54 protein-coding genes, 5 tRNA genes and 1 pseudogene (1 of these 60 running past the window's edge) are annotated in these 57,671 nt (G+C 44.8%); 19 read left to right on the top strand and 41 right to left on the bottom strand.

The annotated features are described in order from the left end of the window. Positions 1-319 precede the first annotated feature (319 nt). The 8 genes from clpX to LHL20_RS08185 form a co-directional block, all read right to left on the bottom strand. Entirely contained in the window at positions 320-1,594 is a 1,275-nt protein-coding gene (clpX, locus tag LHL20_RS08150) for an ATP-dependent protease ATP-binding subunit ClpX (RefSeq protein ID WP_159627016.1), read from the bottom strand. A 74-nt stretch (positions 1,595-1,668) separates the two neighbouring features. Then, positions 1,669-2,298 (bottom strand): ATP-dependent Clp endopeptidase proteolytic subunit ClpP, encoded by a 630-nt coding sequence (clpP, locus tag LHL20_RS08155; RefSeq protein WP_159627017.1) that lies wholly within the window; start codon positions 2,296-2,298, stop codon positions 1,669-1,671. A gap of 98 nt (positions 2,299-2,396) precedes the next feature. Further along, a complete protein-coding gene (gene tig, locus LHL20_RS08160; RefSeq protein WP_226432945.1) occupies positions 2,397-3,701 on the bottom strand; it encodes a trigger factor in 1,305 nt (434 codons plus the stop codon). 335 nt (positions 3,702-4,036) lie between these two features. Next, positions 4,037-4,113: transfer RNA gene (locus LHL20_RS08165), tRNA-Pro, on the bottom strand. Between the two features lie 42 nt (positions 4,114-4,155). After that, positions 4,156-4,240: transfer RNA gene (locus tag LHL20_RS08170), tRNA-Leu, on the bottom strand. A gap of 6 nt (positions 4,241-4,246) precedes the next feature. After that, positions 4,247-4,322: transfer RNA gene (locus LHL20_RS08175), tRNA-His, on the bottom strand. Between the two features lie 89 nt (positions 4,323-4,411). Continuing rightward, positions 4,412-4,488: transfer RNA gene (locus LHL20_RS08180), tRNA-Arg, on the bottom strand. Positions 4,489-4,512: 24 nt separating this feature from the next. Beyond that, positions 4,513-4,589 (bottom strand) — tRNA-Pro (locus LHL20_RS08185). Positions 4,590-4,992: 403 nt separating this feature from the next. Between LHL20_RS08185 and folD the strand changes: the two genes are divergently transcribed. The 6 genes from folD to LHL20_RS08215 all read left to right on the top strand — a co-directional run bounded on the left by folD (position 4,993) and on the right by LHL20_RS08215 (position 11,135). Beyond that, entirely contained in the window at positions 4,993-5,847 is an 855-nt protein-coding gene (folD, locus tag LHL20_RS08190; protein ID WP_202266071.1) for a bifunctional methylenetetrahydrofolate dehydrogenase/methenyltetrahydrofolate cyclohydrolase FolD, read from the top strand. A 62-nt stretch (positions 5,848-5,909) separates the two neighbouring features. Next, entirely contained in the window at positions 5,910-6,485 is a 576-nt protein-coding gene (locus LHL20_RS08195) for a DUF1415 domain-containing protein (protein ID WP_226432946.1), read from the top strand. A 216-nt stretch (positions 6,486-6,701) separates the two neighbouring features. Then, complete coding sequence (gene tsaA, locus LHL20_RS08200) at positions 6,702-7,418, top strand: tRNA (N6-threonylcarbamoyladenosine(37)-N6)-methyltransferase TrmO (RefSeq protein ID WP_226432947.1); 717 nt, start codon at positions 6,702-6,704, stop codon at positions 7,416-7,418. Between the two features lie 87 nt (positions 7,419-7,505). Next, positions 7,506-9,224: a proline--tRNA ligase gene (locus tag LHL20_RS08205; protein WP_226432948.1), complete on the top strand. Its 1,719-nt coding sequence runs from the start codon at positions 7,506-7,508 to the stop codon at positions 9,222-9,224. Between the two features lie 37 nt (positions 9,225-9,261). After that, positions 9,262-10,104, top strand: a complete 843-nt coding sequence (locus tag LHL20_RS08210; protein WP_226432949.1) for an MBL fold metallo-hydrolase — start codon at positions 9,262-9,264, stop codon at positions 10,102-10,104. A 35-nt stretch (positions 10,105-10,139) separates the two neighbouring features. After that, positions 10,140-11,135, top strand: coding sequence for a phospholipase A (locus LHL20_RS08215; RefSeq protein WP_226432950.1), 996 nt, complete (start codon positions 10,140-10,142; stop codon positions 11,133-11,135). Between the two features lie 13 nt (positions 11,136-11,148). Here the strand turns inward: LHL20_RS08215 and LHL20_RS08220 are convergent, their stop codons facing one another. The 4 genes from LHL20_RS08220 to guaB all read right to left on the bottom strand — a co-directional run bounded on the left by LHL20_RS08220 (position 11,149) and on the right by guaB (position 17,171). Further along, positions 11,149-12,048, bottom strand: a complete 900-nt coding sequence (locus LHL20_RS08220; protein ID WP_226432951.1) for a histone deacetylase family protein — start codon at positions 12,046-12,048, stop codon at positions 11,149-11,151. 68 nt (positions 12,049-12,116) lie between these two features. Beyond that, the gene (locus LHL20_RS08225; protein ID WP_226432952.1) at positions 12,117-13,739 is read right to left on the bottom strand and encodes a methyl-accepting chemotaxis protein; all 1,623 of its coding nucleotides are present in this window, start codon (positions 13,737-13,739) and stop codon (positions 12,117-12,119) included. Between the two features lie 216 nt (positions 13,740-13,955). After that, a complete protein-coding gene (guaA, locus tag LHL20_RS08230) occupies positions 13,956-15,533 on the bottom strand; it encodes a glutamine-hydrolyzing GMP synthase (RefSeq protein WP_226432953.1) in 1,578 nt (525 codons plus the stop codon). 168 nt (positions 15,534-15,701) lie between these two features. Continuing rightward, positions 15,702-17,171 carry an IMP dehydrogenase gene (guaB, locus tag LHL20_RS08235; RefSeq protein ID WP_159627035.1) on the bottom strand — a complete coding sequence of 490 codons (1,470 nt, stop codon included), beginning with the start codon at positions 17,169-17,171 and terminating at the stop codon, positions 15,702-15,704. Between the two features lie 100 nt (positions 17,172-17,271). Here guaB and xseA point away from each other — a divergent pair, with 100 nt between their 5' ends. Both xseA and LHL20_RS08245 read left to right on the top strand, forming a co-directional pair. Next, complete coding sequence (gene xseA / locus LHL20_RS08240) at positions 17,272-18,624, top strand: exodeoxyribonuclease VII large subunit (RefSeq protein ID WP_226432954.1); 1,353 nt, start codon at positions 17,272-17,274, stop codon at positions 18,622-18,624. A 15-nt stretch (positions 18,625-18,639) separates the two neighbouring features. Continuing rightward, a complete protein-coding gene (locus tag LHL20_RS08245; protein WP_226432955.1) occupies positions 18,640-19,740 on the top strand; it encodes a hypothetical protein in 1,101 nt (366 codons plus the stop codon). Here the strand turns inward: LHL20_RS08245 and LHL20_RS08250 are convergent. From LHL20_RS08250 to trmJ, 22 genes and pseudogenes are all read right to left on the bottom strand, one after another. Further along, positions 19,737-19,913 (bottom strand): exodeoxyribonuclease VII large subunit, encoded by a 177-nt coding sequence (locus LHL20_RS08250; RefSeq protein ID WP_226432956.1) that lies wholly within the window; start codon positions 19,911-19,913, stop codon positions 19,737-19,739. The genes LHL20_RS08245 and LHL20_RS08250 overlap by 4 nt on opposite strands. A 164-nt stretch (positions 19,914-20,077) precedes the next feature. Then, positions 20,078-20,698: pseudogene (locus tag LHL20_RS08255) on the bottom strand (choice-of-anchor E domain-containing protein); the annotation flags it as partial. A 479-nt stretch (positions 20,699-21,177) separates the two neighbouring features. After that, positions 21,178-22,623, bottom strand: coding sequence for a ribosome biogenesis GTPase Der (der, locus tag LHL20_RS08260; protein WP_226432958.1), 1,446 nt, complete (start codon positions 22,621-22,623; stop codon positions 21,178-21,180). Positions 22,624-22,872: 249 nt separating this feature from the next. Then, entirely contained in the window at positions 22,873-24,132 is a 1,260-nt protein-coding gene (gene bamB, locus LHL20_RS08265) for an outer membrane protein assembly factor BamB (RefSeq protein ID WP_159627041.1), read from the bottom strand. Between the two features lie 45 nt (positions 24,133-24,177). Next, on the bottom strand, positions 24,178-24,798 hold the full coding sequence (locus LHL20_RS08270) for a YfgM family protein (protein WP_159627042.1): 621 nt from the start codon (positions 24,796-24,798) through the stop codon (positions 24,178-24,180). Between the two features lie 15 nt (positions 24,799-24,813). Then, complete coding sequence (gene hisS, locus LHL20_RS08275) at positions 24,814-26,094, bottom strand: histidine--tRNA ligase (protein WP_226432959.1); 1,281 nt, start codon at positions 26,092-26,094, stop codon at positions 24,814-24,816. 82 nt (positions 26,095-26,176) lie between these two features. Then, positions 26,177-27,295 (bottom strand): flavodoxin-dependent (E)-4-hydroxy-3-methylbut-2-enyl-diphosphate synthase, encoded by a 1,119-nt coding sequence (ispG, locus tag LHL20_RS08280; protein ID WP_159627044.1) that lies wholly within the window; start codon positions 27,293-27,295, stop codon positions 26,177-26,179. An 8-nt stretch (positions 27,296-27,303) separates the two neighbouring features. Then, complete coding sequence (locus tag LHL20_RS08285) at positions 27,304-28,329, bottom strand: RodZ domain-containing protein (protein ID WP_226432960.1); 1,026 nt, start codon at positions 28,327-28,329, stop codon at positions 27,304-27,306. Between the two features lie 6 nt (positions 28,330-28,335). Beyond that, positions 28,336-29,523, bottom strand: a complete 1,188-nt coding sequence (pilW, locus tag LHL20_RS08290) for a type IV pilus biogenesis/stability protein PilW (RefSeq protein ID WP_226432961.1) — start codon at positions 29,521-29,523, stop codon at positions 28,336-28,338. 24 nt (positions 29,524-29,547) lie between these two features. Continuing rightward, positions 29,548-30,666, bottom strand: coding sequence for a bifunctional tRNA (adenosine(37)-C2)-methyltransferase TrmG/ribosomal RNA large subunit methyltransferase RlmN (locus LHL20_RS08295; RefSeq protein ID WP_226432962.1), 1,119 nt, complete (start codon positions 30,664-30,666; stop codon positions 29,548-29,550). Between the two features lie 327 nt (positions 30,667-30,993). Beyond that, on the bottom strand, positions 30,994-31,425 hold the full coding sequence (gene ndk, locus LHL20_RS08300; RefSeq protein ID WP_012519000.1) for a nucleoside-diphosphate kinase: 432 nt from the start codon (positions 31,423-31,425) through the stop codon (positions 30,994-30,996). 238 nt (positions 31,426-31,663) lie between these two features. Further along, on the bottom strand, positions 31,664-32,074 hold the full coding sequence (locus tag LHL20_RS08305) for a SufE family protein (protein WP_159627048.1): 411 nt from the start codon (positions 32,072-32,074) through the stop codon (positions 31,664-31,666). A 56-nt stretch (positions 32,075-32,130) separates the two neighbouring features. Continuing rightward, positions 32,131-32,664 carry a putative Fe-S cluster assembly protein SufT gene (sufT, locus tag LHL20_RS08310; RefSeq protein ID WP_131092201.1) on the bottom strand — a complete coding sequence of 178 codons (534 nt, stop codon included), beginning with the start codon at positions 32,662-32,664 and terminating at the stop codon, positions 32,131-32,133. A gap of 38 nt (positions 32,665-32,702) precedes the next feature. Next, the gene (locus LHL20_RS08315; RefSeq protein WP_159627049.1) at positions 32,703-33,059 is read right to left on the bottom strand and encodes a HesB/IscA family protein; all 357 of its coding nucleotides are present in this window, start codon (positions 33,057-33,059) and stop codon (positions 32,703-32,705) included. Between the two features lie 9 nt (positions 33,060-33,068). Next, positions 33,069-34,286: an aminotransferase class V-fold PLP-dependent enzyme gene (locus LHL20_RS08320; RefSeq protein ID WP_226432963.1), complete on the bottom strand. Its 1,218-nt coding sequence runs from the start codon at positions 34,284-34,286 to the stop codon at positions 33,069-33,071. Then, on the bottom strand, positions 34,283-35,539 hold the full coding sequence (gene sufD, locus LHL20_RS08325) for a Fe-S cluster assembly protein SufD (protein ID WP_226432964.1): 1,257 nt from the start codon (positions 35,537-35,539) through the stop codon (positions 34,283-34,285). The genes LHL20_RS08320 and sufD overlap by 4 nt, the downstream gene beginning before the upstream one ends. After that, complete coding sequence (sufC, locus tag LHL20_RS08330; RefSeq protein WP_226432965.1) at positions 35,536-36,297, bottom strand: Fe-S cluster assembly ATPase SufC; 762 nt, start codon at positions 36,295-36,297, stop codon at positions 35,536-35,538. The genes sufD and sufC overlap by 4 nt, the downstream gene beginning before the upstream one ends. Before the next feature lie 3 nt (positions 36,298-36,300). Then, positions 36,301-37,737, bottom strand: coding sequence for a Fe-S cluster assembly protein SufB (gene sufB, locus LHL20_RS08335; protein ID WP_159627053.1), 1,437 nt, complete (start codon positions 37,735-37,737; stop codon positions 36,301-36,303). A gap of 280 nt (positions 37,738-38,017) precedes the next feature. Then, on the bottom strand, positions 38,018-39,184 hold the full coding sequence (locus LHL20_RS08340) for an IscS subfamily cysteine desulfurase (RefSeq protein WP_226432966.1): 1,167 nt from the start codon (positions 39,182-39,184) through the stop codon (positions 38,018-38,020). An 18-nt stretch (positions 39,185-39,202) separates the two neighbouring features. After that, positions 39,203-39,688, bottom strand: coding sequence for a Fe-S cluster assembly transcriptional regulator IscR (gene iscR / locus LHL20_RS08345; protein ID WP_202262051.1), 486 nt, complete (start codon positions 39,686-39,688; stop codon positions 39,203-39,205). Positions 39,689-39,799: 111 nt separating this feature from the next. Further along, positions 39,800-40,624, bottom strand: coding sequence for a serine O-acetyltransferase (gene cysE, locus LHL20_RS08350; RefSeq protein WP_202262052.1), 825 nt, complete (start codon positions 40,622-40,624; stop codon positions 39,800-39,802). 6 nt (positions 40,625-40,630) lie between these two features. Continuing rightward, on the bottom strand, positions 40,631-41,392 hold the full coding sequence (gene trmJ, locus LHL20_RS08355; protein WP_226432967.1) for a tRNA (cytosine(32)/uridine(32)-2'-O)-methyltransferase TrmJ: 762 nt from the start codon (positions 41,390-41,392) through the stop codon (positions 40,631-40,633). A gap of 267 nt (positions 41,393-41,659) precedes the next feature. Here trmJ and suhB point away from each other — a divergent pair, with 267 nt between their 5' ends. After that, entirely contained in the window at positions 41,660-42,436 is a 777-nt protein-coding gene (gene suhB, locus LHL20_RS08360; RefSeq protein WP_159627058.1) for an inositol-1-monophosphatase, read from the top strand. Positions 42,437-42,587: 151 nt separating this feature from the next. Here the strand turns inward: suhB and LHL20_RS08365 are convergent, their stop codons facing one another. After that, positions 42,588-43,871, bottom strand: a complete 1,284-nt coding sequence (locus LHL20_RS08365; protein ID WP_226432968.1) for an acyltransferase family protein — start codon at positions 43,869-43,871, stop codon at positions 42,588-42,590. Positions 43,872-43,980: 109 nt separating this feature from the next. Here LHL20_RS08365 and LHL20_RS21180 point away from each other — a divergent pair, with 109 nt between their 5' ends. Continuing rightward, on the top strand, positions 43,981-44,871 hold the full coding sequence (locus LHL20_RS21180) for a LytR/AlgR family response regulator transcription factor (RefSeq protein WP_226432969.1): 891 nt from the start codon (positions 43,981-43,983) through the stop codon (positions 44,869-44,871). A 79-nt stretch (positions 44,872-44,950) separates the two neighbouring features. Here LHL20_RS21180 and secF read toward each other — a convergent pair whose 3' ends face one another. From secF to LHL20_RS08400, 6 genes are all read right to left on the bottom strand, one after another. Beyond that, on the bottom strand, positions 44,951-45,892 hold the full coding sequence (secF, locus tag LHL20_RS08375; RefSeq protein WP_202262056.1) for a protein translocase subunit SecF: 942 nt from the start codon (positions 45,890-45,892) through the stop codon (positions 44,951-44,953). Between the two features lie 10 nt (positions 45,893-45,902). Further along, positions 45,903-47,747, bottom strand: a complete 1,845-nt coding sequence (gene secD, locus LHL20_RS08380; protein ID WP_159627062.1) for a protein translocase subunit SecD — start codon at positions 47,745-47,747, stop codon at positions 45,903-45,905. Between the two features lie 55 nt (positions 47,748-47,802). Beyond that, on the bottom strand, positions 47,803-48,141 hold the full coding sequence (yajC, locus tag LHL20_RS08385; RefSeq protein WP_159627063.1) for a preprotein translocase subunit YajC: 339 nt from the start codon (positions 48,139-48,141) through the stop codon (positions 47,803-47,805). A gap of 24 nt (positions 48,142-48,165) precedes the next feature. Then, positions 48,166-49,278, bottom strand: coding sequence for a tRNA guanosine(34) transglycosylase Tgt (tgt, locus tag LHL20_RS08390; protein WP_202262057.1), 1,113 nt, complete (start codon positions 49,276-49,278; stop codon positions 48,166-48,168). A gap of 157 nt (positions 49,279-49,435) precedes the next feature. Next, complete coding sequence (queA, locus tag LHL20_RS08395; protein WP_226432970.1) at positions 49,436-50,482, bottom strand: tRNA preQ1(34) S-adenosylmethionine ribosyltransferase-isomerase QueA; 1,047 nt, start codon at positions 50,480-50,482, stop codon at positions 49,436-49,438. 385 nt (positions 50,483-50,867) lie between these two features. After that, positions 50,868-51,071 (bottom strand): DUF6471 domain-containing protein, encoded by a 204-nt coding sequence (locus LHL20_RS08400; protein ID WP_232369772.1) that lies wholly within the window; start codon positions 51,069-51,071, stop codon positions 50,868-50,870. A gap of 276 nt (positions 51,072-51,347) precedes the next feature. Here LHL20_RS08400 and LHL20_RS08405 point away from each other — a divergent pair, with 276 nt between their 5' ends. The 9 genes from LHL20_RS08405 to LHL20_RS08445 form a co-directional block, all read left to right on the top strand. Then, positions 51,348-51,737, top strand: a complete 390-nt coding sequence (locus LHL20_RS08405; protein WP_159627067.1) for a DUF2170 family protein — start codon at positions 51,348-51,350, stop codon at positions 51,735-51,737. A gap of 23 nt (positions 51,738-51,760) precedes the next feature. After that, positions 51,761-52,441, top strand: a complete 681-nt coding sequence (locus LHL20_RS08410; RefSeq protein ID WP_202262059.1) for a PspA/IM30 family protein — start codon at positions 51,761-51,763, stop codon at positions 52,439-52,441. A gap of 129 nt (positions 52,442-52,570) precedes the next feature. Continuing rightward, positions 52,571-53,626: a potassium channel protein gene (locus tag LHL20_RS08415; protein ID WP_226432971.1), complete on the top strand. Its 1,056-nt coding sequence runs from the start codon at positions 52,571-52,573 to the stop codon at positions 53,624-53,626. A gap of 12 nt (positions 53,627-53,638) precedes the next feature. Continuing rightward, complete coding sequence (locus tag LHL20_RS08420; RefSeq protein ID WP_226432972.1) at positions 53,639-54,283, top strand: YjfK family protein; 645 nt, start codon at positions 53,639-53,641, stop codon at positions 54,281-54,283. 15 nt (positions 54,284-54,298) lie between these two features. Continuing rightward, positions 54,299-54,715 carry a DUF350 domain-containing protein gene (locus tag LHL20_RS08425; protein ID WP_159627070.1) on the top strand — a complete coding sequence of 139 codons (417 nt, stop codon included), beginning with the start codon at positions 54,299-54,301 and terminating at the stop codon, positions 54,713-54,715. Positions 54,716-54,725: 10 nt separating this feature from the next. After that, positions 54,726-55,358 (top strand): DUF1190 family protein, encoded by a 633-nt coding sequence (locus LHL20_RS08430; RefSeq protein WP_159627071.1) that lies wholly within the window; start codon positions 54,726-54,728, stop codon positions 55,356-55,358. A 2-nt stretch (positions 55,359-55,360) separates the two neighbouring features. Continuing rightward, complete coding sequence (locus LHL20_RS08435) at positions 55,361-56,527, top strand: glutathionylspermidine synthase family protein (protein ID WP_226432973.1); 1,167 nt, start codon at positions 55,361-55,363, stop codon at positions 56,525-56,527. A gap of 18 nt (positions 56,528-56,545) precedes the next feature. Then, positions 56,546-57,085 carry a rhomboid family intramembrane serine protease gene (locus LHL20_RS08440; RefSeq protein WP_226432974.1) on the top strand — a complete coding sequence of 180 codons (540 nt, stop codon included), beginning with the start codon at positions 56,546-56,548 and terminating at the stop codon, positions 57,083-57,085. A gap of 46 nt (positions 57,086-57,131) precedes the next feature. After that, a protein-coding gene (locus tag LHL20_RS08445; RefSeq protein WP_159627074.1) for a VC0807 family protein crosses the window boundary here: on the top strand, positions 57,132-57,671 show its 5' portion. 162 nt of this gene lie beyond the right edge of the window; only the first 540 of its 702 coding nucleotides appear in the window; it begins with the start codon at positions 57,132-57,134; its stop codon lies off the right edge, out of view.

Consider the following 57,671-nt stretch of genomic DNA (forward strand, 5'->3'; position numbering starts at 1 on the left):
CAGACTAAGTATAAAAAAGTGCTCCGAAAACATCATCCAGTGTTTTTGTTCAGCGTCGTGAGCGAAGTGGGTGCAAGGCGGAAGTTGACGAAAAACCGCGTAACCTAATATCTGAATGCTGAAGTAAACCAGACACAACAATCGTCGTTTTTAGGCCGCGTCAGCGAGCATGGTTTAGACAAGGCGGGAAATTTTGGGGAACCGGAGTTTACGCATGGTAAATGAGGATTTCACAAAATTTACCAACGCGGTATAAACCAGCGCAGTAGCGGTTTAAAAACAAAAAAGGCCCCAGCGGGGCCTTTTTTAGCTCTCTAGATTACTCAGAGGCTGCTTTCTTTTCGTTACTATCATATATCAAAATCGGCTTCGATTCCCCGCGAATCACGGTTTCATCAATAACGACCTTGCTGACATCTTCCATCGATGGAAGATCATACATGGTGTCGAGTAGAACAGCTTCAACGATTGAACGAAGGCCACGCGCACCGGTTTTACGCTCCATTGCCTTTTTGGCGATAGCGTTAAGTGCATCATCACGGAATTCTAACTCTACATCTTCCATAGAGAATAGCGCACCGTATTGCTTGGTGATGGCATTCTTAGGTTCGCGTAGAATTTGAATTAACGCTTCTTCGTTTAATTCTTCAAGGCTGGTTACAACAGGAAGACGACCGATGAATTCTGGAATTAATCCATACTTCACTAAGTCTTCAGGCTCTACCTGCTTAAACAGTTCGCTTATTTGCTTGCTGTTGTCTTTCGACTTAACCGTAGCACCAAAACCGATACCGGTATCTTTTTGCGCACGCTGCTCAATCACTTTATCAAGGCCAGCAAATGCGCCGCCGCAGATAAACAAGATCTTAGAAGTATCTACTTGTAGGAACTCTTGCTGCGGGTGCTTACGTCCGCCCTGTGGTGGAACAGATGCGACAGTACCTTCGATTAACTTAAGCAACGCTTGCTGAACACCTTCGCCCGACACATCGCGAGTAATCGAGGGGTTGTCAGACTTACGCGAAATTTTGTCGATTTCATCGATGTACACAATACCACGCTGTGCTTTTTCAACGTCATAATCACATTTCTGAAGCAGCTTTTGGATTATGTTTTCAACGTCTTCACCTACGTAACCGGCTTCGGTTAATGTAGTTGCATCTGCCATTGTAAACGGCACATCAAGTAATCGAGCCAAAGTCTCAGCAAGTAACGTTTTACCGCTACCTGTAGGACCAATTAGCAGAATGTTACTCTTACCTAATTCAACACCGTCATGAACATCACCGTTGCGCAAGCGCTTGTAGTGGTTGTATACCGCTACTGAAAGTACTTTTTTAGCATGCTCTTGACCAATTACGTAATCGTCAAGATGCGCATGTATTTCACTAGGTTTAGGTAAAGCGTCCTGCTTTTGCTTTGGCGCGATTTCCTTAATTTCTTCGCGAATGATATCGTTACATAACTCAACACACTCGTCGCATATAAATACCGACGGGCCTGCTATTAACTTTCTTACTTCGTGTTGGCTTTTGCCACAAAACGAACAGTACAGTAGCTTATTATCACCGTCACCGCTTTGCTTATCACTCATTACTTTTGCCTCTGCCTTGCCCGAGCCGAAAACCATAACGTGCGATGCACTGGCTCGGGTTCTCTATAACTATACTACTTAGTTGCGGCTACGTCAGATCGATTTGCTAAAACTTGGTCAACTAGGCCGTATTCTTTCGCCTCAGTTGCACTTAAGAAGTTATCACGATCGGTATCACGAGCGACTTTTTCGTAGTCTTGACCAGTATGGTCGGCCATTAGGCGATTTAGCTTCTCTTTAATAGACAGAATTTCTTTCGCATGAATTTCAAAATCTGAAGCTTGGCCTTGGAACCCACCCAATGGTTGGTGAATCATTACACGAGAATTAGGTAGGCAATAGCGCTTACCTTTGGCACCAGCAGACAACAAGAATGCGCCCATACTTGCCGCTTGCCCCATACATACGGTGCTAACATCTGGCTTTATGAAGTTCATTGTGTCGTATATTGCCATTCCCGCTGTTACTGAACCACCCGGTGAATTGATATAAAGGAAAATGTCCTTCTCTGGGTTTTCAGCTTCAAGAAACAGCATTTGAGCAACGATTAGGTTGGCCATGTGGTCTTCAACTTGCCCCACTAAGAAAATAACGTTTTCTTTCAATAGGCGCGAATAAATGTCATAAGAGCGCTCACCTTTTGAGGTTTGCTCTACAACCATTGGAACAAGTGCATTCATAGGGTCAAACGGGGTATTAGTCATAGCTACCTTGATTATCTAGCGTTAAAAACAAAAATGCTCGGAAGGCTCCGAGCATTTAAGCAGTTGCTGACAAGTATTGTCAATCAGACAGTAAAAAATTACGCCTGTTTGTTCATAACCTCGTCAAAAGCTTTAGTTACTTCAGTAACTTTTGCTTGCTCAAGAACCCACTCAATCGCTTGCTCTTCAAGTGCAACGTTTTGCATTTGCTGCATTAGCTCTTGGTTATTGTTGTAGTAATCAATAACTTCTTGTGGATCTTCATACGCAGATGCTGCAGTTTCGATCATCTGGTTAACTTTCGCTTCGTCAGCTTTAAGTTCGTTATTCTTGATAACTTCGCCAAGAAGTAGACCAATTGAAACACGACGCTTAGCGTTGTCAGTAAACAACTCAGCTGGTAGTTCAGGAAGGTTCTGACCACCGCCTTGTTGGCTGAAGCGTTGCTTAGCTTGCTCGCGAAGCGCATTTACTTCTTGGTCGATTAGCGCTTGAGGAATATCGATTTCGTTAGCGTCTACTAGTTTAGCGATAACGTCTTCTTTAACCTGTGCTTTTAGCGTTTGGTCAAGTTCGCGCTGCATGTTCTTACGAACTTCTGCTTTAAGTGCGTCTACACCGCCTTCTTCAACACCGAAAAGCTTCGCAAATTCTTCGTCAACTTTAGGTAGAGATTGTCCTTCTACTTTCTTAACAGTTGCTTGGAAAACCGCATCTTTACCTTTCAGATTTTCTGCGTGGTAGTCTTCAGGGAAAGTTACTTCGATAGTCACTTCTTCGCCCGCTTTCGCACCTACAAGTGGCTTCTCGAAACCTGGGATCATGCGGCCTTTGCCTAACTCAAGTGCGAAATCTTCTGCTTTTCCGCCTTCGAATTCTTCACCGTCGATAGAACCAACGAAATCGATGATCACTTTGTCATCTTTTTTCGCTTTACGCTTAACTTCTTTCCAAGTTGCGTGTTGCTTCTGAAGCGTTTCCATCATGTTATCAAGATCTTCGTCAGTAATTTCTACTACTGGCTTTTCGATTTCGATATCGCTAACACCTTTAACTTCTACTTCTGGGTAAACTTCGAAAGATGCAGTAAATTCTAGATCCTGACCGTCTTCGTCTTTAGTCAGTTCAAACTTTGGCATACCAGCTGGTTGGATTTTTTCTTGAATAACCGCTTGGTAGAAGTTTTGTTGCATTACGTCACCAGCAACTTCTTGGCGAACTGCTTGGCCGAAACGCTTTTTGATTACGCTTACAGGAACTTTGCCTGGGCGGAAGCCGTTAATGCGTTGTGTTTTTGCCAACTGCTGTAGGCGTGACTTAACTGCTGAATCAACCGCGTCTGCTGGAACGGTGATAGTAAGACGGCGTTCTAAACCCTGGGTCGTCTCGACTGAAACTTGCATTATGTTACCTCAACTATACGCCTTTACAGGCGTTTTGTTCTCAATCCCCTCTCCCGTCATGCAATGTTGCATATCACTTGCGGGGAAGAGGTCGTTATCTGACGTTTATACAATCATGGTTAGGACAATATTTATGTCAAAAAGCCAACCTGAAACAAACGTACTGGTTAAAAAAAGACGCGGTAGTATACAGCCGCAGATCACAAGAGTCGAGAGGGAAACACAAGTTTGTAACGCGCATTTGTGCAGAATACGACCAAACAAGCACTAAAAGTATCGATTCAGCGATAAATGGACATTTAGATTTAAAAGGCTTTAAAGAAAAGAGAGATAAATGGTCGGTGAGACAGGATTTGAACCTGCGACCCCTTGTACCCAAAACAAGTGCGCTACCAAGCTGCGCCACTCACCGACAGAGATATCTTTGAAAAGCTTTAGATAAAGCTTGAAAATATGGTGCGGAAGGAGAGACTTGAACTCTCACGCCGTGAAGCACTGGAACCTAAATCCAGCGTGTCTACCAATTCCACCACTTCCGCAAAAAGTGGGGTGGACGATGGGACTTGAACCCACGACAACCGGAATCACAATCCGGGGCTCTACCAACTGAGCTACGCCCACCATAGAGGTGCTTGCATAGTTTACATGTGAATTGTTAAACATGTAAACTTGAAAATTCTGCCATCCTGTCAGGACCTACCTGACCCGCATGGCGCGCCCGGCAGGATTCGAACCTGCGACCCACGGCTTAGAAGGCCGTTGCTCTATCCAGCTGAGCTACGGGCGCTCGGCGAATCTTCGCTGCAAAAAGTGGTCGGTGAGACAGGATTTGAACCTGCGACCCCTTGTACCCAAAACAAGTGCGCTACCAAGCTGCGCCACTCACCGACTGATGTAACTGCTTTCTGAGATGTTTTGTCTCTGTGCCGTTACGGGGTGCGAATATTACTGACATGACCCCACCTCGTCAAACACTTTTTTAAATAAATTTTCCAACCGCTCATAAAGCGCGCATTATCGCGTTTTTTTGAACAAAAAGAGCAATAAACAAGCAAAAAACTACTTAGCTACACCCTTTTTTGTCGGCAAAATTAGCGTGACACGTTTTCATCACTTAAGCACAAATAAGAAAAACTGCGTTTGGATAAGAAAAAAAGTGGACGATAATTTGCGTTTGTACACATCTTTAGTCTCTTTTTTCATTAAGAGAAGGCTTAGTGCTGGTTTAGCAATAGCGTTTTGTGAAACAATATAGGGCACTTGTTGACCACTATACTTTATAAATAACACTATGACCGCTCACCTCATCGACGGCAAACTAATTGCCAAACAAGTTCGCCAACACGTTACATCCTATGTTGAATCACTGACACAAGCTGGAAAAAGACAACCTGGTCTTGCTGTTGTCCTAGTAGGAAGTGATGCAGCGTCTCAAGTTTATGTTGCTAATAAGCGTAAAGCATGTGAAGAAGTAGGTTTTGTCTCTCGCTCTTTTGATCTTCCTGCAGATACCACCGAAGAAACGCTACTTAACCTCGTTGACGAGTTGAACGAAGACAAAGAAATTGACGGCATTTTGGTTCAGCTCCCGCTACCTGCAGGATTGAACGCTGAAAAAGTGTTAGAACGCATTCAGCCACATAAAGATGTAGATGGATTCCACCCGTATAATATAGGTCGCCTCGCGCAGCGCATACCTGCCCTTCGTCCTTGTACGCCCAAAGGCATCATGACAATGATTGAGTCGACTAAAAGACCAGTAAAAGGCTTAGATGCAGTAATCGTAGGTGCTTCAAATATCGTAGGTCGCCCTATGAGTCTAGAGCTACTTCTTGCTGGATGCACGGTAACCACGTGTCATAAATTTACTCAAGACCTGAAAAGTCATGTTCAGCGTGCTGACTTATTAGTTGTGGCGGTAGGTAAACCTAACTTTATCCCAGGCGATTGGGTCAAACCTGGCGCTATCGTTATTGATGTGGGCATTAACCGCCTTAATGATGGGTCGTTAGTGGGTGATGTAGACTTTGAGAAAGCGAAAGAGCGTGCCGGATGGATCACCCCAGTGCCAGGTGGTGTGGGCCCAATGACGGTAGCAAGTTTGATTGAAAATACGCTAGAAGCCTACGTTAAGTATCATTCTTAGTTCATTAGCTATTGGCACCATCGCATATGGTGCCTTTAATTTCCTTAGATTGTACACATCCAATGCCAAACAAATACCAGCCCTCTTCTTTATCGCATTCCCATTACATCAACGCTACGCTAAATTGGGTGGATGATATTGTTATTGCGCATAACTTTTGTCCTTTTGCGAAATATGTTCGCTCTCCTAATCAAATTCGCCTTGAAGTACTCGCTGGCGATACTGGCGACATTCTCGAAAGCTTGTTTAATGAACTTCATCATTTAGACAATGACGACAATACTGCAACCACGCTGCTGATATTAACTCATGAGGCGTTAGCTGATTTTGACGAATATCTGGACGTACTCGCGATTGCTGAACGCATGTTACAGGATTGGGGTTATAGCGGTACTTATCAGCTAGCGAGTTTCCATCCAAACTACGTATTTGACGGCAACACCGAGAACGATAGCGAGAACTATACAAACCGCTCACCCTACCCGCTTCTTCATCTGATTAGAGAAAGTGATATATCTCGTTACATGAAAAATGAAGATGATGCTGAAAAAATATTCAGTCACAACATTGCAAAAGCAAACTCACTAGGTTGCCCATACTTTGAAGCTCAGTTAGAAAAAATGAAAACGCGAAAGTAAAAAAGCGGCTCACGACAGCGTGAGCCTAAATGTGATTGGATCCAGGGACCACACTTTTGCAATTGCTATCAGTCAAAACTGATTAGTGCTTAAATGTGGCTCAAGTATTCACTTGAAGTGTTAACTTACCCGATGTTTATGAGAGTTATGTGACACTTCGCCCCTTTTTTTCAGATTTTTAGATTTCTAAATTTTTAGATAACCTTGATGGTGTTCATGATGACGCTAAAGAATTACGCTTTCTCACCGATTGCGACCATTGCGACTCCCTTCAAACAGAAATTTGCCATCCCTCGCCAGCCGGGTTTAGCAAAAGCAAAAGGGACTATCAGCTTTTTACCGGGCTTTGACGACATCAATATGCTTGAAGGTATCGACGGCTTTTCACATCTATGGTTACTTTTTATCTTTCACCAAACTCAAGCCAGAGGCTGGAAGAGCAAAGTTAAAGCGCCTCGTTTAGGTGGCAATGCAAGTACTGGCGTATTGGCAACTAGAAGCACACATAGACCAAACAGCGTTGGCATGTCGGTAGTACTCAATAAAGGCATCGTAAAACACGGTGATTCCTATGCGCTTACCGTAGAGGGTGTCGACCTTGTAGATGGCACACCAATAATCGATATTAAACCTTACTTGCCCTATGCTGATGCGATTAGCGGCGCTACCGATAAATTAAGCTCATATCATCCAATTCCGCAAAGAACGGTTCAGTTTGACAGTGTCTTATCAGCAACACTTGAGGAACTGGAAAAACAGCACGGTGACTTTAAATCACTCGCCACGAGCGTGTTATCTCAAGACCCTAGACCAGCGTACAAACAACAATGCGATAATGACCCTAAAACCTATAAAGTTGCACTATACAATGTTGACCTCAGCTTCATTGTTTTAGGTGGGTGCGTGAGAGTGACGCAGATAAATCCGCTTTAAGCTAACGCGTTTGTGGCGAAATTGCTCACAGTTAATTAGAATACGCCAGATCTACGATAAATAATTTTTACAGGAAACCTGCTTTACATGCGCACTAGTCAATATTTGCTTGCCACGCAGAAAGAAACCCCTGCAGATGCAGAAGTTATCAGCCACCAGCTTATGCTTCGCGCTGGTATGATCAGAAAGTTAGCATCAGGACTATATACCTGGCTACCCTCTGGTCTTCGCGTTCTCAATAAAGTAGCCAATATTGTTCGTGAAGAAATGAACAAAGCAGGCGCCATTGAAGTGCTTATGCCCGTGGTTCAGCCCGCTGATCTCTGGGAAGAGTCTGGCCGCTGGGACGAATATGGCCCTGAACTACTTCGCGTTAAAGATCGTCATCAGCGCGACTTCGTGCTTGGTCCGACACACGAAGAGGTTATTACCGCACTTGTACGTAATGAAATCAGTAGTTACAAACAGCTTCCTTTGAACCTATACCAGGTACAAACTAAGTTCCGCGACGAAGTTCGCCCTCGCTTTGGCATTATGCGCGGTCGTGAATTTACGATGAAAGACGCTTATAGCTTTCACTTAGAGGAAAGCTGTCTAGAAGAAACTTACCAGAAAATGTATGACGCATATTGCAATATTTTCTCGCGAATGGGTCTAGACTTTAGAGCAGTTATTGCCGATTCAGGTTCAATTGGTGGTAACCATTCTCATGAGTTCCACGTACTTGCCGAGTCAGGTGAAGACGACATCGCTTTCTCAAGTGATAGTGATTATGCAGCTAACGTCGAAATGGCCGCGGCAGTAGCCCCTGAAAAGGCAGTTGCTTCAGGTGCCGCAGTTGAAACCAAGGATGCTAAAGGCAAAGATTTTAACGCCATTTTAAAAAGCGTAGAAGCCGACGCAACAAACGCCGTTAAAGTTGTATTGGTAAAGGCTACCTGTGATGTAAACAGCAAAGGCGAAGAAGTCATTGCCGATAAATGGGTAGCGCTTGTGCTTCGCGCGGACCACGAACTTAACGATGTCAAAGCAGAGAAATTGGACAACGTTGCTAGTCCACTTGTTGAAGCGTCGTTTGAGCAAGCAAAAGAAGTGCTTGGCGTTTCACCATTGTTTGCAGATGCAACTAACTTACCTGTACCAGCATTCATTGATGCCAGTGCAGCAGCCCTTGCAGACTTCACCACTGGTGCAGGCGCCGGCGGCAAAGTGAATATGAATGCTAACTGGTCTGAAGACGTCACTGGCGTTGATATTCGCAACGTGGTTGCAGGCGATGCTTCTCCTGATGGCAAAGGCACGCTTAATATCAAACGCGGTATTGAGGTTGGTCACATATTCCAGTTAGGTAGTAAGTACTCTGAAGCAATGAACTGTGGCGTATTGACAGAAACTGGCAAGCATCAAACCTTGACCATGGGCTGCTATGGCATTGGCGTTTCACGTATTGTTGCGGCAGCCATTGAACAGAACCACGATAAATTTGGCATTAAGTGGCCAGATCCTATTGCACCGTTTAAAATTGCACTTATACCTATGAATATGCACAAATCTCACCGCATCAAGGAAGCAGCGGAAAAGCTCTACGAAGAGCTTGTTGAGCTTGGCGTTGAAGTTCTATTTGACGACAGAAAAGAACGTCCTGGTGTTATGTTCAATGACATGGAGCTTATCGGTATTCCTCACAGTATTGTTATTGGTGAAAGAAACCTAGATAATCAACAAGTTGAGTATAAGAATAGACGTACGGGTGAGAAGCAGTTATTAGATTTAAGCGCAGCGAGAGAGTTTGTCGCCGCACTCTAACATCTAAACTTGCCCAATAAGTAAGAACGAGGGGCGTATGCGGTTAACTTTTTATGGCGTAAGAGGGTCAATTCCCACACCGGGAGCCGATTTTATTCGCTATGGTGGCAACACTGCATGCGTCCATATAGAGCTTGAGGACGGTACTGATATCGTTCTTGACTCTGGAACGGGTATTCGCAAGTTAGGCGAGCAGCTCGTTAAAAAGCAAACACCCATACACCTGCTATTAAGCCACAATCACTGGGATCACATTCAGGGATTTCCGTTTTTTACACCTATCTACCAAGAAAATCGTGAAATTAACATCTACCCCGGACAAACCATGCTCAATGAGCCTGACCAGATTATTCGTCAAATGGAAGGCTCGCTGTTTCCAGTCCCACCTGAAGCGCTAAAGGCCAACATCACCATCGAACAATTACCTGAAGGGCAAGATAAGTTCGCTATTGGTAGTGCTGTCGTCAAGCGCTTACGCATGAATCATCCGGGCAAAGGCAGTGCGTATTGTATTGAAGCAGACGGGCTCAAAGTTGCCTATATCACAGACAATGAACTCTATCCGCCCTACAAAAAAGAAACAGATTTTTTAGAGTTTGTTATGTTTGCGCTCGATGCTGACCTTCTCATTCATGATGCACAATACATGTTGTCTGATATGCCAGCAAAAACCGGATGGGGCCATTCTGTTGCCGAAGAAGCGGTAAAACTGGCAATGGCATGTAATGCAAAAAAATTAGCGCTTTATAGTCATGATCCAGAACGCACTGATGACGATATAGATGATGTGGTGACCCACTGTAATGAATATGTCACTATTGCAGAGTCTACTTTACATGTATTTGCATCTTCGGAAGGCCAAACACTGGACTTCAGTTAAGCACAACTCAAAACCCTTATTATGGAGATTAAAAGGTGTCAGTGTTAAAGCCTTTATTGGTAGCAGTGATTGCTACCGTGTGTTCCCCTGTGTATTCGCAAACCCACCCTACCGACTACAAAGAAGATAAGCTTCCTTCTACACCCAAAGAAGCGCAGTCTAAACAGAATGAAGAAAAAAGTGGAATTGAAGTTATTGATATTATCAAACGCGACACGACCACTCAAAGTGCCCTTGATGAGCGATTAGAAGGTGATAAGGAAGCGCTCGATAATGTGTTTGCAATAACCCAACATCGGCAAAATTATTTTCTTCCCTACACTTATGCATCATCACCTAACACAATAGGCAATGAAGATCTTAATGAACGGAACGTTGATAATAACGAAGCAAAATTTCAAGTAAGTGCGAAGCTGCCTCTGTATCTTGAAGAAAGTGGCTTTGATGGTGTCTATTTCGGTTTTACGCTTACTTCATTCTGGCAGTTATATAATAGTGAAGTGTCTAAACCGTTTAGAGAAACTAACTACGAACCTGAAATTTTTTGGCAAGAAACCGCCGATTATTCTGTATTAGGCTACAAATTTAATACCTTTCAAGTTGGTTTTAACCACATGTCTAATGGGCAAAGCGGCTTTCGCTCTAGAAGCTGGAATCGAATATTTGCCTCCATAGTATTTAGCGATGACGATGACATTTATTACCTAAAAACCTGGTATCGCATTCCTGAAGATGAAAAAGAGAGCCCTTCTGACCCTTCTGGCGATGACAACCCAGATATTCTAGATTACTACGGTCGTGTGGAATTAGGTTATGGCCGCAAGGTTGGCGCGTTCAAGATGCTAGCGCTGCTTCGCAATAACTTAGATTTGGACTCAAATAGAGGTAGCATACAGCTAGATCTTACTTATCCTATTTCGGATAGATACGAAGTGCTATTGCAGTACTTTAATGGTTACGGCGACTCACTTATCGATTACAACCGTTCACAAGAACGTATTGGTATCGGTTTTCAACTGCATTTCTTGTAAGTTGTCTCGCCGTTTACGTAATTACACCAGCCGCGCGATAGAGCTGAATATGCACATCAACCAGTGCGGCAATGTCGCGCTGGTATCCCCCACCAATAACTGCCGCAATAGGCACGCCGAGTCTATGCGCTAGTTCAAATACTTGCTTATCTCGCTGATAAACACCCTCCGTCGTAATATTAAGATGACCTAAGTCGTCATTAATGTGTACGTCTACTCCAGCATCATAAATAATGGCGTCAGGTTGGAATTGTCTTAGTGCGAGTGTAAGTGCTTCTTCCAACGTCGACAGGTATTCATCATCGCCTGTGCCCTTTGCTAAACCAATATCTAAATCCGATTGCTGTTTACGATAAGGGAAGTTCTTTTCACCATGAATCGACAGGGTAAATATGTCGGGGTCATTTTCGGCCAACTTGGCGGTACCATCACCTTGATGAACATCCAGATCAACAATAAGTACGTTTTCAATTTCGGTAGACTGTTGCATTGTTTTGGCTGCAATATATAAATCGTTAAATAGGCAAAAGCCTGAGCCGAAGTCTGAAAAAGCGTGATGGTAGCCACCGGTTAGATTTAGCGCCTTACCTGTCTCAAGGGCCAATTGCGCGGTTAAACGAGTACCTGCAACAGCAGTACGCGTGCGCTCGATGAGTTGCTCCGACCAGGGAAAGCCGATTCGACGCATTGCTTGTCTATCTAACTCTCCGGTTGTCAAAGTACGAACATAGTGCTCTGAAAAATAGGTAACAAGGGTTTCATTGTCTATGGGGGTTGGCGCAACAAAGCGACTTGACTCAATGCCTCTTTTGACTAGCTCGTCACGTATGCCTACATACTTTTCTATTGGAAAGCGATGTCGCTCGGGCAAGTCAAGTTGACTGTAAATCGGATGAAAAACTAACGGGGTCATTAAAACACAGTACCTTTATTGCAAAAAAAGGAGCGCGAAGCTCCTTTTGTAATACTGACAAAGCTAACTTATCGGGTCAAACTGTTGACGACCTTTTCCACGTTATGCGACATGCTTTTCATCGAACGTGACATATCATCTTTTTGCGCAAGCTGATGATAACGTTCAGATGACGTTACCACCTTACTAATAATCGCCTCTACTTGGTGTAATACGGCTTCTTGTTCATCCGCAGCTTCATTGAGGGCCACAACGACACTGGCCGTTTCTTGAATATCGCGAACCACATTATTAAGTGTTTCTAACGCTGTAGCGGCTTCTGCGGCGTTGGTATCAGACAGTTGCTTACCTGATGCCATAGCAGCAACGGCACCTTTTGCTTCTGACTCAAAGCTGCTTAAAATGTCATTAATTTCTTTGGTGGATTGTTGCGTTTTTGCTGCCAGAGCGCGAACTTCGTCAGCAACAACAGCGAAACCTCTACCGTGCTCACCTGCCCGTGCAGCTTCAATTGCAGCGTTTAACGCTAACAAATTAGTTTGATCAGCGATTTCGTTGATTACATTAACCACTTTCAAAATATTAGTACTGCGGCTTTGTAACTCTGACACGATATTACTCGACTCGGTTACCGTTTTAGCAAGCTGTTTAAACCCAAGGTTTGCCTTTTCAAATGTCGTATAGCAACTGGCGACATTTTGTTCTGAGTTATTTGTCGCCACTGCAACCTGATCAGTAATAGCCACCAGATTTTGCACAATCTCTCTAAGCTTATCAGTGCTATTATCAAGAGAGCGAGAAGCGTCACGCTGCTCGTTAGCGCCTTCCATTATTGATTGCCCTACATGATTAAGCGTACCAAACGCGCGCTCCATCTCTCGCTCAGCCTCTTGAAGCTGAACGACAGACTCATTGAGTTTGCTTTGTAGTGCCCTTGCAGAGTCTGCTAGTACACCTAATTCGTGTTGACTGGTGTAATTTAACGCATAGTCATATTGGCTATTGGCCAAGTTGGCAATACATGCCGCCACTTGTTTGGTGGGCTTAATAACCTGCGAACGCAATCTGGAAATAACATAAGCTACCGATGCGATAGATAATACTATTGCGGCTAGCAAGATCATCCACAGCATGCTGCGCGTTGTCGCTTTTAGCGTTGAAATTGCATTGGCGGACTCACTTGCAATATCATCAGCGATACTAGAGAGTAACTTAGCTGGCTCACGGTCAATACCACGTACATAACTATCTCCCACTTTCGGGTCAAAGCCAGATGCCACAAAGGCCTCATAACCTTCTCGATATTTTGCCGCCATCACTGCATGCGCTTTTTGAAATTGACGTATTTCTGATTTCGCTTTATCGCTAATAACATCATTGTTAAGCATCAACTCGAACTGCTGGGTAATTTCAGTCTCACGTTGCTTGAAGCGGTTCCAGTACTTTTCTCTATCCTCTTGTTTATGGCCACGAAGTAATACATTTTTCCATTCTTGTACCTGTGTTTTGAATGTACTTAGTACACTATTTACATCGCGTTCAGATTGCACCAAGGTGTTTTCTAGTTCATCAAACGAACTGAGTACCGAAAAAGATTTTAAGATGGAGGCGCCATTGAGCAAAACAAGTAAACATAAACTGGCGAGAACGGGCGTCATTACTAAACGGCTAATGCTAGTGTAATTGAACACAATATAACCTTTTGGGAGGTGTCGAAAATTGATGCCGCTATTAAATGTTATTTTTATGACAATACTGTTACACAGCAGCAAACAAGTCGCGAATTTAGATTAATCTTGTTTATCGCTAACTCGTTTAAAAAATCTTAAAGAAAAAAGGCCAACTGACGAAGCTGGCCTACAAGTTAATTTTTCGACAAAGACGAGTTGTTAACACTCTTTATGGAATTATTCCCATTCGATAGTAGCAGGCGGCTTACCAGAAATATCGTAAACCACGCGACTAATGCCGTCGACTTCATTGATGATACGGTTCGACACTTTGCCCAAGAAATCATACGGCAAGTGTGCCCAGTGCGCTGTCATAAAGTCGATGGTTTCAACAGCTCGCAGACTCACTACCCAATCATATTTACGCGCATCACCCATTACGCCTACTGAGCGCACCGGTAGGAATACGGTAAACGCTTGGCTTACGTTTTGGTATAAATCAGCTGCATATAGCTCTTCAATGAAGATAGCATCTGCACGGCGAAGTAAGTCGCAATACTCTTTCTTAATCTCACCTAACACGCGAACACCAAGACCTGGCCCAGGGAACGGATGGCGGTAGAGCATGTCATACGGTAAACCTAGCTCGAGACCAATCTTGCGTACTTCGTCTTTAAAGAGTTCGCGCAGCGGCTCAACAAGACCTAGTTCCATATCTTCTGGAAGGCCGCCCACGTTGTGATGCGACTTAATGACATGCGCTTTGCCCGTTGCAGAGCCAGCAGACTCAATCACGTCAGGGTAAATCGTGCCTTGTGCTAGCCATTTCGCGTTCTCACGCTTGCCTGCTTCTTCGTCGAATACTCTGACGAACTCATTACCAATAGCTTTACGCTTTAGTTCAGGGTCTTCAATGCCTTTAAGACGCTCAAGAAATCTGTCCTCAGCATCAACGCGAATGATGTTAAGTCCGAAATGATCGCCGAACATTTCCATTACTTGGTCAGCTTCATTTAAACGCAATAGGCCGTTGTCTACAAAAACACACGTTAGATTTTTGCCGATTGCACGGTGCAGAAGCATAGCCGTGACTGATGAATCAACGCCACCAGAAAGACCAAGAATAACTTCTTCGTCACCCACTTTTTCTTTAATGCGCTCAATGGCATCGTCAATAATGGCACCAGCGGTCCAAAGCTTCTCACACTTACAGATATCCATAATGAAATGGGTAAGTAAACGCATACCCTGGCGTGTATGTGTTACTTCAGGGTGGAATTGTACGCCGTAGAACTGTTTTTCTTCGTTATACATTGCCGCATGTGGACACGACGGCGTTTGTGCAACAGTTTCAAACCCAGCTGGAATAGACGCGACTTTATCGCCATGGCTCATCCACACATCAAGTAATGCCGAGCCATTGTCACTAATGGCGTCTTCAATTTTGTCCAACAGCGGGCTTGGCTTGATAACTTCAACTTGCGCATAACCAAACTCGCGCTTGTCAGAACCCTGCACTGCGCCGCCTAATTGCTCAGCCATGGTTTGCATGCCATAGCACACACCTAGTACGGGTACGCCCGCTTCAAAAACGTATTGCGGCGCACGCGGAGAGCCTGCTTCAGTCACTGACTCTGGGCCACCTGACAAAATAATACCTTGCGGATTAAATTCGCGGATTTGCTCTTCGGTCACATCCCAAGCCCAAAGCTCACAGTAAACACCAATTTCGCGAACACGACGTGCTATCAACTGCGTGTATTGCGAGCCAAAATCCAAAATAAGTATGCGTTGAGCGTGTATGTTTAAACTCATAAAAAGCCTTTTTCTCTTTCCAACCACTAAGCAACGTGTCGCGATATAGCGTGGGCAAAGTGTTTGTAAACAACCTGTCCGAGGCATGGATGCCGGGCCAAGTTCCCATGGATGGGTTTACAGCGTGGTCGTGTTAAACACTATGACCACGCTGAGCGGTAACTCGCCTTAACCTAAACGGTAGTTCGGCGCTTCTTTGGTAATGCTTACATCGTGCACGTGGCTCTCGCCCATACCGGCTGATGTTACACGGACGAACTGTGCTTTGGTGTTGAGCTCTTCAATCGTTGCACACCCCGTTAACCCCATTGCTGAACGCAAGCCACCCATTTGTTGGTGAATAATGTTCGCAATTGGGCCTTTGTATGCAACGCGGCCTTCAATACCTTCAGGCACGAGCTTTTCTGCATTATTAGATTCTTGGAAATAACGATCTGATGAACCGTGGCTTTGATTCATTGCACCAAGTGAGCCCATACCGCGATAAGACTTGTAGTAACGACCTTGGTAAAGTTCTACTTCACCAGGCGCTTCTTCTGTACCGGCTAACATGCTGCCCACCATCACACAGCTCGCGCCTGCGGCTAGGGCTTTAGCGATGTCACCTGAGAAACGAATACCACCGTCAGCAATAACAGGAATATCGGTACCTTTTAGCGCTTCAACAGCATCTGAAACCGCAGTGATTTGGGGAACACCGCATCCTGTAACAATACGCGTAGTACAAATTGAGCCAGGGCCAATACCCACTTTAACCGCATCAACACCAGCGTCAGCCAATGCTTTTGCACCGTCGCCTGTTGCTACGTTACCTGCAATAATTTGCACATCTGGGAAGTCAGCGCGTACTTTCTTAACGCGGTCGATAACACCTTGTGAGTGACCATGTGATGTATCGATAAGCAACACATCAACACCAGCATCTACTAATAGCGCGATACGCTCGTCAGTACCTGGGCCAACACTCACTGCTGCACCAACGCGAAGACGACCTAGTGAGTCTTTACATGCGTTTGGCTTGTTTTCCGCTTTTTGGAAGTCTTTAACCGTAATAAGACCTGTTAGTTTGAACGCATCGTCAACCACGAGGATTTTTTCGATACGATGCTCATGCATAAGGTCTAGTACTTGGTCTGAACTTGCGCCTTCTTTAACAGTAACCAGATCATCCTTACCGGTCATCACGTTGCTAATTGGCAATTCAAGACGTTTTTCAAAACGTAGATCACGACCTGTCACAATACCGATAAGGTTATTATCTTCATCAGTTACCGGGAAACCTGAGTAACCAAGGCGCTTTGAAAGTGCAATCACTTCGCCAATAGTCGCGTCCTGTGACACAGTTACAGGATCAGAGACCACACCACTTTCGTACTTCTTCACTTCACGTACGTGCTTAGCTTGCTCTTCTGGCTTCATGTTTTTATGAATGAAACCAATACCACCCTCTTGCGCTAGCGCGATAGCTAGGCGGGCTTCAGAAACCGTGTCCATGGCTGCAGACACCATTGGAATATTTAACGTTACGCCACGCGTAAGGCGTGTTTGTAAGTTGGCTGTGTGAGGGAGGACGGTCGAGTGGCCGGGAACCAGCAACACATCGTCGAACGTCAGGGCTTCTTGGATGATACGTAGCATGCAACAACACCTATTCAGTTGAGGGTTAATTGCGGCGCAATTGTAGTGTTTTTTAGTTTTCAGGTAAACTCTAAATGTATTAAACCCAGTGATTTTTTTTATGTTTACAAATTCGCCATCTACCTCTCGACAAATTTTAACAGTTACCAAGCTAAATCGCTTAGCCAGAACCGTACTAGAAGGTGAAATTGGCCTTATCTGGCTATCGGCAGAAATCTCCAATTTTGTTGCCGCAGCGTCGGGGCATTGGTACTTCACGCTTAAAGATAATAAAGCACAAGTTCGCGCAGCAATGTTTAAAGGCGCAAATCGTAATGTGCGTATTCGTCCGAAAGAGGGTGACAAGATACTGGTGCGCGCATCCGTTGGGCTTTATGAGGCACGTGGCGACTATCAGCTTGTTGTTGAACATATGGAAAGCGATGGCGAAGGGGCACTGAAACAAGCCTTTGAAGCACTAAAATTTAAGTTAAATAATGAAGGCTTGTTTGATACTGCTCGCAAGCGCCCGCTTCCAGAAAAAATACATCGAATTGGTGTCATTACGTCGTCTAGCGGCGCTGCGCTTCACGATGTACTAAGCGTTTTAAAACGTAGAAGCCCGCATACGGAAGTCATTGTCTATCCCTCAATGGTCCAAGGTGATACTGCACCGACACAGCTTATTGATGCACTTCAAACTGCAAACCAGCGCAATGAAGTCGATGTAATCTTACTCACACGTGGTGGTGGCTCACTTGAAGATTTGTGGTGTTTCAATGATGAACGACTGGCTCGCGAAATAGCCCTTAGTGAGCTTCCTGTGGTAAGTGCTGTAGGGCATGAGGTGGACTTTACCATATCTGATTTTGTGGCAGATGTAAGAGCCCCTACCCCATCCGCAGCCGCCGAGATTTTAAGCCAAGATGCCAAAGCGCTGTATGCATTAATTGCACAACATCAACAGCGTATAGGTCGCGCTATTCATCACGTCATTGAAACAAATATACAAAGATTGAAGTTACAGAATCAACGACTAAATGCCCTTCATCCACAAAGTAAAATACAACATCAGTGGCAGACCCTAGATAGGTTACAATTGCGACTACAACATCAGATTCAACGTGACTTTTCTCAATGTGACAGACAGTTGCATTCTTTAGTCTCCAGACTAACTCAGCAATCACCTGCATCAAAGCTTGCCTCAGCACAAAACAAATTATCGAGCGAGCAGAGCCGTCTTAAAAGCGCGATGCAGGCATTTATTAAAGCGAAAAAGAGTGAACTTGGAGGCAAAGTGTCACTCTTACAGTCGGTAAGCCCCCTCTCTACGCTAGCAAGAGGCTACTCAATTACATTGTCAGATAAAGATACGGTTAACAAAGTAGCAACTGTAAATATTGGCGATGAGATAAAAACACGAGTGACTGACGGCGAAATAACCAGTACAGTAACAGGTATTCACCAGCAATAGGAATGCTGCGACAACATGGCACCATACACCACTGACTCGAGCTCATCACGTGATTATCACGTAATGAGTGCAGCAGAAAACAGACAGAAGGTTAAACCTCTCACTAAACAAGCATTTAATGCCGTACTGCTGTTGTTGGTTGGTACATTGTTCGGACATCAGGCGAACAGTCAGCAGATAAATAATTCAGTGTCCGTGTTTTCAACATACCCTAGTGAAGCGCTTGAATCGTTGTGCTCACAATCTACGCTAACAGCGTCATGTAGCGAAGATGCAATTGCGCCCACAACGTTGATTAATGCAATTCAAACCACTCGGGTTTTCAGTGCATTAACACCGTTTGCTGAAGGAAGTGATTACGAACTACTTATAGCGAATGTGGGCCACAGCGAGATTGACTTAAGCTCGCAATTTGTTGAGTTTACACTGCAGTGGCGCGGAATCGAAATTGACAGTGCAATGTTTAACACTGCACAACGCGCTTCTTCAAAAGACCAGCTTGCTAGCGAATTAGTTATGCAGTGGGTTGAACACATAAAGGTTCGCGATATATTTTCGACGCGATACCTTTACTCAGCTTTAGATGCAAGCAACTACGAAAGCAGCCTTACTGTTCCAGAAAGAGTCGGAGATTTCACCAAACTTGATACCCAGCTTTATGCAGACCCGTTTAGTGGAGCAATCACTCGATACACGCATCCATCTTACGAAGATGCCTTAGTCGACGTAACGGTTTATCCAATTTTAGATTCTCTAGATAAAGAAGTGAATTTATTACTAAACAACCAGCTAGATCAAGATTACGAGAAAGCAAACTCGGTGGCATCTGCGCAACAGCTAACCTTGAGTTTATCGGATCCTGCGTCACCTTATTCGGTTAATCCGACCATTCAAGGATGGCGTTTGGGGCTAAAGGCTGAATCTGAGACGGCAGATCCAATTTATGCATCGACCTACGTTTTTCGCAAAGAAGACAAATTTGTTAAGGTCGCGACTACTTTTCCCACACATTTTTCAGACCCACTCGTCAATGAGCTGATAACACACGTCCAGGTGCCAAAAGAGTCGCCCTTAATGAAGAATATTCGCGAGATGTTATCAAAGCAAATCAACTAGTACTCATCAACTGTACGTCTCACAAACCGTTGAACAAAGCTTTCTTTAGGCTTGACGTCATTTCTAATGGTGTAGATTTTAGTTTCGCTTTGCGGCTTATATCTATCAAACCAATTATAAACCTGATTTTTCTTAAGCGGCGTAGTTGATTGGTGAAGCCTTCTTACTGACATTCTAGTACCTTAAAGTGTGGTGCCGCAAAACGCTACCGACTAGCAGAGATAGCCTACAAGTGGTGAGCATTACAGAATGCGGAATTTAAGTATTGGTGTTGAACCAGAGCCAGACTAGTACTGCTAATGGCTAGTCCGTACCCTAATTTCTGATACAGCAGTATTTATTGCTTGCGCTGTTTTCTTCTATTAGAAAGAAGCAATACTAGGCCAGCGCCAAATAGACTGAACGCTGCGGGCTCAGATACGCTGACAGCATTAGGCGTATAATCAAATTCAACCGCAACTTTCCCCCACGAACCAGTCGAGAAGTCATTTGCAAAGCTTCCTGTTCCACCTTGAACTTGATTGAAGATATTAGTTCTTGCGTCTGTGGTAAATAAGAATTCAACTTGTGAACCTTGCAAGAAAGCAGATATATCCACATTTGACAACATGCCGTTACGTTCACCTGATGAAACATCAAACATGAAAGACGCAGACGGATCATTAGGAAGCATTGTAAATGTACCAGGAGCAGAACTTTGCGCTGACACAAAAGGATTTACAGAATTTGCTGATGCAAAAGTAAATGTATCTGCGGCTGCACTTGACACCTGCCAATCAGAGGCAAGGAAAATATCAACATCTGTTCTGCCAGGTTCTGCGCTACCATTTACTGATGTTCCTTCACTATCTATCTGCCCAAACACCATAATATTAACGGCGTTTAGCACTCCCAAAGTCTGGTCAAATGCATCCAAAAATAAACTTTGTGAAAGCGGTGACACATCAGCAACATCAAACGGGCTGCCCTGTTGCCCGAATGAAACTTCTTACGTGATAATTGCGGCATTTGATGACATGGCGGTGCATGCTAAGATGGCTGCAGCTAAAGCTTGCTTCTTCATAATTTCTTTCCTAATCGTTTTTAGTGTTGTGTCCTAATACTTCACCGTCTGTAAAAGACGTCACCTCAAACTGCAAGAAAGACACCATCAACTGCACCTAACGCAAACGCCCGTCACCAGTGCGATACAAAGGTTAAAAATAATTAATCGCATTTTCTGCATATTATACTTTTGGGTAATACTTACACTTAATTGTAAATAAGGAGCAACTGAAGTGTTGCCAATTAACAACGTACGACCTTCTATTTCGAAAAATTTTATAGCAGAAGTTTCAAACACTTAAATTGGGGATACAAAAAAGCCGCTTGCGCGGCTTTAAAAAATGTCTTTTTGTTCACCATTTGCGACACAACGCAAATTTATTCAAAAAATGGTTATTTTTTCTCTTTATAATACGACATCATTCTGCGACGCTTGCGTTGCTGAGCAAGCGTTAGGTTGTTTTTCTTACCCTCAAACGGATTGTTGCCTTCTCTAAACTCAATTTTTATGGGTGTCCCCATTATCTCTAATGCTTTTCTGAAGTAATTCATCAGAAAGCGTTTGTAAGAGCTTGGCAAGTCGTCCACTTGGTTTCCGTGAATAACGATAACCGGAGGGTTATAACCGCCCGCATGGGCATACTTCATTTTAACGCGACGACCTCTCACTAACGGAGGTTGGTGATCATCTTGAGCCATTTCCATTATTTGCGTAAGTAAGGCTGTGTTAATACGCTTAGTTGCACTTAGGTATGCTTCTTGGACAGACTCAAATAAATTACCCACGCCAGAACCGTGAAGTGCTGAGATAAAGTGAATTCGGGCAAAGTCGATAAAGCCCAAGCGTCTATCCATTTCGCGTTTTATTTCATCTTTAATGTCAGTGCTAAGCCCGTCCCACTTATTAACCGCTACCACCAAAGAGCGACCTGAGTTTAGGACAAAGCCAAGTAGACTCAAATCCTGATCGGTAATTCCTTCCCTTGCATCAATCACAAGAAGGACCACATTCGCTTCTTCAATCGCTTGTAGTGTTTTAACGATTGAGAACTTCTCAACGGCTTCACTGATTTTCTTACGCTTTCTAACGCCTGCGGTATCAATCAAGATATATTCGCGCTCGTCGCGTTCCATAGGAATATATACGCTGTCACGGGTGGTACCTGGCATGTCGTAAACCACAACGCGTTCCTCACCTAAGATTCTATTAGTGAGTGTAGACTTACCTACATTAGGCTTACCCACGATCGCAAGCTTTATTGGCAATTCTTGCAGTCGTTGACGTTGCGTTTCAGCGTCTTCATCTTCTTGTGGTGTTTCTTCTACCACTTCCATATCAGGAAAATCAGATTCCAATGGCGCGAGGGCATCCTGCAATAATTGGCTAACACCACGCCCATGAGCAGCGGCGATTTGCTTAATTTCACCCAAACCTAGTGAATAAAACTCGGCGCTTTCACTGTCGCCATCAATACCGTCCACTTTATTGGCAACCACAAACACCTTTTTATTGATACGGCGTAGGTGATCTGCAATACCTTGGTCAGCAGGTAACAAGCCTGCGCGCGCATCAACAAGGAACATAACGACATCAGCTTCTTCGATAGCAAGCAAAGACTGTTGTGCCATTTCCGCATCAATGCCCTCTTCGTCACCCGTGATCCCGCCAGTGTCTACTACAATAAATTGGCGTCTATCAAATTTCGCCTGGCCGTATTTGCGGTCACGCGTTAGGCCCGGGTAGTCCGCAACAAGTGCATCTCGGGTATTGGTAAGACGATTAAACAAGGTCGACTTGCCAACATTGGGGCGGCCGACCAAAGCAACAACGGGTAACATTTATCAGATCCTAAAGGTCATGAAAGCTAAAAGCATAAGCCGCAAATTGACCGAATTAACGCTTTAGTAAATCGGTAATGTGATATGCAGCTTTTGAGAATGGGCGCATTATACCCTGTTCACTTTCTAATACCAATCGGCAAGAAAGCGATTGCCCAGGGTCTTAAAAACAACTGAAACTGCGCGTAAAAACAAAAACGGCGATACAACCGTTAGGTCACATCGCCGCTTGAATAAAGGCTAGGTAATTTATTGCGAAATACTTACCGAGGCTACAGTACCTGTTCTAGTTACTGCTACCACTGTATTGTCAACTTCTAGTGGCGCAGCAAAAATAGCGTCATCTTCATCGTCACCGCCAACATCTAGGCGAGCAACTATTTGACCACTTTCTTGTTCTATCCAATGCAGGAAGCCCCAGTTATCACCCACAACTACGTGTTCGCCTACTGGTGTTGCTGCTGTAAGTGAACGAAGCTTCAACCCACTTTGCGACCATAACTCAACGCCGTTACGTCTATCTAGTGCATACACATTCGAGTTGTTATCAACAACAAAAATCTTGTTGCCATCAAGCGTGAGGTTTCTAAACGACGCATATTCACGTTTCCAGATAACACGCCCTGTACGCAATTCAACCGCAGCCAAAGTACCATTGTAACTAACGGTGTAAATCGTGCCGCCAAACAAAATTGGTGTGGTGTCTATATCTACAATACGCTCTAGTTCTGTTGCGCCTGTTGGCGTAGCAATAACGGTTTCCCACGCAAGCACACCTGAGTCGATTAGATTTACCTGTATTTTGCCTGTAGGCGTACCAATAATCGCACCGCCGTTTGACGCGATAGGCCCAGAGATTCCGCGAAGCGTTAGCGGAGGCGTATCCCCTTCATGGCGCCACAACTGCTCACCATCACGGGTTCTAAAGCCAAACAAGCTGCCTGCGCCCGTATTCACTACAAGAATACCTTCGTCTATTGCAGGAGCTGCAAGCACTTCACCAGGCACAGTCGCATCCCACACCAACTCGCCGGACTCCGCATCAAGCGCTGCAACATAACCATTCTCAGTACCAATGAACACAAGCTTTTCAGCAACAGCAATACCACCGATACGCGCCGTTTCGCCACTGCGCCATAAACGCGTTACTGAACTCATCATGCCTTCGTCGCGAAACTGTGCGAAGTTTTTCTGCCAAATGACTTTACCTGTAGTAGGGTCCATTGCAACTACAGCACCGTGGCGGTCAGCAGCATAAAGTTTGTCGTACGCATAAACTGGACGTAAGCGAGAGAAATAATGTTCTACACCGTCACCGATGTCGCGCTCCCAGTTAAGCTTTGGCTGAAATTTCGCTTCAATCGGCTTTAGTTGACGTATTTCTAACTCTTCTTCATCCGCAAACCAGTCTGAAACCGTCGAACAGCCTGACATAGTAATTGACACGGCAAGCGCCATACCTATTGTGCGAACAAATCGACCTCTGCGGCCACACGTATTGTGAAACAAATTGCGTACCTCTTTATTTTTTATCCTTGCCTATCGGCCCGCATCTTACTGTGGTTGTGCCACGGAAAGATTATCTAGCTTCATTTCTAAAAGCGGGTTGTTGGCATTTTTTTCTAACGCACTTGAGTAAGCTAAGCGAGCGTCATCAAATTTATTTTGCTTTTGATACACATCGCCTTTTAATTCAGAAACTTCTGCTGAGAATGCGTCGTTTGTTACATTGCTAAGCGTAGACAACGCAGCATCAAGCTGGTTCATTTCAATTTGAACTCGAGCAAGACGAAGTGACGCCAATGCTTTTAATTCATCGCTTTGTGCAAACGTAACAACCGTATTTAGGTGAGAAGCTGCGCTATCTAGATCACCTGCATCAACAGCTTGCTTTGCTGCAAGAAGGCTTGCCGCACTAGCATATCCGCTGTCTTTATTTTCTTCGATAAACGCTTTCACTTTCGCGTCGCTACCTTCATTACCGAAAGTCTCTACTGCGTCCTGATAAGCAACTGATGCCGCTTCTTTACTTTCAATCTGGGCTTCTGAATAGGCACGCCAGCCATAAAGACCACCTAGACCAAGCAGTGCGCCTACTATAATTGCGGTGCCATGCTCTTTCCAAAAACGCTTAATCGCTTCTACTTGTTGTTCTTCTGTTGCGAACTGTTCCATGATGTCCTCTTAATATTACGCGCTTAGCATCTCTGACACTTTTTCTACTAACGTGTCGAAGCTTGCGGTTATCTGCTCTTGCCCATCGCGAAGTGGTTTAATGCCCACCACACGTGACTGCATTTCGTCTGAGCCCAATAGCAGCGCTAGACGAGCGCCGGTTTTATCCGCACGCTTAAGTTGTTTCTTAAAGTTACCACCGCCGCAGTGCATCATGATGCGCACAGTTGGCAATGCATTGCGAAGGTGCTCAGCAACTTCAATGGCATAGGATTGTGCGTCATCACCCATTGCTGTTACGTAAACATCAGCAAAACTGGTATCTTGCCCTTCTTCTGTCAATGTGGTCAGCAACAGTACCAGACGTTCTATGCCCATGGCAAAACCAACTGCTGGTGTTGCTTTACCCCCCAATTGCTCCACAAGGCCGTCGTAACGACCGCCAGCACACACAGTGCCTTGTGCACCTAAGCTATCTGTCACCCATTCAAAAACAGTACGATTGTAGTAATCAAGCCCGCGTACTAGACGAGGGTTTACTTCAAACTCAATGCCAGCCTGTGTTAATCGATTACACAATGTATCGAAATGCACTTTTGATTCTTCATCTAAATGGTCAATAAGTGCTGGTGCGTCAGCAATGGCTGCTTGCACATCAGGATTTTTGCTATCTAATACACGAAGTGGGTTTGTTTCTAGACGACGTAAAGAGTCTTCATCTAGTTGGTCAGCTCTTTCCTTTAGAAACGCCACCAAGGTATCGCGATATGCAGCACGCGCTTCGTTTGAGCCTAACGTGTTAATTTCTAACTTTACGTGTTGCTCAATACCAAACGCCTTCCACAAACGAGCACTCAGTAAAATGACTTCCAAGTCGATATCTGGACCATCCATACCATAGGTTTCAACACCGAATTGGTGAAACTGACGATAGCGACCTTTTTGAGGACGTTCATGACGGAACATGGGCCCCATGTACCATAAGCGCTGTTGTTGATTATAAAGAAGGCCGTGCTCGTTACCCGCACGCACACAACTTGCCGTGCCTTCAGGGCGCAAGGTCAAGCTATCGCCGTTACGGTCTTCAAAAGTGTACATTTCTTTTTCAACGATATCGGTAACTTCACCGATTGAACGTTTAAATAAATCTGTGCTTTCAACAATGGGAGTGCGTATTTCTTGGTAGCCATAGTTCGCCACAACTTGACGAAGTACAGATTCTACCTTTTGCCATGTGCCGGAAATCTCCGGTAGGCAGTCATTCATGCCTCGAATTGCCTGAATAGTCTTAGCCACGTGAAATTCTCATACTGCTAAATGGGGAAAAGCCCCGCATTATAGGGGCTTTGGAAGTAAACAACAATGAACAAAAACTGGCTTATTCTTTTACAGAAACCTGAATTTTGTTTTCATCGCTCATTCGCGCAGCTTTGGCGCGGATCTTCGCTTCTAATTTGTCGACTAGGTCATCATTAGCAAGACGTTCTTTTACACGTTTGCCGTCTTCATACAGGCCGCTCATATTACGCGCTCCCGTAAGCCCTAGATCTGAAACCTCAGCCTCGCCGGGACCGTTAACTACGCAACCAATTATCGAAACATCCATAGGCGTTAGAATATCTTCTAAGCGCTGCTCTAACGCATTGACCGTACCGATAACATCGAACTCTTGTCTTGAGCAACTAGGGCAAGCAATAAAGTTGATACCGCGCGAGCGAATACGCAGTGACTTTAGAATATCAAAGCCTACTTTGATCTCTTCTACTGGGTCGGCAGCAAGTGATACGCGTAATGTATCGCCAATACCTTCAGCCAATAACATCCCTAAACCAACCGCACTTTTCACAGCACCTGCTCGCTGCCCACCGGCCTCAGTGATGCCAAGATGCAACGGCTGGTCTATTTTTTGTGCCAATAAACGATATGCTCCTACTGCCAAAAAGACATCTGATGCTTTTACGCTTACTTTAAATTGGTCAAAATTAAGCTTATCGAGAATATCCACGTGTCGCATAGCCGATTCAACGAGCGCTTCGGGTGTTGGCTCACCGTACTTCTCTTGTAAGTCTTTCTCTAACGAGCCACCGTTTACCCCAATACGAATAGGAATGTTTTTGTCTTTTGCACAATCAACAACAGAGCGAACACGCTCCATATTTCCTATGTTACCTGGATTTATGCGCAAGCAATCCACACCATATTCGGCAACCTTAAGCGCTATGCGGTAATCAAAATGAATGTCGGCCACAAGTGGCACACTCACCTGCTTTTTAATCTCTTTAAATGCTTCAGCCGCTTCCATGGTAGGCACAGATACACGAACGATCTCACCACCTACAGCAACTATACGGTTTATTTGATCGACAGTCGCAGCCACATCTGTGGTACGCGTGTTTGTCATCGATTGAACAGCAATGGGGGCACCATCGCCAATGGGAACATTTCCTACATTAATACGCGTAGACTTTCTGCGCTTAATAGGGCTTTCTGCAAACATCTATTTACCTACATGGGAAGTGTGAAACGAGCTGTTCTACCGTTTTGGTATGAAGAAATATCAACAGACTCGCCATTAACTGATATGCGCACATTATCCGGTGCGCCGAGCGTAACTTCAACAGGAGGTACGCCCTGAATTTCCATTACTCGACCTTTTTGCTTAACACCATAGGCAATTGCCTCGCCCGTGGCATCTTTAATATTCACCCAGCAATCATCATCAAAGGTGAATGACATTGAAATCGGCGCTGCATCGCTAGACAACTCAAGCGAAGGCGCTGATTCAACTGCATCACTATTCAGTAAGTTTGTCAGATTATTGCTATCATTCACCGCCGTATCAGGTGATGATATCGCACCGTCATCCAAGTCACCTTCTTGTGTGAACCCATCATTGTCCAAGCTCGATAAATTCGTTGATGGTTGCGCACCTTCAGTCGCTTCATTTTCAAAAGAAACATCACTCTCGCTTGGCTCATCATCTATCGCGCTTTCAGCAAACTCAGTATTGTCGTCAGCGGGTTGTGAAGGAATGGGTGTATTAGCGGCTTCGCGCTTAACGGCTTCAGGCAATGTGAGATCGGAAACCGTGTCATCACTTGGTTGCTGATACCACCAAGCAACCACGCCTGCAATGATAAGCAGCAGTATAATATAGGTCACCATCATCCAACGGTCGTCATGTGTCTGTTTTGCGACACGTTTCGAGAAGCTCTGAAGCTTTTCCGATGAAGGTACCGATGTTTGATTATGATAACGCTCAAAGGCTTCAATGACGGCTTGAGAATCAAGTCCTAATTGTTTGGCATAATTTCTTACATAACCTTTGGTAAAGGTTACTGACGACTTTTCGTCGATAACATCACACTCTAAATCGTTGATTTGGTTTACTTTTAAAAATAGCTTATCAGCGATATCCTGTTGAGAAAGGCCAAGCGTTTCGCGTCGCGCTTTCAGCATGGCCCCTGGACTTGGCGTGCTTTCTTGTTGTTGCGAATTTACTTCATGTTTCGCGTTTTCTTCTGACACCATTAAATCTTATTCCTCCTGCATATTAGGTGGTACTAACCAAAGCGACTGACCAGCAATTATAGCGCCAGTATTGTCTAGGTTATTCCACTCTCGCAGCGTCGCCATTTTGATATTGTGTAATAGAGAAATACGATATAAGTTTTCGCCGGGTTTTACTACATGGATTTTAGCTGTTTGTTCAGATAATTCAGTATTTTGATCATTAGAGGTATCTGTGTCTGTCGCAAATGTGCTTTGAGAGGTGGATTCAGGTTCCGTTGATTCCGTTTGCGTTGATTCTGGCGCTTGCTCATCACTTTTTGCAACAATGTCTGTATTAACTTCAACTACATTCGTTTTTTGACCCGAACTTAATACATTTTCAGATTGAGTAGACTTTACGGTTTTCACAACTCTGCGTTGAAGCGACTTGCTATCTTCCACGTAGCGTTTCGTCAATGCATTATCTGGGTACACCGATACCATCATGTCGCCGTAACCTTTGGCGGTTTCAAAATCCCCCTGCCCTTTAGCTATTTCATACGCTAACCACAGTGAATCAGGAGTGACTCGCGCCACCTTTTCATATTTATCTAAGGTCGCTTTCGCTAAATCATACTGCTCAGAGACAACATAAAGTTCAGTAAGTAAGAATAGGCTTTTTCCACGCGCGGGCTGGTGTTTAAGCGCCTCGTTGAAATAACCTATCGCCTCTTCTAATTGCCCTTGACTTTGTGCACACAACGCCAAGTTTTCATAGGTTTGCGCAGCGTTCGAGTAAAGGCGGTTATTGATGGCGTCAAAAAAGTAAGTTTTGGCCTGCTCGTATTGACCATTTTGGCATTTAAACGCGCCATAGCTATTGGCGATATCCCCATTATTAGGCGCCAAATCAATAGCCGCTTCATAGAAAGATTCAGCGCGCTGGTTGTCGCCCACGAGTTGGTAGTAATACGCCATCGCGTATTGAACGTCTGCAGAACGGGGATTGAATTCAAGCGCTTTGTCGAGATTTTTCTTGGCCTGAGAATAGTTGTTGTTTTGTAGGTAGGTAAGACCAAGCGACATGCGTGTTTTGGCAGCCTCTTCCCTATCGAAATTACCGCCGTAGACACCCGATGGATCATTACTGACACACCCTGTACTGGCAAGTGCCGCCACTAAGGCAGCACCGAGTAATGTATTCTTTAGCCCTGTTTGCAATCCCGCTAGCATAGTCTTACCCTAATATCTTAATGATTATTGGGCCATTTTTACCGAAATTGCTTCGCCCTTCATCTGTTTTTTTAATAATCTTTTCGTTCTATCGACGACATCACCCACTAATTGACCACAAGCAGCGTCGATATCGTCCCCCCGTGTTTTGCGCACAACGGTGGTAAACCCATATTCCATAAGCACTTTTGCAAACCTATCGATGCGTGAGTTACTTGAGCAAGTGTAAGGTGAACCCGGGTATGGGTTAAAAGGTATTAAGTTTATTTTACTTGGTGTGTCTTTTAATACTTTTGCCAACTGATGTGCTTGTTCCGTACTGTCATTGATGTTTGACAGCATAACGTACTCGACAGTAACACGGCCTTGGTTTGCTTTTGACTTCGCCAGATAGCGACGCACGCCAGCCAAAAATGCTTCAATGTTGTATTTTTTGTTAATCGGCACAATTTCGTTGCGCAACTCGTCTGTTGGCGCATGAAGCGATATTGCTAACGCCACATCGATTTGGTCCCCTAACATATCAAGTGCAGGCACAACACCTGATGTACTTAAGGTAACGCGACGTTTTGACAAACCAAAGCCAAAGTCGTCTAACATGATGTCCATAGCCGGCACTACGTTTTTAAGGTTAAGCAACGGCTCACCCATGCCCATCATCACTACATTCGTAATTGGGCGTTTGCTAGAATCTTTTGATAATCCAAGGAAGGTAGCAACACGCCAAACCTGACCAATAATTTCGCTAACGCTTAGGTTACGGTTAAAGCCTTGCTGCGCAGTCGAGCAGAATGTGCATTCTAGTGCACAACCAACCTGTGATGATACGCAAAGCGTTGCGCGGTCTGTTTCAGGGATCCACACAGATTCAACTTCCTGACCACCTTCAAGGGTAAGTGCAAACTTAATAGTACCGTCGCTGGCTTCTTGGAAGTACGCAATTTCAGGCGCTTTAATTTCGCAGTTTTCAATGAGCATCGCGCGAAGGTTTTTATTTAGGTTACTCATTTCCTCGAAATCGCTAATACCGTGCTGGTAAATCCACTTCATTACCTGGTCGGCACGAAATGGTTTCTCGCCCATTTCCTTAAAGAAATTGCGCAAGCCTTCGCGATTTAAGTTTAATAAGTTAGTTTTTGCCATGAATAAGATGACCCTTTTACCTTCGAGGGATACCCCTCTTACTGCTGAATATGATGTAAAAACCAGCGATTCGACTATGTCTTGAGCGACATTTAAGAAAAAGAAAAGCGCTGATTAAATTTTGCGCGGATTTTACCACAGATGAGATTTGAGAAAAAGCCGATTTAACGCAGAGAAAGGTTAAGTTTGGCAATGCGCGAGACGCGTAGTTTAGTATGCCTAAATGAGCGCCGAGCAAAGCAGCATAACGCGTGCTCAGACACTAAGAGGGACTTAGAAACAAAAACGGGGCCCTTAGGCCCCGTTTTTGTTTCTACCTGTCTTCGCTTAGCGAGTACGTGGGCAGATTTCTTCTTCAGAGAAGAAGTATGCGATTTCGCGCGCTGCTGACTCAGGTGCGTCAGAACCGTGAACTGCGTTTTCGTCGATAGACGCTGCGTAGTCAGAGCGAAGTGTACCTGCAGCTGCATCAGCTGGGTTAGTCGCGCCCATGATTTCACGGTTAGCTAGAACAGCGTTTTCGCCTTCTAGTACTTGAACCATAACTGGACCAGATGTCATGAAGTCTACAAGTGCGCCGAAGAAAGGACGCTCTTTGTGTTCTGCATAGAAGCCTTCTGCTTGCTCTTTGCTCATGTGGATCATCTTAGATGCCACAATGCGAAGACCTGCAGATTCGAAACGGTTGTAAATTGCACCGATAACGTTTTTAGCTACCGCATCAGGCTTGATAATCGAAAAAGTACGCTCAAGAGCCATGTTCTCTCTCCAAACAAATAGTATGTATCTTTAAAAATTTTGGTCGCGAATTATAGGCAATAAATACCAGCTTGACTAGAGCCTATGTGAAATCAAACTTAAAGTATTGTTTTTAGGGGCAAAGCTAGCGCTAGAGTAGCGCATGATATATGACAATATGATGACAGTGTACACATTACATTGCGCTGACAGGCACTGAATAAGAAATACCTGTCAGGCGAATATCGGTGTTTACAACTTATGCGTTGGCTTTTGCAAGCTCTTGAATTTTACCCACGATGGCGCGTAAACCGTTACCGCGTGTTGGAGTAATGTGGCGCTCTAGGTCTAAAGCTTCGAAATAACCATCAATATCAAATGCGATGATATCGCTGGGTGTTTTATCGTTGTAGGCAGCCAACACCAGCGCTAAAAGACCTTGAACAATAACCGCGTCGCTGTCGACATCGAAGGTAATTTTGTTGCCATCGTATGATTCAACGAGCCACACACTGCTCTGACATCCTTTTACTAAACGCTCTGGCGTTTTTGCCTCTTCAGATAAACCAGGAATAGATTTACCTAAGTCGATAATGTACTGATAACGCTGTTCCCAATCGTCGAAGAACGCTAAATCATCAATAATTTCATCACTGCTAGGTAATTGCATGGTTATTTCCGTTTAATATGTCAAAAGGTAAATTGAAAATGTTGTGAGAATACGACTTAGAAAAACAGCCCGGCTTCAAGCTGCGCTTCTTCGCTCATCATTTCGCGTGACCATGCTGGGTCGAATACCAACTCAACATTCACATTCTTAACGTGAGGCACCATTGCAACACGATATTCCACATCACCGACAAGTACTGGTCCCATACCGCAGCCTGGTGCAGTTAGCGTCATATCAATGTTGACATCACCTGAAGCTTGGTCGATGTCTACTTTGTAGATGAGGCCGAGCGACACCAAGTTAATGGGTATTTCTGGGTCGAAGATGGTCTCTAACGCATCCCACACTTGCTGTTCGCTAATGTTACCGTCTTCTGGTGCATCGAAGCTCAGCGTCATAGCTTTGCGGCCAATGGCACCCGCGTCTGTACCGTCAATACGGTACATGTTTCCACGCCACGTAACCGTGTAATTACCACCGAGCTCTTGCGTGATATTCACAAACTCGCCTTCAGGAATAACGGTTGGGTTACCCGCGGGTACTAAACGCGCTTTACAGTCGCGCTCAGTAGTCACCATCTTCTGCTTCATATACTACTTCGTGCCTATTTTATTGCTGGCCTTAACCATTAACCTACGTTAAAGCTCTCGCCACAACCGCATTCGTCAACCACGTTAGGGTTGTTGTATTTGATCACGCCGTTAACGCCTTCCATTACGTAATCAATTTCTGTATTACGTAAAAGCTCTGTCGCGTCTGATGCTACCGCGACATTTAGCATTGGTGATATCTCAATGATTTCATCGTCCGCTTGTGCGCTGTCTGCGAAATCAAGTACATAAGCGTAACCTGTGCAGCCGCTTACTTTTGTCGATAAACGAATTAACTGACCAGGCTTGTCTTTAAGCTTACTTTCGAAATGCTTAACGGCACTGTCAGTTAGCGTAATGAGTTTTGTACTTGGTACAAAGGTTTCAACACTCATAATGCCTCCTTAGGCCAACATCATTTTTGCTTTTTTAAGGGCAGCAAATAAGCTGTCGACTTCTTCAAGCGTATTATAAATTGAGAACGACGCACGCGCGGTGCCTGGAATACCAAAACGTTTCATTAATGGCTGCGCACAGTTATCACCTGTGCGGATCGCCACGCCCTGTCGGTCAAGAATAAAACCGACATCTGCCGGATGCGCGCCGTCCAGTAAAAAGCTTAGTACCCCAACTTTATTAGGAGCAGTACCAATAATGCGCATTCCCTCGAGGGCCTGTGCTTGCTCGGTCGCGTAGGCAAGTAGCTGTTGCTCATGTGCGTGTAGCGCTTGTACATCAAGTGCACTAAACCAATCTACCGCTGCGCCCATGCCGATAGCTCCAGCAATGTTTGGCGTACCAGCCTCTAGGCGGTTTGGTAATGCTCCCCATGTGGCTTCATGATAGGTAACGTCTTTAATCATTTCGCCGCCTACCTGCCATACAGGCCATGTTTCAAGTACGTCTTTTTTGCCCCACAAGCAGCCAATGCCCGTTGGACCAAATAGCTTGTGCCCTGAAAACGCATAAAAATCACAGCCGATGTCTTGTACGTCAACACCGCCGTGAGCAATACCTTGTGCGCCATCAACCAACACCCATGCACCAACCGCTTTAGCTTTTTGAGTAAGCTGTTTAATCGGGTTTACTGTGCCCAATGCATTGGATACATGCGGGAACGCCACCATTTTGGTGTTGTCAGACAGCAGTCTATCGAAAGCGTCAACATCAAGCTCACCACTGTCAAAAATAGGCACAACGTTTAGCGTTGCGCCAGAGCGGCGACATGCTTGTTGCCAAGTTACCAAGTTGGCGTGGTGTTCAAGTTCAGTCACCATCACTTCGTCACCTTCATTGAGAAGTTGACCAAGGCCATTAGCAACAATATTAATGGCTTCAGTGGTACCTGAAGTCCAGATAACCTCTTCGCGGGCATTGGCGTTGATAAAACTCGCAACGCTGCTTCGTGCATTTTCATAGCGACGCGTGGCTTCATCAGATAAATGGTGCGCACCGCGGTGCACGTTTGCATTCGTACCCGTGTAAAAATCCATTAACGCGTCAATCACAGCCTGAGGCTTTTGCGTGGTAGCCGCGTTATCAAGGTATACCAGCGGCTTGCCGTCTACCGTTTTAGATAAAATGGGAAACTGGGCACGAAGTGCTGCAACGTCTAAGCTCATTTCACCTCCATTTGGGCGAAACGCTCACTTAAAATTGGCGCTAGCCATTCACGTACCGCAGTGTTTGGTACGTCGTTGATAAGCTCTTGAATAAAGCCAAAGTTAAGCATCACTAGTGCCTTGCTGCGAGAAACACCGCGCGTTAGCAAGTAATACAAGGCTTCTTCTTCAATTTCTGCCACCGTTGCACCGTGGGCACATTTTACGTCGTCAGCATAAATTTCAAGCTCTGGCTTAGTGTTGATAACACCGCGGCGAGATAGCAACAAGTTGCGGTTGTTAAGTTCAGCCAATGTCTTTTGGGCATCGCGATGAATGTGGATACGACCATTAAATACAGCGCGCGCTTTATCACCAACAATACCGCGCGCGTTCTCTTCTGTTGTGCCATTTGGCATGGCGTGCTCAATGGTTGAGTGAAGGTCGAATAGCTCGCCTTCTGCCAGAAGATAAATGGCGTTCATTTTCGCATCGGCAAACTCGCCAGCGTGATGAATATCTACATCTAAACGCGAAAGCTCACTTCCGTAACCTACCATGGTGCTGTTTAGCGTGGTGCGGTTATGAAGCTTAAAGTGACTACCACCTAGCTGCTTTGCTTTACCGGTGAACATTGCAAAACGATAGTGCTCAAGATGCGCATCATCAGCCAAGTCGTATTCAGCAAAAGCAGTAGTTAGGCTTTCGGTATCACCAAAGCCTTGCTCAATAACCGTGGCGCTTGCGCCTTCAGCTAGCTTTACTACAACACGCGTGTGAGCATCTACATCTTGTGATGTCATGTTCACAATGCGAACTGGCGTGTCAATTTTCGCACCAGCTTCTACATTGATGAATATACCGTGTTGGCATAGTGCATCGTTCACTAGGCCAAACATATGACGTGTAGGCTTAACCTGACCGTATACGCTGCTAATAGCCTGCTGGGTAGCCGTGTCATCGCTGTTTAGTGATGTAATAGTCATGCCAGCTGGCACGTCTAGGGTATTAACCTGCGTTACCAAGACACCATCAACAAAGACAAGGTCGATAGCATTTAAATTGTCAATTGCCGGCACTGGCAAATTGTCTGCCTGAACGGCTTGCTTCGCCTCACGCTTTTCAAGTGACGTAAGTGGCGTAAACCGCCAGCTTTCGTTACGACGTGCGGGCCAGCCATCGGCTTTTAACTGCGTTAAGGCCTGTTGACGCACGGGCGCTAAATAATCGGAGATTTGCGCCGCATCAATGACCTGGTCTAGCCATTGACTCATGCCTCAGCCTCCTCATAGCCTTTACCTAGGAAAGCATAACCGCTCTTCTCTACTTCAAGTGCAAGTGACGCGTCGCCGCTTTTCACAATTTTGCCGTCAGCAAGGATATGTACGAAGTCAGGCTTAATGTAGTCTAGAAGGCGCTGATAGTGAGTAACAACGATGAAACTGCGCTCACCGTCGCGTTGGCTGTTTACACCGTCTGCAACAACTTGTAGAGCGTCAACGTCAAGGCCAGAGTCTGATTCGTCAAGAATACAAAGCTTTGGCTCTAGCAAAATCATTTGCATGATTTCGTTACGCTTTTTCTCACCACCAGAGAAACCTTCGTTAACACCACGCTTTAAGAAATCCAAAGGAAGCTGTACTTGTTTGCACGCTTCTTTTGCTTTCTTTAAAAATTCTGCAGCGCTTAACGGCTCTTCGCCACGTTGTTCACGCATAGCGTTAACCGACTCTTTCATAAATTCCATGTTGCTAACACCTGGAATTTCTACCGGGTATTGGAAAGCAAGGAAAAGGCCTTCGCGAGCGCGCTCTTCTACTTCAAGTTCAAGCAGGTCTTTACCGTTTAGCGTGGCTTCACCTTCGCTTACTTCGTAGCCGTCGCGGCCAGATAGCACGTAACCTAATGTACTTTTACCGGCACCGTTGGGGCCCATGATAGCGTGCACTTCACCAGGTTTAACTTCAAGGTTAAGACCTTTAATGATGTTTTTCTCTTCCACGCTGGCATGTAAATTATTGATACTAAGCATTGATTACCCCACTGAACCTTCAAGACTAATTTCGAGCAGCTTGCCGGCTTCAACGGCAAATTCCATAGGCAGCTCTTTGAATACTTCTTTACAGAAACCGTTAACAATCATAGAAACGGCCTTTTCTGTGTCTAAGCCACGTTGCTGACACAGGAATAATTGTTCGTCGCTTACCTTCGATGTTGTTGCTTCGTGCTCAACAATGGCTGAAGGGTTACGGCTTTCGATGTACGGGAACGTGTGAGCGCCACACTTATCACCAATCAGTAGCGAGTCGCACTCGGTGAAATTACGTGCGCCGTCTGCGCGCGGCCCCATTTGAACCAGCCCGCGATAAGCGTTGTTGCTGTTACCCGCTGATATACCTTTTGAGATAATAGTCGACTTGGTATTTTTACCCACGTGGATCATCTTAGTCCCGGTATCAGCTTGCTGACGACCTCGCGTAAGCGCTACTGAGTAGAACTCACCTACACTGTTATCGCCTTTAAGCACACAGCTAGGGTATTTCCACGTAACCGCAGACCCCGTTTCTACCTGTGTCCACGAAATTTTGGCATTGGTATGCGCTACACCGCGTTTAGTAACGAAGTTGTAGATACCGCCTTTACCGTTTTCATCACCTGGATACCAGTTTTGTACCGTTGAGTATTTGATTTGCGCGTCATCCATTGCCACTAACTCAACCACTGCCGCGTGCAGCTGGTTTTCGTCACGCTGAGGTGCTGTACAGCCTTCAAGATAACTCACGTAGCTGCCTTCATCAGCAACAATCAATGTACGCTCGAACTGACCGGTGTTCATTTCGTTAATACGGAAATAGGTAGAAAGCTCCATTGGGCAGCGTGTGCCTTTTGGAATGTAAACAAATGAACCGTCAGTAAATACAGCGCTATTAAGTGCAGCAAAGTAGTTGTCAGTGCGCGGAACTACCGAGCCAATGTATTTTTTAACAAGGTCTGGGTACTTCTGAAGCGCTTCAGAAATTGGGCAAAAGATAACGCCCGCTTCTTCCAGCTTTTCACGGAACGTAGTCACAACAGAGACCGAGTCGAATACTGCGTCTACCGCAACGCCTGCCAGCATTTCCTGCTCATGAAGCGGGATACCAAGCTTTTCGTAGGTGCGAAGAAGTTCTGGGTCTACTTCGTCAAGTGACTTAGGCTTGTCTTTCATACTCTTTGGTGCCGAGTAATAAGAAATGGCCTGATAGTCTATTTTTGGATAGTCGACGTGCGCCCAGTCCGGCTCTTCCATTTCTAGCCAAGCATGATAAGACTTCAAACGCCATTCAAGCATCCATTCAGGCTCGTTTTTCATTGCTGATATGCGGCGGATAACCGACTCGTCCAGGCCGCTTTCAAACGTTTCCGATTCGATTTCAGAGTAGAAACCGGCTTCGTACTTTCTCTCTAACGCCTGTTCGATCTGTTCACTCATGTTGGGATCTCACTTGTTTGCCTGCATTTGCTGCCATTTGCTGTCTACGCAGCACAGCAACCACCCCACGGTCTTGGTGATTACTGAGTTTCTGTGTATTTGAGTGCGTTTACATTCAATGAATTCACTACGCAAACCTCAAACAAACCACTCGCTACAAAAAGGGCAGCCTAAAAAATTGGTGCGGTATTATATAATACCCGACTATTTCACTCAAATATTCAGCCGTTTATTTACCGCCGCCAAGCTTAAAATTTCTTTAACGCGCTATAACGTTTACTTATGCGATTGCTGCGTCTCGTAATCGAGTAACAACATCCGTCACTTTCGTTATTACGTAATCAATATCGTCTTGGGTTGTAAATCTGCCCACGCTAAAGCGTATACCTGCGTGAGCAAGTTCATTACTTCGACCGATGGCCTTTAGCACATAAGACGGCTCAAGGCTTGCTGATGTACATGCTGATCCCGATGACACGGCGATATCATTAAGCCCCATCATCAAGCTTTCACCATCTACGCCCGCAAAACTGACATTTAAAATACCTGGAATACGTTGGGTTTCATGCCCGTTTAAATACACATCACCTACCTGCTCTATTCCCTTCCACAACGCTTCCCGCAAAGCCATTATGCGTTTACCCTCGTCGGCTAAATTTGTCACTGCAAGCGTAATGGCTTCTCCCATGCCTACAATTTGATGGGTGGCTAACGTACCAGAGCGCATACCACGCTCATGGCCACCGCCGTGAATTTGAGCAACCAGATTAATTTTAGGACGACGACGAACGAAAAGCGCTCCCATGCCCTTTGGCCCATACATTTTATGAGCGGAAATAGACAGTAAATCCACGGGAAGTTCAGCAAGGTCAATCGCTATTTTGCCAACGCTTTGTGCGCCATCGACATGGAACAAAATCCCTTTGTCTCGACATAACTCACCGATAGTTTGAATATCTTGGATAACACCTAGTTCATTATTTACATGCATCACAGAGACTAAGATAGTGTCGTCACGCATGGCGCTTTTTAAATCGTCAAGATTCACTAATCCGTCTTGCTGTACACAAAGGTAGGTTACTTCGAACCCTTGCTCTTCAAGGTATTCACAGGTATCGAGCACAGCTTTGTGCTCTGTATTAACCGTAATAATGTGTTTGCCTTTACTTGCATATCCCTGCGCCACTCCCTTGATAGCAAGGTTGTTAGACTCGGTGGCCCCTGAAGTAAAAACAATTTCGCGAGGATCGCAATTTAAGGCATCACTAATTTGATTGCGCGCTACGTCTACCGCTTCTTCCGCCATCCAGCCAAAGCGGTAGCTTCGTGATGCTGGGTTACCAAAGTTACCGTCTAGCGTCAGGCACTTGGCCATAACGTCTGCAACAGTTGGGTCTACTGGCGTGGTAGCAGCATAATCGAGGTAAATGGGTGTTGATAAAGCCATGGGTTATTCAAAACCTACTTAAAGTTGAATACTAACTTCAATGTCGTTAGCGATATTGCGCAATGACGCTGCAGAGTCTTGGCGTCCAGCGACTTCTTGCACATCGCGTTTCGCCATTAACTCGCCTAAAGTGATTGAGTCTAAAAACACTGAAATACGATCGCTTAAGTCTTGCCACAAGCTATGGGTCAAACAACGGTCGCCACCTTGGCAATCGGCCTGCCCCTGGCATCGAGTAGCGTCGATAGACTCATCTACCGCGCGAATAACTTCACCTATGGCAATTTCACATGCTTCACGTCCAAGCAAGTAACCACCGCCAGGACCGCGTACGCTGTCTACAAGTTGCTCTTTGCGCAGTCTAGAAAAAAGCTGCTCTAAATATGATAGGGATATTTCTTGTCGTTCTGATATATCGGCAAGAGGCACTGGACCACGCTTAGAGTGCAAAGCTACATCAAGCATCGCAGTTACTGCATAGCGCCCTTTAGAAGTGAGTTTCATTGAATTCTCCCGCCGTTTTTGATGGCGGGAATTTTCACATACCCGACTAAAATGGTCAAGTATAAGACCTAGTAATTTAGTCAGGTATTATAGATTAACCCAATTACATTCTTAGATTGCAGGGTCGAACGAGGAATGGGCTTTTTCTCTCTGCTGAGAATCAGTCAGCTCTATACCGGTATTAGCGAAGTCTTCGGCACTAATATTATGCAGATTATCGGTACAAACATCGCCACCCAGTGACTGGATAACTTTGCACATTTCTTCTACTTTCGTGTCCATCTGATGCATATGTTCCAACATAATGCCCATCGCATTGGCCACCGGGTCTGGATTGTCTGGCGCTACTGCATACGCATCGAAGCCGTACTTTTGTGCTATCTTGTCGCGCTGTGGGTTTGTACTGGCTGTCAATTCTTTCTGCTTAGAAATGATGATACGACCAGGTATGCCAACGGCGGTAGCGCCATCTGGAATATCCTTAACAACCACTGAATTAGAGCCTACTTTGGCATTTTCTCCAATGATAATCGGCCCTAAGACTTTTGCACCTGCCCCTACTACTGCACCGTTTTTCAACGTAGGGTGACGTTTGCCCGCTTTCCAACTTGTGCCGCCAAGTGTGACGCCGTGATAAAGAGTAACATCGTCACCTATTTCCGCGGTTTCCCCGATAACAACGCCCATTCCATGGTCAATGAAAACCCGCCTGCCCAACGTTGCGCCGGGATGAATTTCAATCCCGGTTAACCAACGACTGAAGGTCGATAATGTGCGAGCTAACCACTTCCACTCAGCTTTCCACAATTTGTGGCTAAGGCGGTGTAACCATACCGCGTGAAGTCCAGGGTAATTGGTTAATACTTCAAACGTATTTCGAGCGGCCGGATCGCGATGAAATACCCCTTGTATATCGTCTTTTATACGGGCAAACATAGGTGATTACTCTTTTTCAGAACCAGTGCCAGACGCGCTCTCGTCCTCACCGTTTTGCTTAATAGACTTGTCAATTGACGCCAATATGCCACGAAGAATATTTAACTCTTGTGACTCAGGACGGGCACGGTTGAATAAGCGACGTAGCTTTGTCATCACCACACCTGGGTGACTTTTACGAATAAACGAAGTACTTTCTAGCGTTGACTCCAAGTGCACGTAAAAACGCTCTAGGTCTTCATTAAGTGGGTATTCTTCTTCCACACTCGGATAAGTTTCACGATTTAGAAATGCCATACGAATTTCGTAACACAGGGTTTGAACAGCCGCCGCCAAGTTTAGCGAGCTATATTCTGGGTTAGCAGGAATACACATATGAAAATGACACTGTTGCAACTCTTCATTAGTTAACCCACTGTTTTCACGACCAAATACTAATGCAACCGGGTACTTTTCGACTTCTTGAACCAACTTCTCGCCACAATCGCGCGGGCCAAGCATTGGCCAAGAATGCGTGCGAGAGCGAGCAGAAGTTCCAACCACTAACCCACAGTCTTTTACCGCTTCTTCCAATGTGCTCACAATTTTCGCGTTTGCCAACACATCACCTGCACCAGCAGCAAGTGCACTGGCTTGCCCATCTGGTTCATTTACCGGGTCCACAAGATACAGACTACTTAGCCCCATCGTTTTCATGGCACGCGCCGTTGAGCCGATGTTGCCAGTGTGTGAGGTGTTAACCAAAATAATGCGAATATTTTCGAGCATGCCTGCGATACCTACGTACTTTCTAAAACAAGACACCAGCGACCAATCACGCTGAATCTTACTACTTCATTTGTGAGCGAGTGTAGCACAGTAGCAGTATAGATGGCTATTTAAGGGAAATGGTTTTAAGCACATCATATATACCGATGGTAATTTCATTTGCATCACAGAATGATTCTGGTAGACTCCGCCCGTTTTCGAAAACAACTAGCTATTTTTTGTACAGCTAGTTAGTTTCATTGGTCTTTTACAATTGGTGGTTTATCTATGCATCCTATGCTGAATATTGCGGTGCGCGCTGCGCGTGCGGCTGGAACAGTTATTGTTCGCGGTTTTGAAAAACATAATGAAGTTGCAACTGAGTCTAAAGGCTTAAACGACTTTGTTACACAAGTTGATAAAGAAGCAGAACAAGCTATTGTTTACAAAATTCAGCAATCATACCCAGAACATTGCTTCTTGGGCGAAGAGATGGGTGAAATTCACGGAAAAGAAACTGATTATCAGTGGATTATCGACCCACTAGATGGCACTACCAATTTTATTAAAGGCATTCCTCACTTTGCCGTTTCGATTGCACTTTTGCATAAAGGTCGTTTAGACCAAGCTGTTGTATTCGACCCTATCCGTAGCGAGTTATTTACCGCAAGCCGTGGTCAAGGCGCACAGCTTAACGGTTACCGTATTCGTGCTTCTAAGCCTCGCGATCTTACTGAAACTATTATTGCAACGGGTCTGCCGTTTAAGAATAAATCTCAGTTTGGCGAGTATGCGCTAAGCCTTAATAAGATTTTCCACGAAGTAGGTGACATCCGCCGTGGTGGTAGTGCGGCACTTGATCTTGCTTATGTTGCAGCAGGTCGTCACGACGGTTACTGGGAGCGCGGTATCAAATCTTGGGACATCGCAGCGGGCGAGCTTATTGTTCGTGAAGCTGGCGGCCTGGTAACAGACTTTAAAGGTGGCAACGATCCATTGCACAAAGGCGAAATTGTCGCAGGTAGTGTGAAAGTGGTTCAAGGGCTTGTTAAGCACCTTAAATAAGTGACCTAGCTCACTGGGCTATTACTCACAGCCATAAACACTGCTACGAATCGAAAGGCGCTATCAAATATAGCGCCTTTTTTTGTATGTATCAGCGTGTTGTCGAAAGCCAATACATTCACTTACCCACGGCCATTAAACGGATTTCTTTTTACTCACTCTTTTGAGCACCCTTTAGCTTCAAGCCAAACAAAAATCGTAACACTAAAAATCGTTTTGCAATCTCAAAAGTTATTGCACACCCAACAAGTGTGATTAGCGTGATACCCAAAAACTCTGCCAATGTAGAAGAAACGCGAGAACTCAAATAAAATGCGGCTACCACGATAAGTGTTTGATGAACCATGTAATAAGGCAGCACGCCACGGTTTAAGTAGCTAATAACTTTGCTCGGTTTAGATAAGTACTTTTGGCCAAACCCCAAAATTGCCGCAAGCCAAGCCCAATGATTGAGCACAACAATAACGCCCACTAATACCCGAAAGCTAAAAGAGGACTCCATTAATTCTCCTGTCGCGCCAAGCATGTCATGTCGATCTAGTATAATCACGCTATAAAGCGTTATCGCGAAAGTAAGACTTATATAGCGCGCTCTCATCACCGCCGTGTATAACGCAGGTCGAAGCACGATTACCATGCCCACAAGCATCACCCAAAAGTACTTAGCATGGCTGTACCAGTCGCTGACAAGGTCATGAGTTGTTGGGTAAGCCGTACGTAGTTCAAGCCAGATATAAGTCATCAATGTCACTACAATGATGCTAAACAATGGCAAGCTATCGAGTAAGGTAGATTTAACTACCCCAACCCAGCGTATTAGTGGAAACAGAAGCAATATAAGTACGCTATAAACAAAAAGGTAAGGCAAAAACCACAGGTGATTCCACGTAAGTAACCTAATAATCGATTGCTTCTCTTTAAATAAATCGGTATTGGGGTTGATATAGGCAAGGTAGAAATCGATAAACGGCATTTGAAGTTTTCCACTTGCCGTCCACTCAACAAAGACTTGTGGCGCCACAATGACAAACATCCCAAATAACAGTGGCACTAGTATTCGCAGTGTTCGCTTTCCTAGAATGCTCAGTGAAAACAAACAACGAGAGGGATATTTTTCGTATCCCCGGTACAATACGACAGTGAACACCATTGCTGAGATTAAAAACAAGAGTGACATACGCCATTGATTGGTTAAGATCATGACGTCTTGTAGCAATGAAAACTGTTCATCGCTTTTTATATGCCATCCCCTATCAAGAACGTAAAACATGCCTATGTGATACAGAATCAATACACCAAATGCGATAACGCGCAACGCATCTAACTCAAAATAACGCTGGGTTAACTGCGCATTTGTTGTTTCCCTTCCTAGCGAAAACGTGTCTACTTCTTCAGAAACTAATCGTGACTCATGAACAACATATGCTTGCGTCAATGCCTTCACTCCTATTCAATAGTGACAAATCAACTTGGTATATCTACTGTGTTGCGTTGCTGACCAACAAGGCCTAAGTGACGAAAAACAAGGGGTTTAGGGATAAGCGGTGAATAGTTGGGATGAAAAATGGAGCCAGTATCTTCGCGATACTGAGCCAAAACATAAGTATGCGGCATTTCTTCTACTTGTCGTATATCTATTTATTAATAACTCGATAAATGCTGCATCTAGCTGGACGGAATTTTCGCGCAGTGAAAGTAATAGTGTGGCACTCTGGGAGCCTTATGTATGGGAGTACAGTAGTGCACTAAGTACTGCGATATTGGTTATTCCCTTAATCTTAGCCATACGTGTTCTTGATAAAAGTAAAAAGTCCAGCGCCGTTTGGTTGGGCTGGCATTTTGTATTTGCGAGCGTATTTTCAGTTTCCCATGTCGTTTTCATGGTTGCCCTGCGCAAGCTCGCCTATTTGATGTCTGAGCGTAGTTACGACTTTGGGGTTTGGATTAGCGAGTTTGTCTACGAATACAGAAAAGATGTCTGGGGTTATATTACGCTTGTAACCTTTTACTACATTGCGCGATTTGGCTACCAGCGACTAATAGGTGAAGCGTCACTGATTAAAAGTGATACCTCGCTTCCAGATTTTGAAAGTGAAGCACTTGCACTGCCTGACTATTTACTAGTTAAAAAACTCAATAAAGAATTCTTAGTTAAAGTCAGTGATGTTCAGCGAGTGGAAGCCTCAGGAAACTATATCAACTTACACACTCACGTTGGTGTTTATCCGCTTCGGTATACCTTAAGCAGATTTTGCAAAGAAGGCGCGATGCACGGGTTCGTACGTGTCCATCGCTCACATGCCGTAAGAATTCCTTCCATTCAATCTATCACGTATGACGATACAGGAGACGGCCTTATCACCCTTAACAACGGCCAAACTGTGTTGCTCTCAAGACGCTACAAAGACAGCTTAAAGCAAGTTTTAGCGCCATAAACTTCTAGTGAGAGCTCTAAGCCGTATATAAAAAAACCGCATCACAGATGCGGTTTTTGTTTTTACGAATCAAATGCGATTAAGGCATGGGATCTAAGTCTGCACCTTCTTTTTCCACTTGAGGTGGCATCAAGTCTTCCTTGCTGATACCTAACGCAAGCGCTACTGAACTCGCAATATAGACAGACGAGTAAGTACCTACTACTACACCAAATAACAATGCAGTGGCAAACCCGTGAATTAACGCACCGCCCTTGTAAAACAAGGCTACCAATACCAACACAGTAGTTAATGAAGTGATGATGGTACGGTTTAAGGTTTGCGTTAACGAAATATTGATGATCTCTACCGGTTCACCCTTACGGATTTTACGGAAGTTTTCACGAATACGGTCCGACACAACGATAGTATCGTTCAGTGAGTAACCAATAACAGCTAGCACTGCCGCTAGTACCGTTAAGTCGAATTCAATCTGTAGTACAGAGAATAAACCCAAAGTAAGAATAACGTCATGAGCAAGGGCAGATACTGAGCCCAGTGCAAAACGCCATTCAAAACGCATTGCTACATAAACCAAGATACACAGTAAAGCGACTAGCATTGCTAGACCACCCTGCTCGGTAAGCTCTTCACCTACGTTAGGCCCTACGAACTCGATACGACGCATATCTACTGCGGTGCCATCTGCACGCAAAGCTGCAAGGACTTGCTCACCAATGGTAACGGCTTTTACGCCGTCACGCGGTGCAATGCGAATAAGCACATCTTGGCTACTACCAAAGTTCTGTACAATAGCGTCTTCAAACTCTGCGTTATTTAGCTGCTTACGAATAGATTCAAGATTCGCAGCATCTTCGTAACCGACTTCAATCAAAGTCCCGCCAGTAAAATCAAGGCCCCAGTTGAGGCTATTTACGCCTAGCGATATGAATGAGCCTAAAATAAGCACCGTTGACAGCACCATCGCAGGAATGCGAAGGCGCATGAAATTGACGGTATCGGAAAGTTTTAATAATTGCATGTTACGCTCCTTAAATCGCCAATTTCTCTACGCGCTTGCCGCCCCATACTGCGTTAACAATAACGCGAGTAACTAAAATAGCGGTAAACATCGACGTAGCAATACCAATCATAAGCGTAATTGAGAAGCCTTTAATTGGGCCTGTACCCACAGCAAACAAAATAAGGCCTGCAATGAACGTAGTAATGTTTGCATCCAAAATGGTTGAGAATGCACTGTCGTATCCATGGTGAATTGCTTGTTGTGGACTGCGTCCGTCACGAAGCTCTTCCCTAATACGCTCAAATATGAGCACGTTTGCATCTACCGCCATACCAACGGTTAATACAATACCTGCCATACCCGGTAGTGTAAGCGTCGCGCCTGGGATCATAGACATAATGCCGACAATCATGACCAAGTTAGTAACAAGTGCAATATTCGCTACCACACCAAACGCTTTGTAGTAAATAAGCATGAAGATAAGTACTGCGGCCAAACCATAGATAATGGCCTGCATGCCCAGCTCAATATTCTCTTTACCTAAGCTTGGACCGACTGTGCGTTCTTCAACAATTTGAATTGGCGCAATAAGCGCACCAGCGCGAAGTAGTAGTGCCAAGTCGCGGGCTTCTTTTGGAGAGTCTAGGCCAGTGATTTGGAACTTACTGCCAAGCTGTGCACGAATAGTTGCAACAGAAATAACCTGCTCGTGCTTCTCAAAAACAAGTTTACCGTCTTTGTTGCGCTCGCCAGTCGATTTATATTCGATAAACACCGTCGCCATTGGCTTACCAATATTGCCACGCGTTGAACGCGACATCTTGTTACCACCTTCTGAGTCAAGCGAGATATTTACATTAGGCAGACCGTATTCATCAACGCCACTGTTCGCATCAATGATATGACTTCCCGTTAGCATTATGCGCTTCTCGAGAAGTTGCGGAATACCTTGCTGATCTTCAATAACTTGAGAACCAGGAGGCACGCGACCATTTAACGCATCGCGAATATCGTTTTTCTGGTCAACCATACGAAATTCAAGCGTTGCGGTAGCGTTTAGAATTTCTTTAGCGCGTGCGGTGTCTTGAATACCTGGTAGTTGAACCACAATACGATCAGCACCTTGCTTTTGTACAAGTGGCTCGGCAACACCTAGCTGATTTACACGGTTACGAATAATGGTGATGTTTTGCTTCACGGCATTCTCGCGAATTTCTTGCAATTTGCTTTCTGCAAATACGGCGCGAAGCGTCAAATCATCAATTTGGTTAAAGGTTAAGTCACGGCTTTGATTACGCAAAAAGAACTCAGCTTTATCAAGGGCGTCTTCGTCGCGGAACGTGATGTCAATATGGTCATCTACCTGCTTTACGCCACGGTAACGAATCCCTTCTTCACGCAATGAAGTACGAAAGCCGCTTTCAGCATCTTCTAGTGATTTAGCGATAACTTCTGTCATATCCACTTCCATTAAGAAGTGAACACCACCGCGTAAATCAAGGCCTAACTTCATCGGCGCGCCACCTAGCCCTTCTAGCCACTCAGGCGTATCGGGCGCAAGGTTCATAGCAACGAAATAGTCGTCACCCAGCTCTTTTTCTAGCGCTTCTCGCGTGACTAGTTGGGTATCAGAATCTGATACGCGCACAAGTATTTGTTCGTTTTCAAATTCAACGCGTTTAGGTGAAATGTTTTTTGCAGCAAGTGTCGCTTTAACTTGTTCGACCGTAGCATCAGTGACTACAGCGTCGCGACCCGCAGAAATTTGTACAGCGTGATCTTCGCCGTAAATGTTCGGAAGCGCGTAAAGCGCGCACATTGCAACAACAATGAGCGCACTAAGCACTTTCCAGATTGAGTTTTTGTTTAGCACTGGATAATCCTTTCGTGCCAGCACCGGGTAGCATCCCGGCCCCGGCGGTTGTTACTTACAGTGACTTCATAGTGCCTTTAGGCAGCACTGCAGTCACAGAAGACTTCTGAACAACAATATTGTTAGCATCGTTAAGTGCCACTTCGATGAAGTCTTTCTCTTCAGACACTTTTGTGATTTTACCTACTAAACCACCTTGAGTTAGTACCTCGTCGCCTTTGCTAAGCGAAGACACTAAGTTCTTATGCTCTTTTACGCGTTTCGCTTGCGGACGGTAAAGTAAGAAGTAAAAAATCAAACCGAAAACCGCCAACATGATCAGCATTTCCATGCCACCGCCTTGTTGAGCACCGCCAGCAGATTGCGCGTATGCGTTTGAGATAAATAGACTCATAAAATTCCCCAAATATTATCGTTGTTATAGTGCCGGAACCGGCAACCCTTTTTGTTCATAGAATTCTTGTACAAACTCATCGAGCGTGCCTGCATCAATCGCATCGCGAAGACCTTGCATAACACGTTGATAGTAACGAAGGTTGTGAATGGTGTTCAAACGCGCACCCAAAATTTCGTTACACTTGTCCAAATGATGTAAGTATGAGCGAGAATAGTTTTTACAAGTGTAACAATCACAATTCTCGTCAAGTGGTGAAGTGTCGTTTCGATGCTTAGCATTGCGAATCTTAATGACACCTTCGGTGACAAACAAATGTCCATTTCGCGCATTACGCGTTGGCATTACGCAGTCAAACATATCAATACCGCGGCGAACCGATTCAACTAAATCTTCCGGCTTACCAACACCCATTAGATAGCGTGGCTTATCTTCCGGAATTTTTGGTGCTGTATGATCGATGATGCGGATCATATCTTCTTTAGGCTCACCTACCGACAAACCACCGATGGCATAACCGTCAAAGCCAATGGCTTCAAGACCGGCTAATGACACATCGCGAAGCCCTTCGTACATACCGCCTTGGATGATACCAAACAGTGCAGCTGGGTTGTCACCGTGTGCGTCTTTACTGCGCTTTGCCCAACGTAAAGACATTTCCATTGATACACGCGCTTCCTGCTCCGTTGCCGGATATGGCGTGCACTCATCGAAAATCATCACGATGTCAGAGCCAAGGTCGCGCTGAACCTCCATCGACTTTTCAGGCGTAAGAAGTATTTTCTCACCATTAATTGGCGATCGGAACGTAACACCTTCTTCCGTTATCTTGCGTAAATCACCAAGACTGAATACTTGGAAGCCGCCTGAGTCGGTAAGAATGGGTTTGTCCCAATTCATAAAATCATGCAGATCGCCATGCTGACGAATAATGCCAGTCCCTGGACGCAACATTAGGTGAAATGTATTACCAAGACAAATGTGTGCACCACTGTCTTCAAGTTCTTCTGGGGTCATCCCCTTAACGGTACCGTACGTACCTACTGGCATAAACGCTGGCGTTTCAACTACACCACGTTCGAATACCAAACGACCGCGTCGTGCACGACCTTCGGTTTTTAACAACTCAAATTGCATGTGAAAGCATTCCCACTTTAGTGCGCCATTGCGCCGGGTATAAAAATAAATTGGCGGCGATTATACCAGTAATTCAGCTGAGATCATGCCCCGTATCTATGTTTATCTGTAACTAAACCTGAATAAAACGATACAAAGCCAATTCACCGTTAATCAACTAGGCTCGTTCAATGAACATTGAGTCGCCATAACTGAAAAAGCGATACTCATTTTCAATGGCTTGTTGGTAAGCATTCATCACATTATCTTTACCCGCAAATGCGCTGATTAGCATCATCAATGTAGATTCTGGTAGGTGGAAGTTCGTGAACATGGCATCCACAACTTTAAATTCAAAACCAGGGTAAATAAATATTTCAGTATCTTCGTAAAAGGGCGCAATAATAGCGTCGTGGCTGCGTTCACTACTTGCTTTAGCAGCTGACTCTAGTGAGCGAACCGATGTGGTCCCAACCGCTATTACACGCTTGCCGTTGGCTTTGGTTTGCAATACAGCATCTACCACTTCCTGCGGCACTTCTGCGTATTCTGCATGCATTTTGTGCTCTTGAATATTGTCAACGCGTACCGGTTGAAATGTACCTGCTCCAACGTGCAGCGTAACAAACGCCAAGTTTACACCCTTTTCTTTAAGTGCCCCCAAAATGGCGTCATCAAAATGAAGACCCGCGGTAGGCGCTGCTACCGCCCCCGGCTTTTCATTGTAGACAGTTTGATAACGCTCTTTATCTGAGTTTTCGTCTGGACGGTCGATATAAGGAGGTAATGGCATGTGACCGTGTGCCTCAAGCAGCGACAACACTGTCTCTTCGTGATCAAACTGTAGAATAAACAGCGCATCATCTCGGCCCGTAACGGTCACATTAACTTTATCTTCTAGAATTAGCTTAGTGCCAGGCTTAGGCGCTTTACTTGCTCTAACGTGCGCCAGCGCACTTTTGTCGGAGGTAATGCGTTCAATCAGCACTTCAACCTGTCCGCCGGTTTCTTTCTTGCCTAGCAAGCGAGCTGGAATAACCCGCGTGTTGTTAAAGACTAACAAGTCACCTTCGTCTACCAGTGACAGCATTTCTGCAAACATGCTGTGTGTTACTTTGCCAGTTTTGCCGTCTAAATGAAGCAAACGGCTCGCAGCTCGCTGCTCCGTTGGATATTTTGCGATTAATTTTTCGGGAAGCTCAAAGCTAAAATCAGATAGTTTCATAAATACAGTACTGCTTTACTAACTCGGTTAACCAAATAATAGGATTAAGTCTCATGTTGTGAAACGATCTAGCTGTACGACACCGAACTTCTATTGAAGTTAAGCCAGAACAGATACAAAAAAGCACAACACATTTAAACACTTACCCTTAAAGGTATTAAATAAAATAACGCATTATAAGGTCGCATACTTTTGACAGGGATTTATAAATAGCGCCCACCATCTTAAACGGTTAAGATACGTACAGATAGTGATGATGTTCTCCCATAACATTCCTTATCTTTTGATACCCAGCTAGGTGCTGGGTATTTTTTTGCCTGATAAAAGCATTGCGGTACTCACCCCAGGCTGCATGCCGACGCTTTAAACCGACATTTTACGCGGTTTATTCATTAAGGTCAGTTAAGATTTCTTCTAAAAGTGCACTATCTAGCGGTCTTGCTTTTAGTACGTACAATATTTGTAGAAGCAAGTCCGCCCCCATTATCCCTTTGTTAACCTTATTTCTAAGGTTATCTGCACTTTGCTCTACGCCTATTTCTTCTAAGCGCTGGCTTAATGCTTGATATTTAACCCCTCGCACTGACATTTCAGATTTTACAACCCTTGCGACGGTTTGACGCCATGCATTTTTAGCACTCAATTGCCACTCCAAAACCACCCACTTGTGATATATAATTTACAAAAACACACTTTTTTACACTTAAAAAGCAAATTTGCTATTGACGATTATGGCACAGTGAGTCTACACTGCAAGTCAAGATATTGGCGTAGATGAAAATAGTCGCTACAGTGGAACGGTTGAAATCACGCAACGCGACATTCATATACGACATTATCGCTTCAATAATTAAAGGAGAAAGGTATGAGCTGGGAACTAGAAAGCATCGAAGCCTTATTTACAGAGCACGATGACTTTGTGGTAACACGAGAGGAAAACTGCTTACTAATTGCTAATCAAGACGGCATTGATGCATGGCTTGCCATTAGCGGTGAGCAAATATTAGTGGAAAGCTTGTTGTTTTCAGCGTCGGAGGTTAAGGATAAGCCTGCGCTAGATCATGAAATTTTGTCATCTCATATGGTGTTCCCATTAACAACTGTGGGCATATCGAATATTGGAGGTGAAGAATACTACACCGCGTTCGGTGCGCTAAGCGCGCAGTCTAAAGCGGAAAGTATTGTTATTGAAGTCGAAACCCTGTTTCAGAATGTTGCATCATTCCTTGATGCTTACGAAACACACCTTAACTAAAATTTACTTCTAAGGAGAAGCGAATGTCAGTGTGGAAAAAATTAGTAACTGCAGTAAAAGGTGGTGCGACCGAGGCTGCGCAGTCAGTAGTAGACAGTCAGGCTATTCGAATTCTGGAACAAGAAATTAGAGAAGCCAAAGAAGAATTGCGCAAGTCAGATCATGCCCGTACGCAAATTTTGGCGAAGTGCAAACTATCACAACAAAAAGTCGATAGCTTTGACTCTTCCATCGCAGAATACGAAGCGCATGCGCGAAAAGCAATTGACACAGACCGTCAGCTAGCGCTTGATTGTGCCCAGAAAGTTTCAGAACTGAAAGAAGAGCGCGACCAAGAACAAGCCTATCTTGATCAGTTCCAACAGTCTGAAAAACAGCTTGCTCAGAACATTCAGCAGGCAAAAGCTAACTTGCGCCGATTAGAGCAGCAAGTTGATATGGTGAAAGCAACTGAAAGCGTGCAAAAAGCGCAAGTTGCCGTGTCATCTCGCCATATGGGGGCTAACAGCAAAATGAAAACGGCGACAGAATCGCTGTCTCGTATTCAAGAAAAACAGAAAATGCGTAATGCAGAGCTTCAGGCTGCTGAAGAACTTGCTGGTGATGAATCAAGCAGTGATTTGGAAAAGCGCCTAGCAGAAGCTGGTATCAAAGGCGGAAAGACCTCTGCTGATGATGAACTGGCACGCATCTTAGGTAAGTAGTACCAAAGGGAGCTCACCGCTCCCTTTCTTTTTGAACATGGTTTTCAATGCTTTGTTACACATAAACCATAGACAATTTTCACGCATAAAGGCAGAGTACTAGCACGCATAACAAGGGCTGTTTGTTTTATGTCTCCATGGATTAAACTGCGTAAAATTATGCTGCAATATTTTGCAGAATCTCGATGGTACACCATTTTAGGTGCTACTGCGTTTTACGCCGTTTCAAGTTACTGGTTACTTTTCGCTGCAGGTGAAGTTGACCTCATTGCCGATGTTGATTTTCTCTACTGGCTTGCAGTTACCGCCTCCACCGTGGGTTACGGTGATCTTTCCCCTGTCACATCTGCAGGTAAGTTAATAGTCGCACTTTACGTAATTCCACTGGGTTTAAGTATTTTTGCAATGGTCATCGGCCGTATTGCCGCGTGGGTCTCTCAGCAATGGAAAAAAGGGTTATTGGGAATGAATAACTTACATCTTGATAAACATATATTGGTTATTGGCTGGAATGGTCAGCGCACTATGCTGCTTTTAGATTTATTATTGCGAGAGCGCGATGCCATGCCCGATCGACCAGACATTGTGTTGTGTGTAAAAGCCGATATCACTAACCCACTTCCTGGCGTAATTGAATTTGTAAAAGTTGACTCGTTCAACAAGGACGAAGATATGGATCGCGCCTGCATTGCCAATGCCAGAACTATCCTTATTGACAATCCGCAAGACGATATCACTATGACTACCGCACTTTATTGTGCCAAACGAAACCCAGATGCCCATCAAGTGGCTTACTTTGAAGATGAAAGCCTAGTAGGACTGCTGCAGGACCACTGCCCTAAGGTAGAATGCACTCCGAGTGTGGCAGTCGAGATGCTTGCGAAGGCGGCATTTGACCCTGGTTCAAGTATGCTGCATCACGATTTACTCAGTGTTGATGAGGGCCAAGCCCAATTTTCGGTGAAAATTCCAGACGACAGTGCCACTATTTCAGTTGCAAAACTCTTTGTTAATTTAAAACGCAAACACAACGCTATTTTCATCGGCTATGCGCCGAATAGCCAAGTAAAAGAAATGGTTGTCAATCCACCACTTGAAGCCACGCTGAATGCGGGTGATACATTATTCTACATTGCCGAGCGACGCATCAATGCTATTAATTGGTCGTCGCTTGACGCCGACTAAAGGGCATTAAGTATGTTCAGCAAACTATTTAAAAAATCAGCGCCAAAAAAACCTAAAGCACCTGAAGTAATGGGGCTTTATTTAGGTGGCTCGTTTGAATTGGATAACTTAAAGCTCTCTTTACTTGAGCCTGAATTAACCATAGAAGGGGCCGCTCGTTCGCAACTCATTCAAGCGGTAGGCGAGGCTGCGCTTGATACAGGCGGCACGCTGTTGCGCTTTTACACCGATGACGACGCCTTCCTTCAGGTTATATTAGATGGTGGCATGACGGAAAATCATATTACTGATGTAAAGCTGTGGCATTTCTACGATACGAAAACTATTGGCAGTACCGCCCAATGGAATGAGTGCTTGAAGAATATCATCAGCCAACCTACCTATGAATTGGATGGCAAGATATTTACCCGTGTTTGGGAAGCTGTGGGCGAAGAGTCTCCACCTGTTGCGGTAACTGAAACTACCTACGAAGAAGATGGCGATATGAGTAAAACCGATCAATTCATGATGCTTTATGAGCGCCCTCTGGATAATGATAGAGTGGAAACACTTTTAGTTGTCGGTGAAGAGAAGCAAGTGGGTACTAACTTAGACAGATGCTTAGTGATTTCAACAGGCTTTGATATTCAACCTACTGATATAACAATAAACGGATAAAAAAAAGGATTAACTATGGATACAATTATGCATTCTCTTGCGGGCCTTGATAACTTCGCGTTGTACTTCGGCCTATCAATCGTTTTCTTATTTATTTTCAAGTTAGTTTACGCATTAGTCACGCCCCATGACGAATGGAAGCTAGTTAAAGAAGAAAAGAATGTAGCGGCAGCGATTGGTTTTGGCGGCGCAATTATTGGCTTTGCCATTGCGCTGGGAAGCGCAGCTTCAAATTCTGTAGCCATTGTCGATTTCGCGATTTGGGCGTTGGTTGCAGTGGTTGCACAGTCACTGGCGTTCGCCATTTTGCGATTTAGCTTTATGCCTAAAATTGCAGAGCGCATAAACAACAACGAAGTATCAGCAGGCGTTATGTTGGCAAGTATGTCAATTGCAGTGGGTCTGTTAAACGCAGCTTGCATGACCTATTAAGGGGGCTGTGATGACAACGAATAACGACAAGCTCAGGACAAAGCGCACCAAGCACATTGACTTAACACGCATGCGCAAAGCGTTCAGTGTGAAGCCTATTGCATTAGGTGTTGCCAGCGTCATGTTAAGTGCTTGTGGCTCAGAGCGTGAAGATGCCACTATTTATACATCGCTTGAAGACTGCAAACAGGACTTCCCTGATGCAGTTGAGCGATGCGAAGCAGCCTATCAAACGGCACTAGACGAAGCTATGCGTACTAGTCCACGTTTTAATTCGGAATATGACTGCGAGTATGAATTTGGTCCTAATCAGTGCCAATACGTCAACAATAACAGTGGCAGCTTTTTTATGCCGTTCATGGCAGGCTACATGGTAAGTTCATTGCTTTCGCCCAATCGCTACTACTCTCAACCACTGTATACGTCGTACTCTTATAATTCTCCCTTTCGCTCACGCTGGATAACGGCTGATGGTTACGTGTTTGATGGTGATATCCGCAAGCGAAACTATCGCGTAAATAAGGACGTTTACAAACCAAAACCAACGGTAAATCGCACGATGAAACGCGGTGGTTTTGGTAGTAGCGTACGCGCCAAATCTTCGTGGGGAAGCAGCAGCCGTAAAGGCGGCTGGGGCGGTTAACCATGTTTAGAATGCCATGCCAGCCACGCAAGGGCTGGCAGCAGTTGGCCAACGAGTTTGGCTTTCACTTTCACACTATGTATGGCGAGCCTTATTGGGATGAAAGTGCCTACTATCAGTTCACGCTTCAACAAATAGAAAAGGATATTGAAGACCCCACTGCCGAGCTACATCAAATGTGTTTAGCCGTAGCGGATGAAGTGGTCAACAGCGAAGCGTTACTCTCACGTTTTTGTATTCCTGAACACCACTGGGATTTAGTGAGAGACAGTTGGCTACAACGAGATCCTAGCTTGTACTCCAGACTCGACCTTGTCTATAACGGAAAAGGGCCGGCAAAACTACTGGAAAACAATGCTGATACCCCCACTAGCCTATACGAATCAGGCTTCTGGCAATGGCTATGGCTAGAGCAAAATGTTGACAATGGGAGACTCGCTCGTCATGCAGATCAGTTCAATAGCTTGCAAGAAAAGTTGGTGCACCGGTTTCGCGAAATAGCCCTGCATTACAATATCAACCAGCTTCACATGGCGTGCTGTAAAGACACAGCAGAAGACAGAGGCACAGTGCAATACCTGCAAGATTGTGCCCGTGAAGCTGGCCTTCATACTGATTTTGTCTTTATTGAAGATATTGGCATTGCAGATACGGGTGTGTTTACTGATCTGCACAATAGTCCTATTACCGACTGCTTCAAGCTGTACCCATGGGAGTTTATGTTGCGCGAAGAATTTGGTAGCGAGTTAGTAAATGCTGGCGTGAATTGGCTTGAGCCTCCGTGGAAGGCCGTCATTTCAAATAAAGCGTTACTCCCCCAATTATGGAAACAATTTGAAGGGCACCCTAATTTATTGCCCTCTTTCTTTTCGGATGAAATTGGTTCTCAAACACAATCGGGTAAATGGATTAAAAAGCCATTATTTTCAAGGGAAGGGGCCAACGTGTCACTGATTGAGCATGGCCAAGAAAAAGAACTCAGCAGTGGCCCTTACGGCGAGGAAGGCTTTATAATTCAAGCTTTTGAACCATTACCCGTATTTGAAGGTAACCATACACTTATAGGCAGTTGGTTAGTTGATGATATGCCCGCTGGTATTTCGGTAAGGGAAGATGCATCTGCAATTACGCAAGACTTATCTCGGTATTTGCCGCATATCATCCTGTAAAGAGATTAAGGAGTCTCTATGAAGCCCCTTTCTTTTCAAATACGTGTTCTTTTAACTCTGGGTGCGTTACTTATTGCGATAGAGGTGGCCAACCTACTTACTGGCAATGCACTTAACCAGTTTGGTGTAGTACCGCGCTCATTAGCACACTTACCTTACATTTTTACAGCGCCTTTTCTTCACGGCACACCCACCCATTTAATGGCAAATCTAGTACCGCTGCTGTTGTTCATGTGGCTCACCATGCAGTGGGGCAAACGCTCATTTATTATCGCGACGGTCAGTGCATTACTCATTGGTGGGTTAGGCGTGTGGCTATTTGGACGCAGTGCTACGCACATTGGAGCCAGTGGCATGGTGTACGGATACTTCGGCTTTTTAGTGCTCGCAGGCTTTCGAAGCAACAAAGTACGCTATTTATTAATATCCTTAGTGGTTGCAGCGCTATACGGCGGAATGTTAGTGGGTGTATTACCCACATCTAAATTTATTTCCTTTGAATATCATTTGTTTGGCTTTATTGGTGGCTTATTTGCCGCATGGCACTGGGCACGCTAATTTGTTTTTGTATAATTAGCGTCACGATAAGACGTTGAAAGTAACTATGTCAGCAGTACAACAACCTACGCAAAAAAATCAAGGCTTCTTTGGAAATCTTGCCTTTAACATCATCATTCCTGTCGTTTTGATGAGCTACGCAAGTTCCGAAGATTACTTAGGCCCCGAATGGAGCATTGTCGCGGCACTGAGTTTCCCAATTGGCTATGGCTTATGGGATTTAAAAGCGTCGGGTAAAGTCAATGGCTTTTCTATATTAGGTATTATCAGTGTTTTACTGACAGGCGGGTTTAGTCTTCTTAAATTACCTGCTGATTACATCGCTATTAAAGAGGCCGCTATTCCTGGTCTTATTGGCATTGCTATTCTTGTCACGCAATACTCAAATAAACCACTGGTTAAGATGTTGGTGCTAAACGATCAAATTATTAATTGGCCCCACTTAAATGCTGTGCTTGATGCAAAAGGTAAGCAGGCTGAGTTCAAAAAGAAAATAGCAGTAAGCTCTTACATTGTAGCAAGTTCATTCTTCTTATCATCGGCGCTTAACTACATATTGGCAAAAGTGATTTTAGTGAGCGAACCA

The sequence above is a fragment of the Alteromonas sp. McT4-15 genome, from assembly GCF_020515205.1.
GTDB lineage: Bacteria > Pseudomonadota > Gammaproteobacteria > Enterobacterales > Alteromonadaceae > Alteromonas.

Coding starts and splice junctions, on each gene's coding strand:
- clpX (WP_159627016.1), bottom strand. CDS start 1,594: ATGAGTGATAAGCAAAGCGGTGACGGTGATAATAAGCTACTGTACTGT.
- clpP (WP_159627017.1), bottom strand. CDS start 2,298: ATGACTAATACCCCGTTTGACCCTATGAATGCACTTGTTCCAATGGTT.
- tig (WP_226432945.1), bottom strand. CDS start 3,701: ATGCAAGTTTCAGTCGAGACGACCCAGGGTTTAGAACGCCGTCTTACT.
- folD (WP_202266071.1), top strand. CDS start 4,993: ATGACCGCTCACCTCATCGACGGCAAACTAATTGCCAAACAAGTTCGC.
- LHL20_RS08195 (WP_226432946.1), top strand. CDS start 5,910: ATGCCAAACAAATACCAGCCCTCTTCTTTATCGCATTCCCATTACATC.
- tsaA (WP_226432947.1), top strand. CDS start 6,702: ATGATGACGCTAAAGAATTACGCTTTCTCACCGATTGCGACCATTGCG.
- LHL20_RS08205 (WP_226432948.1), top strand. CDS start 7,506: ATGCGCACTAGTCAATATTTGCTTGCCACGCAGAAAGAAACCCCTGCA.
- LHL20_RS08210 (WP_226432949.1), top strand. CDS start 9,262: ATGCGGTTAACTTTTTATGGCGTAAGAGGGTCAATTCCCACACCGGGA.
- LHL20_RS08220 (WP_226432951.1), bottom strand. CDS start 12,048: ATGACCCCGTTAGTTTTTCATCCGATTTACAGTCAACTTGACTTGCCC.
- guaA (WP_226432953.1), bottom strand. CDS start 15,533: ATGAGTTTAAACATACACGCTCAACGCATACTTATTTTGGATTTTGGC.
- guaB (WP_159627035.1), bottom strand. CDS start 17,171: ATGCTACGTATCATCCAAGAAGCCCTGACGTTCGACGATGTGTTGCTG.
- xseA (WP_226432954.1), top strand. CDS start 17,272: ATGTTTACAAATTCGCCATCTACCTCTCGACAAATTTTAACAGTTACC.
- LHL20_RS08245 (WP_226432955.1), top strand. CDS start 18,640: ATGGCACCATACACCACTGACTCGAGCTCATCACGTGATTATCACGTA.
- LHL20_RS08250 (WP_226432956.1), bottom strand. CDS start 19,913: ATGTCAGTAAGAAGGCTTCACCAATCAACTACGCCGCTTAAGAAAAAT.
- der (WP_226432958.1), bottom strand. CDS start 22,623: ATGTTACCCGTTGTTGCTTTGGTCGGCCGCCCCAATGTTGGCAAGTCG.
- LHL20_RS08270 (WP_159627042.1), bottom strand. CDS start 24,798: ATGGAACAGTTCGCAACAGAAGAACAACAAGTAGAAGCGATTAAGCGT.
- ispG (WP_159627044.1), bottom strand. CDS start 27,295: ATGTTTGCAGAAAGCCCTATTAAGCGCAGAAAGTCTACGCGTATTAAT.
- LHL20_RS08285 (WP_226432960.1), bottom strand. CDS start 28,329: ATGGTGTCAGAAGAAAACGCGAAACATGAAGTAAATTCGCAACAACAA.
- pilW (WP_226432961.1), bottom strand. CDS start 29,523: ATGCTAGCGGGATTGCAAACAGGGCTAAAGAATACATTACTCGGTGCT.
- LHL20_RS08295 (WP_226432962.1), bottom strand. CDS start 30,666: ATGGCAAAAACTAACTTATTAAACTTAAATCGCGAAGGCTTGCGCAAT.
- ndk (WP_012519000.1), bottom strand. CDS start 31,425: ATGGCTCTTGAGCGTACTTTTTCGATTATCAAGCCTGATGCGGTAGCT.
- LHL20_RS08305 (WP_159627048.1), bottom strand. CDS start 32,074: ATGCAATTACCTAGCAGTGATGAAATTATTGATGATTTAGCGTTCTTC.
- sufT (WP_131092201.1), bottom strand. CDS start 32,664: ATGAAGCAGAAGATGGTGACTACTGAGCGCGACTGTAAAGCGCGTTTA.
- LHL20_RS08315 (WP_159627049.1), bottom strand. CDS start 33,059: ATGAGTGTTGAAACCTTTGTACCAAGTACAAAACTCATTACGCTAACT.
- LHL20_RS08320 (WP_226432963.1), bottom strand. CDS start 34,286: ATGAGCTTAGACGTTGCAGCACTTCGTGCCCAGTTTCCCATTTTATCT.
- sufD (WP_226432964.1), bottom strand. CDS start 35,539: ATGAGTCAATGGCTAGACCAGGTCATTGATGCGGCGCAAATCTCCGAT.
- sufC (WP_226432965.1), bottom strand. CDS start 36,297: ATGCTTAGTATCAATAATTTACATGCCAGCGTGGAAGAGAAAAACATC.
- sufB (WP_159627053.1), bottom strand. CDS start 37,737: ATGAGTGAACAGATCGAACAGGCGTTAGAGAGAAAGTACGAAGCCGGT.
- LHL20_RS08340 (WP_226432966.1), bottom strand. CDS start 39,184: ATGGCTTTATCAACACCCATTTACCTCGATTATGCTGCTACCACGCCA.
- iscR (WP_202262051.1), bottom strand. CDS start 39,688: ATGAAACTCACTTCTAAAGGGCGCTATGCAGTAACTGCGATGCTTGAT.
- cysE (WP_202262052.1), bottom strand. CDS start 40,624: ATGTTTGCCCGTATAAAAGACGATATACAAGGGGTATTTCATCGCGAT.
- trmJ (WP_226432967.1), bottom strand. CDS start 41,392: ATGCTCGAAAATATTCGCATTATTTTGGTTAACACCTCACACACTGGC.
- suhB (WP_159627058.1), top strand. CDS start 41,660: ATGCATCCTATGCTGAATATTGCGGTGCGCGCTGCGCGTGCGGCTGGA.
- secF (WP_202262056.1), bottom strand. CDS start 45,892: ATGCAATTATTAAAACTTTCCGATACCGTCAATTTCATGCGCCTTCGC.
- yajC (WP_159627063.1), bottom strand. CDS start 48,141: ATGAGTCTATTTATCTCAAACGCATACGCGCAATCTGCTGGCGGTGCT.
- tgt (WP_202262057.1), bottom strand. CDS start 49,278: ATGCAATTTGAGTTGTTAAAAACCGAAGGTCGTGCACGACGCGGTCGT.
- queA (WP_226432970.1), bottom strand. CDS start 50,482: ATGAAACTATCTGATTTTAGCTTTGAGCTTCCCGAAAAATTAATCGCA.
- LHL20_RS08400 (WP_232369772.1), bottom strand. CDS start 51,071: ATGTCAGTGCGAGGGGTTAAATATCAAGCATTAAGCCAGCGCTTAGAA.
- LHL20_RS08405 (WP_159627067.1), top strand. CDS start 51,348: ATGAGCTGGGAACTAGAAAGCATCGAAGCCTTATTTACAGAGCACGAT.
- LHL20_RS08410 (WP_202262059.1), top strand. CDS start 51,761: ATGTCAGTGTGGAAAAAATTAGTAACTGCAGTAAAAGGTGGTGCGACC.
- LHL20_RS08415 (WP_226432971.1), top strand. CDS start 52,571: ATGTCTCCATGGATTAAACTGCGTAAAATTATGCTGCAATATTTTGCA.
- LHL20_RS08420 (WP_226432972.1), top strand. CDS start 53,639: ATGTTCAGCAAACTATTTAAAAAATCAGCGCCAAAAAAACCTAAAGCA.
- LHL20_RS08425 (WP_159627070.1), top strand. CDS start 54,299: ATGGATACAATTATGCATTCTCTTGCGGGCCTTGATAACTTCGCGTTG.
- LHL20_RS08430 (WP_159627071.1), top strand. CDS start 54,726: ATGACAACGAATAACGACAAGCTCAGGACAAAGCGCACCAAGCACATT.
- LHL20_RS08435 (WP_226432973.1), top strand. CDS start 55,361: ATGTTTAGAATGCCATGCCAGCCACGCAAGGGCTGGCAGCAGTTGGCC.
- LHL20_RS08440 (WP_226432974.1), top strand. CDS start 56,546: ATGAAGCCCCTTTCTTTTCAAATACGTGTTCTTTTAACTCTGGGTGCG.